At 35.7% G+C, this 57,671-nt stretch carries 50 protein-coding genes and 1 pseudogene (1 of these 51 running past the window's edge); 28 read left to right on the top strand and 23 right to left on the bottom strand.

The features are described from left to right. On the top strand, positions 1-632 hold the 3' end of the coding sequence (locus ACFO7M_RS01615) for a glycosyltransferase family 2 protein (protein WP_379713062.1). The gene continues 796 nt to the left of window position 1, outside the view; the window shows 632 of its 1,428 coding nt (coding positions 797-1,428); the start codon falls outside the window, past its left edge; it ends in the stop codon at positions 630-632. 41 nt (positions 633-673) lie between these two features. Here ACFO7M_RS01615 and rho read toward each other — a convergent pair whose 3' ends face one another. Beyond that, on the bottom strand, positions 674-2,371 hold the full coding sequence (rho, locus tag ACFO7M_RS01610) for a transcription termination factor Rho (RefSeq protein WP_379713064.1): 1,698 nt from the start codon (positions 2,369-2,371) through the stop codon (positions 674-676). 171 nt (positions 2,372-2,542) lie between these two features. Here rho and ACFO7M_RS01605 point away from each other — a divergent pair, with 171 nt between their 5' ends. The 4 genes from ACFO7M_RS01605 to ACFO7M_RS01590 all read left to right on the top strand — a co-directional run bounded on the left by ACFO7M_RS01605 (position 2,543) and on the right by ACFO7M_RS01590 (position 5,875). Continuing rightward, positions 2,543-2,959, top strand: a complete 417-nt coding sequence (locus ACFO7M_RS01605; protein ID WP_379713066.1) for a DUF4293 domain-containing protein — start codon at positions 2,543-2,545, stop codon at positions 2,957-2,959. 191 nt (positions 2,960-3,150) lie between these two features. Then, on the top strand, positions 3,151-3,816 hold the full coding sequence (locus tag ACFO7M_RS01600) for a response regulator (RefSeq protein WP_379713068.1): 666 nt from the start codon (positions 3,151-3,153) through the stop codon (positions 3,814-3,816). A 13-nt stretch (positions 3,817-3,829) separates the two neighbouring features. After that, positions 3,830-4,117 carry a hypothetical protein gene (locus ACFO7M_RS01595; protein ID WP_379713070.1) on the top strand — a complete coding sequence of 96 codons (288 nt, stop codon included), beginning with the start codon at positions 3,830-3,832 and terminating at the stop codon, positions 4,115-4,117. A 195-nt stretch (positions 4,118-4,312) separates the two neighbouring features. Continuing rightward, a complete protein-coding gene (locus tag ACFO7M_RS01590) occupies positions 4,313-5,875 on the top strand; it encodes a sensor histidine kinase (protein ID WP_379713072.1) in 1,563 nt (520 codons plus the stop codon). Here ACFO7M_RS01590 and ACFO7M_RS01585 read toward each other — a convergent pair whose 3' ends face one another. Beyond that, positions 5,876-6,370 carry a metallophosphoesterase family protein gene (locus tag ACFO7M_RS01585; protein WP_379733668.1) on the bottom strand — a complete coding sequence of 165 codons (495 nt, stop codon included), beginning with the start codon at positions 6,368-6,370 and terminating at the stop codon, positions 5,876-5,878. 48 nt (positions 6,371-6,418) lie between these two features. Here ACFO7M_RS01585 and ACFO7M_RS01580 point away from each other — a divergent pair, with 48 nt between their 5' ends. Together ACFO7M_RS01580 and ACFO7M_RS01575 are read left to right on the top strand one after the other, a co-directional pair. Then, positions 6,419-7,546 carry a cysteine desulfurase family protein gene (locus ACFO7M_RS01580; protein ID WP_379713076.1) on the top strand — a complete coding sequence of 376 codons (1,128 nt, stop codon included), beginning with the start codon at positions 6,419-6,421 and terminating at the stop codon, positions 7,544-7,546. Then, on the top strand, positions 7,546-8,415 hold the full coding sequence (locus tag ACFO7M_RS01575) for a glycerophosphodiester phosphodiesterase (RefSeq protein WP_379713078.1): 870 nt from the start codon (positions 7,546-7,548) through the stop codon (positions 8,413-8,415). The genes ACFO7M_RS01580 and ACFO7M_RS01575 overlap by 1 nt, the downstream gene beginning before the upstream one ends. Positions 8,416-8,422: 7 nt before the next feature. Here the strand turns inward: ACFO7M_RS01575 and ACFO7M_RS01570 are convergent, their stop codons facing one another. The 5 genes from ACFO7M_RS01570 to lpdA form a co-directional block, all read right to left on the bottom strand. After that, a complete protein-coding gene (locus ACFO7M_RS01570) occupies positions 8,423-8,716 on the bottom strand; it encodes a hypothetical protein (RefSeq protein WP_379713080.1) in 294 nt (97 codons plus the stop codon). Positions 8,717-8,743: 27 nt separating this feature from the next. Continuing rightward, entirely contained in the window at positions 8,744-9,247 is a 504-nt protein-coding gene (locus ACFO7M_RS01565; RefSeq protein WP_379713082.1) for a hypothetical protein, read from the bottom strand. A 162-nt stretch (positions 9,248-9,409) separates the two neighbouring features. Continuing rightward, positions 9,410-11,629, bottom strand: a complete 2,220-nt coding sequence (locus ACFO7M_RS01560; RefSeq protein WP_379713084.1) for a M20/M25/M40 family metallo-hydrolase — start codon at positions 11,627-11,629, stop codon at positions 9,410-9,412. A 115-nt stretch (positions 11,630-11,744) separates the two neighbouring features. Then, a complete protein-coding gene (locus tag ACFO7M_RS01555) occupies positions 11,745-13,661 on the bottom strand; it encodes an SPFH domain-containing protein (RefSeq protein WP_379713086.1) in 1,917 nt (638 codons plus the stop codon). Positions 13,662-13,976: 315 nt separating this feature from the next. After that, a complete protein-coding gene (gene lpdA / locus ACFO7M_RS01550; protein ID WP_379713088.1) occupies positions 13,977-15,365 on the bottom strand; it encodes a dihydrolipoyl dehydrogenase in 1,389 nt (462 codons plus the stop codon). A gap of 250 nt (positions 15,366-15,615) precedes the next feature. Here lpdA and ACFO7M_RS01545 point away from each other — a divergent pair, with 250 nt between their 5' ends. From ACFO7M_RS01545 to purL, 4 genes are all read left to right on the top strand, one after another. Further along, positions 15,616-16,830: an RsmB/NOP family class I SAM-dependent RNA methyltransferase gene (locus tag ACFO7M_RS01545; protein ID WP_379733666.1), complete on the top strand. Its 1,215-nt coding sequence runs from the start codon at positions 15,616-15,618 to the stop codon at positions 16,828-16,830. A 150-nt stretch (positions 16,831-16,980) separates the two neighbouring features. Then, positions 16,981-18,078 carry an endonuclease gene (locus ACFO7M_RS01540; protein ID WP_379713092.1) on the top strand — a complete coding sequence of 366 codons (1,098 nt, stop codon included), beginning with the start codon at positions 16,981-16,983 and terminating at the stop codon, positions 18,076-18,078. A gap of 578 nt (positions 18,079-18,656) precedes the next feature. Beyond that, the gene (locus ACFO7M_RS01535) at positions 18,657-20,477 is read left to right on the top strand and encodes an endonuclease (protein ID WP_379713094.1); all 1,821 of its coding nucleotides are present in this window, start codon (positions 18,657-18,659) and stop codon (positions 20,475-20,477) included. An 88-nt stretch (positions 20,478-20,565) separates the two neighbouring features. Next, on the top strand, positions 20,566-24,234 hold the full coding sequence (gene purL, locus ACFO7M_RS01530; RefSeq protein ID WP_379733664.1) for a phosphoribosylformylglycinamidine synthase: 3,669 nt from the start codon (positions 20,566-20,568) through the stop codon (positions 24,232-24,234). Positions 24,235-24,274: 40 nt separating this feature from the next. Here purL and ACFO7M_RS01525 read toward each other — a convergent pair whose 3' ends face one another. Then, the gene (locus ACFO7M_RS01525; protein WP_379733662.1) at positions 24,275-26,521 is read right to left on the bottom strand and encodes a response regulator; all 2,247 of its coding nucleotides are present in this window, start codon (positions 26,519-26,521) and stop codon (positions 24,275-24,277) included. A gap of 163 nt (positions 26,522-26,684) precedes the next feature. Here ACFO7M_RS01525 and ACFO7M_RS01520 point away from each other — a divergent pair, with 163 nt between their 5' ends. After that, the gene (locus ACFO7M_RS01520) at positions 26,685-27,545 is read left to right on the top strand and encodes an EamA family transporter (RefSeq protein ID WP_379733660.1); all 861 of its coding nucleotides are present in this window, start codon (positions 26,685-26,687) and stop codon (positions 27,543-27,545) included. 30 nt (positions 27,546-27,575) lie between these two features. Here ACFO7M_RS01520 and ACFO7M_RS01515 read toward each other — a convergent pair whose 3' ends face one another. Together ACFO7M_RS01515 and ACFO7M_RS01510 are read right to left on the bottom strand one after the other, a co-directional pair. Further along, complete coding sequence (locus ACFO7M_RS01515; RefSeq protein ID WP_379733658.1) at positions 27,576-28,151, bottom strand: dual specificity protein phosphatase family protein; 576 nt, start codon at positions 28,149-28,151, stop codon at positions 27,576-27,578. Position 28,152: 1 nt separating this feature from the next. Beyond that, the gene (locus tag ACFO7M_RS01510) at positions 28,153-30,078 is read right to left on the bottom strand and encodes an LTA synthase family protein (protein WP_379713104.1); all 1,926 of its coding nucleotides are present in this window, start codon (positions 30,076-30,078) and stop codon (positions 28,153-28,155) included. A gap of 123 nt (positions 30,079-30,201) precedes the next feature. On the opposite strand from ACFO7M_RS01510, the gene ACFO7M_RS01505 reads away from it, so the two are divergent. Both ACFO7M_RS01505 and ACFO7M_RS01500 read left to right on the top strand, forming a co-directional pair. After that, entirely contained in the window at positions 30,202-31,620 is a 1,419-nt protein-coding gene (locus ACFO7M_RS01505; RefSeq protein WP_379733656.1) for an L-serine ammonia-lyase, read from the top strand. Continuing rightward, positions 31,620-31,994, top strand: a complete 375-nt coding sequence (locus ACFO7M_RS01500; RefSeq protein WP_379733655.1) for a DUF2809 domain-containing protein — start codon at positions 31,620-31,622, stop codon at positions 31,992-31,994. Before ACFO7M_RS01505 ends, ACFO7M_RS01500 begins: the two co-directional genes overlap by 1 nt. 569 nt (positions 31,995-32,563) lie before the next feature. Here the strand turns inward: ACFO7M_RS01500 and ACFO7M_RS01495 are convergent. From ACFO7M_RS01495 to ACFO7M_RS01475, 5 genes are all read right to left on the bottom strand, one after another. Beyond that, positions 32,564-33,640, bottom strand: coding sequence for an outer membrane beta-barrel protein (locus ACFO7M_RS01495; RefSeq protein WP_379733653.1), 1,077 nt, complete (start codon positions 33,638-33,640; stop codon positions 32,564-32,566). A gap of 15 nt (positions 33,641-33,655) precedes the next feature. Continuing rightward, entirely contained in the window at positions 33,656-35,590 is a 1,935-nt protein-coding gene (locus ACFO7M_RS01490) for a KUP/HAK/KT family potassium transporter (protein ID WP_379733651.1), read from the bottom strand. 120 nt (positions 35,591-35,710) lie between these two features. After that, positions 35,711-36,397: a response regulator gene (locus ACFO7M_RS01485; protein WP_379733649.1), complete on the bottom strand. Its 687-nt coding sequence runs from the start codon at positions 36,395-36,397 to the stop codon at positions 35,711-35,713. Then, positions 36,390-37,499 carry a sensor histidine kinase gene (locus tag ACFO7M_RS01480; RefSeq protein ID WP_379733647.1) on the bottom strand — a complete coding sequence of 370 codons (1,110 nt, stop codon included), beginning with the start codon at positions 37,497-37,499 and terminating at the stop codon, positions 36,390-36,392. The genes ACFO7M_RS01485 and ACFO7M_RS01480 overlap by 8 nt, the downstream gene beginning before the upstream one ends. Positions 37,500-37,591: 92 nt before the next feature. Then, positions 37,592-38,023, bottom strand: coding sequence for a nuclear transport factor 2 family protein (locus ACFO7M_RS01475; RefSeq protein WP_379733645.1), 432 nt, complete (start codon positions 38,021-38,023; stop codon positions 37,592-37,594). A 99-nt stretch (positions 38,024-38,122) separates the two neighbouring features. Between ACFO7M_RS01475 and panB the strand changes: the two genes are divergently transcribed. The 5 genes from panB (at position 38,123) to ACFO7M_RS01450 (ending at position 42,228) form a co-directional block, all read left to right on the top strand. After that, positions 38,123-38,941 carry a 3-methyl-2-oxobutanoate hydroxymethyltransferase gene (panB, locus tag ACFO7M_RS01470; protein WP_379733643.1) on the top strand — a complete coding sequence of 273 codons (819 nt, stop codon included), beginning with the start codon at positions 38,123-38,125 and terminating at the stop codon, positions 38,939-38,941. Positions 38,942-39,041: 100 nt separating this feature from the next. Further along, positions 39,042-39,395 (top strand): four helix bundle protein, encoded by a 354-nt coding sequence (locus ACFO7M_RS01465; protein WP_379733641.1) that lies wholly within the window; start codon positions 39,042-39,044, stop codon positions 39,393-39,395. A 24-nt stretch (positions 39,396-39,419) separates the two neighbouring features. Further along, positions 39,420-40,109 carry an RluA family pseudouridine synthase gene (locus ACFO7M_RS01460; RefSeq protein WP_379733639.1) on the top strand — a complete coding sequence of 230 codons (690 nt, stop codon included), beginning with the start codon at positions 39,420-39,422 and terminating at the stop codon, positions 40,107-40,109. A 28-nt stretch (positions 40,110-40,137) separates the two neighbouring features. Then, entirely contained in the window at positions 40,138-41,466 is a 1,329-nt protein-coding gene (locus ACFO7M_RS01455; RefSeq protein WP_379713126.1) for an aldehyde dehydrogenase, read from the top strand. Between the two features lie 12 nt (positions 41,467-41,478). After that, positions 41,479-42,228 carry a hypothetical protein gene (locus ACFO7M_RS01450; protein WP_379733637.1) on the top strand — a complete coding sequence of 250 codons (750 nt, stop codon included), beginning with the start codon at positions 41,479-41,481 and terminating at the stop codon, positions 42,226-42,228. A gap of 253 nt (positions 42,229-42,481) precedes the next feature. On the opposite strand, the gene ACFO7M_RS01445 is transcribed toward ACFO7M_RS01450, so the two are convergent. After that, positions 42,482-43,360 (bottom strand): hypothetical protein, encoded by an 879-nt coding sequence (locus tag ACFO7M_RS01445; RefSeq protein WP_379713130.1) that lies wholly within the window; start codon positions 43,358-43,360, stop codon positions 42,482-42,484. 122 nt (positions 43,361-43,482) lie between these two features. On the opposite strand from ACFO7M_RS01445, the gene ACFO7M_RS01440 reads away from it, so the two are divergent. Together ACFO7M_RS01440 and ACFO7M_RS01435 are read left to right on the top strand one after the other, a co-directional pair. Then, on the top strand, positions 43,483-44,517 hold the full coding sequence (locus ACFO7M_RS01440) for a formimidoylglutamase (protein ID WP_379714990.1): 1,035 nt from the start codon (positions 43,483-43,485) through the stop codon (positions 44,515-44,517). A 30-nt stretch (positions 44,518-44,547) separates the two neighbouring features. Then, positions 44,548-45,819, top strand: a complete 1,272-nt coding sequence (locus tag ACFO7M_RS01435; protein ID WP_379713132.1) for a DEAD/DEAH box helicase — start codon at positions 44,548-44,550, stop codon at positions 45,817-45,819. A gap of 283 nt (positions 45,820-46,102) precedes the next feature. Here the strand turns inward: ACFO7M_RS01435 and pdxH are convergent, their stop codons facing one another. Genes pdxH through ACFO7M_RS01415 form a run of 4 tightly spaced genes read right to left on the bottom strand, consistent with a single transcriptional unit; the run spans position 46,103 to position 49,513 of the window. Further along, a complete protein-coding gene (gene pdxH, locus ACFO7M_RS01430) occupies positions 46,103-46,747 on the bottom strand; it encodes a pyridoxamine 5'-phosphate oxidase (protein WP_379713134.1) in 645 nt (214 codons plus the stop codon). A 2-nt stretch (positions 46,748-46,749) separates the two neighbouring features. Beyond that, positions 46,750-47,421: an SDR family NAD(P)-dependent oxidoreductase gene (locus ACFO7M_RS01425; protein WP_379733635.1), complete on the bottom strand. Its 672-nt coding sequence runs from the start codon at positions 47,419-47,421 to the stop codon at positions 46,750-46,752. Positions 47,422-47,432: 11 nt separating this feature from the next. Then, a complete protein-coding gene (locus tag ACFO7M_RS01420) occupies positions 47,433-48,338 on the bottom strand; it encodes a ribonuclease Z (RefSeq protein ID WP_379733633.1) in 906 nt (301 codons plus the stop codon). Beyond that, entirely contained in the window at positions 48,338-49,513 is a 1,176-nt protein-coding gene (locus ACFO7M_RS01415) for a proline dehydrogenase family protein (RefSeq protein ID WP_379733631.1), read from the bottom strand. The genes ACFO7M_RS01420 and ACFO7M_RS01415 overlap by 1 nt, the downstream gene beginning before the upstream one ends. 97 nt (positions 49,514-49,610) lie before the next feature. Between ACFO7M_RS01415 and aroB the strand changes: the two genes are divergently transcribed. From aroB to ACFO7M_RS01395, 4 genes are all read left to right on the top strand, one after another. After that, positions 49,611-50,678, top strand: a complete 1,068-nt coding sequence (gene aroB, locus ACFO7M_RS01410; RefSeq protein WP_379713142.1) for a 3-dehydroquinate synthase — start codon at positions 49,611-49,613, stop codon at positions 50,676-50,678. A gap of 287 nt (positions 50,679-50,965) precedes the next feature. Beyond that, on the top strand, positions 50,966-52,366 hold the full coding sequence (locus ACFO7M_RS01405) for an arginine decarboxylase (RefSeq protein ID WP_379713144.1): 1,401 nt from the start codon (positions 50,966-50,968) through the stop codon (positions 52,364-52,366). 32 nt (positions 52,367-52,398) lie between these two features. Then, positions 52,399-53,373 carry a deoxyhypusine synthase family protein gene (locus ACFO7M_RS01400; RefSeq protein ID WP_136668117.1) on the top strand — a complete coding sequence of 325 codons (975 nt, stop codon included), beginning with the start codon at positions 52,399-52,401 and terminating at the stop codon, positions 53,371-53,373. Between the two features lie 19 nt (positions 53,374-53,392). Continuing rightward, positions 53,393-53,785 carry a DNA primase gene (locus ACFO7M_RS01395; RefSeq protein ID WP_379713146.1) on the top strand — a complete coding sequence of 131 codons (393 nt, stop codon included), beginning with the start codon at positions 53,393-53,395 and terminating at the stop codon, positions 53,783-53,785. A gap of 60 nt (positions 53,786-53,845) precedes the next feature. Here ACFO7M_RS01395 and ACFO7M_RS01390 read toward each other — a convergent pair whose 3' ends face one another. The 3 genes from ACFO7M_RS01390 to pyrR are packed head-to-tail and all read right to left on the bottom strand — an operon-like array spanning position 53,846 to position 55,682. After that, entirely contained in the window at positions 53,846-54,178 is a 333-nt protein-coding gene (locus ACFO7M_RS01390; protein WP_379713148.1) for a ribonuclease Z, read from the bottom strand. 36 nt (positions 54,179-54,214) lie between these two features. Beyond that, on the bottom strand, positions 54,215-55,144 hold the full coding sequence (locus ACFO7M_RS01385; protein WP_379713150.1) for an aspartate carbamoyltransferase catalytic subunit: 930 nt from the start codon (positions 55,142-55,144) through the stop codon (positions 54,215-54,217). A gap of 1 nt (position 55,145) precedes the next feature. Further along, positions 55,146-55,682 carry a bifunctional pyr operon transcriptional regulator/uracil phosphoribosyltransferase PyrR gene (pyrR, locus tag ACFO7M_RS01380; RefSeq protein WP_379713152.1) on the bottom strand — a complete coding sequence of 179 codons (537 nt, stop codon included), beginning with the start codon at positions 55,680-55,682 and terminating at the stop codon, positions 55,146-55,148. Between the two features lie 820 nt (positions 55,683-56,502). On the opposite strand from pyrR, the gene ACFO7M_RS01375 reads away from it, so the two are divergent. From ACFO7M_RS01375 to ACFO7M_RS01365, 3 genes and pseudogenes are all read left to right on the top strand, one after another. Next, complete coding sequence (locus tag ACFO7M_RS01375) at positions 56,503-56,847, top strand: hypothetical protein (RefSeq protein WP_379733629.1); 345 nt, start codon at positions 56,503-56,505, stop codon at positions 56,845-56,847. Next, positions 56,823-57,056, top strand: a pseudogene (locus ACFO7M_RS01370) (tyrosine-type recombinase/integrase); the annotation flags it as partial. The gene ACFO7M_RS01375 and the pseudogene ACFO7M_RS01370, both read left to right, overlap by 25 nt. A gap of 105 nt (positions 57,057-57,161) precedes the next feature. After that, the gene (locus tag ACFO7M_RS01365) at positions 57,162-57,590 is read left to right on the top strand and encodes a hypothetical protein (RefSeq protein WP_379733627.1); all 429 of its coding nucleotides are present in this window, start codon (positions 57,162-57,164) and stop codon (positions 57,588-57,590) included. The last annotated feature ends 81 nt before the right edge of the window (positions 57,591-57,671 follow it).

Genomic DNA, 57,671 nt, shown 5'->3' with positions numbered 1-57,671 from the left:
ATCGAGAGATTGTTGTGAAATCAGGAGGATACAACACCAAAACGGTTGGAGAAGACATGGAATTAGTGATTCGTATGAGACGGTATATGATGGATCGGAAAATGGAATATGCAGTACAGTATATTCCCGACCCTTTGTGTTGGACCGAAGCACCTGAAAGCTATGAAATTTTAAGAAAACAAAGAAGTCGATGGACAAGAGGTACGATGGAAACATTATGGATTCATCGCAAAATGTTTTTAAATCCAAAATACAAAACCGTTGGTCTGTTGAGTTATCCCTATTGGTTTTTATACGAATATTTAGCTCCAATAATTGAATGTTTTGGATTACTAATTACTATCCTATTCATTTGCCTTGGAGCCTTAAAATGGCATTTCTTTCTTTTATTGGTTCTAATGGTATATGTATTTTCTGTTATGTTTTCCATGTTAGCCATTTATACCGAAGAAGCAACTTTCAGAAAATACAATACATTCAAAGATTTACGAAAACTAATTTTTATTGCACATCTAGAAGCCATCATTTTTCATCCATTCACGGTTTATGCTGCAATAAGAGGGAATTGGGAAAAAATTAAAGGAAACAAAGGTTGGGGTGAAATGACTCGAAAAGGTTTTGAGAAAAAATAAAGCATAAAAAATCCCGAAGGTACTCTTCGGGATTTTTATACTTAATCGTTCATCGAAATGAGGAACTCTTCATTATTTCTTGTTTTCTTGAATCTATCATTGATAAATTCCATTGCTTCTACTGGATTCATATCCGCCAAATATTTACGCATAATCCACATACGTTGAATTGTCTTTTCATCCAATAATAAATCGTCACGACGAGTACTAGATGAAGTAAGATCCACAGAAGGGAAAATACGTCGATTGGCAATCTTACGATCCAATTGCAATTCCATATTACCGGTTCCTTTGAATTCTTCGAAGATAACTTCGTCCATTTTAGAACCTGTTTCGGTTAATGCTGTTGCTATAATACTTAATGAACCTCCACCTTCAACGTTACGCGCCGCACCGAAGAAACGTTTTGGTTTTTGCAATGCATTGGCATCTACACCACCACTCAAGACTTTTCCTGAAGCTGGTTGTACTGTATTATAAGCACGTGCTAAACGAGTAATTGAATCCAATAAAATAACTACGTCATGCCCACATTCTACCAAACGTTTTGCTTTTTCCAGTACAATATTGGCAATTTTCACGTGTTCTTGTGGTTCTCTATCAAATGTTGAAGCCACTACTTCTCCACGCACACTACGTTGCATATCGGTAACCTCTTCAGGACGCTCATCAATTAGTAAAACCAATAAATAAACTTCTGGATGATTCGCTGCAATTGCATTGGCAATGTCCTTCAATAACATAGTTTTACCCGTTTTAGGCTGCGCCACAATCATACCGCGCTGTCCTTTACCAATCGGGGAAAATAAGTCAATGATACGAGTTGAAATTGAACTCCCTTTTTCAGCCAAACGGAATTTTTCTGTTGGGAATACTGGAGTTAAATGCTCAAAAGAAACTCTATCGCGAACCACTTGAGGATCGTGTCCGTTAATTTTCAATACCTTCACTAATGGAAAATACTTCTCTCCTTCTTTAGGAGGACGAACCACTCCTTTTACAGTATCTCCTGTTTTTAAACCAAACAAACGGATTTGTGAAGTCGACAAATAAATATCATCGGGAGATGCTAAATAGTTATAATCTGATGAACGCAAAAATCCATATCCATCAGGCATCATTTCCAAAACGCCTTCACTTTCAATAATTCCCTCGAACTCATAATCGGGTTCTCTGAAATTAGTTGTCTTTTTGTGTTTATTAAATTTAGGATTATTAGAAGCTTGTGGTGTTTCTGCTTCTGAAGCAGGAGTTTCTTCTTTTGCAACTTGAACAACTGGTGTTTCTTGTTCAGTTTCAGTAGCAGGTAATTCTACTTTTGGAGTATCGTTTTCTGTTGCAGTAGTCTTCTGTTTGTTTTTTTGAAAACGATTGTTCTTTTGATTTTTGTTGTTTCTGAACTCCTTCTCTTTCTTTTCAATTGGTTCCGCTTTGGGTTCTTCAAAAAGAGAAACTTGAGGTTCAGTCACTTTTTCAACCGGAGGTTTCGCTTCTGTAGGTTTATTTTCCTGTTTAGCCTCTTTGGTTATTCTGACTCTTTTTGATTTGGAAGGTATTTCTTTTTCAACTTTAGCTGTAGCTTCGGGTGCGATTTTATCTGGATTAGCAGCCTGATAATCTAAAATTTGATATACCAACTCCTCTTTTTTAAGAGTTTTAAAGCTTTTAATCTTGGCAATCTTCGCAATTTCCTGTAGCTCAGAAAGCTTCATTTCTTTTAAAACAGAAATATCAAACATATAATGTTGTTAGATTTAATTAAGGGAATAAATTGTATGAGGTTTTTTTGAATTCTATGTTCCGAAGTATGAAGTGCTTACGGATTGTTAGGGCAATATTACGAATTTTATTTCAGTAAACAATAGTTTTTTATAAAAAGATACGCTATTTTTGCTTCTCAATTTTTAAAAATGTTACAAAGAATTCAAAGCGTTTATTTGTTTTTTGCATTTGTGGTAAGTGCTGTACTACCATTTGTATTCTATTTATGGATTGAAAATGGTGCTAAAGCAACCAAAGTATTTTTTATGTCAAACATAATCTATACGGTATTGTTCGGCTTGAGTGCCGCTTTAGCAATCATGAGTTTAATGACTTATAAAAAGAGACAACAACAGTTTGTGATGAACAGACTGAATATGATATTGAACTTAATTTTACTAGGATTATTTGTGTATCGTACACTAAGCGTATCTGGAGAAACTTCGGTTTCGGAGAAGGGTATTGGGATGTTCTTGCCTGTTCTATCTATCTTTCTGTTAGCTTTAGCTAATAGAGCCATCAAAAAGGACGAAGATCTCGTAAAATCTGTGGATCGATTAAGATAAACCTATCATCTTAGTTTATTAGTGCGAAAAAAAAGCTAACCAAATTTGGTTAGCTTTTTTATTTTACCTTGTTTTTTTTCATTAATTTTAATTAGTTTTCTCACTAAAATTAGTGATATAAAAATCATTAATTAAGAGTATTTCAAGTAAACTATTAATCGTTTACTTTTGAAAAACATACTTAACATACTATGGATACCAAAATCAAAATACACCTGGCTGATGATCACCAAGTTTTAATCGACGGATTGTTAGCGGTTCTAAGAACCAACCCCATTTTTGAAGTTGTCGGCTTTTCTCTCAACGGTGATGGTTTGGTAGAAAGAGTGGCTCAAAACGACGCACACATTTTAGTAATGGATATCAACATGCCGGAAAAAGATGGTATTCAAGTGCTAAGAGAGTTCAACGAAAAAGGATTTACCTGTAAAGTAATTGTTTTATCAAGCTATGATGATCCCAAACTCATTAAAGAAGTAATCAAACTCGGTGCTAGTGGCTATCTAACAAAACAAAGTGCCGGTGAAAGTATTTTGGATGCCATCATGACGGTAGCACAAGGAAGTCAATATTTTTCTGCCAATATAAAGGATAAAATATTTGATATTTTTACCGAAAACAATAACCGTGAATCCTTAAGAATAGAAGATGTTATTTCTAATATTACCACACGTGAATTAGAAATATTAGGATATATTTGCGAGGAAAAAAGCGGTAAAGATATTGGGGAATTATTAAACATCAGTCCGAACACAGTTGAAACACACCGTAAGAACTTAATGAAAAAATTAAAAGTCAAAAGTTCAGTTGGACTAGTTCTTTTCGCAACCAAACACAATCTAATTAATATTAACTAAAACCAAAAATTGCATGGCTACTTACACAATGCTGGGTGATTACACCTATGAAAAAGAAAACAGTTCACAATTCAGAATCATTTTCAACATTCCCGACAACTGTAATTACAATTTAGATTTGTCTGGAGGAAAATACACCATTGAAATTAGATTAAACCCTAAAGAAACTCAACCATCTAGCACTTTCATCGAACAAAGTGAAATCGTAAACATGATAGGTAATGGTTTGGATTTCAAATTTGAACAGTATGAAGCATCAGGTGTAGTTATCAAAAAACCTTCAGCTATTGTAACTGACTAATTCTTACTTCTGAAAAATTCTATCTACATAATTTTATTTTTAAATACATTCTGTTTCGGGTTTCAAAAGGAGAAACCCGAGATAGACTCTATTATATATTACAAGGAAAAAAACAAACCTGTAAAGGCCATCAATTATGTTCGAAAACAAACAGAACGTTATTTAAAAACGAATCAGTTTGAAAAATATTGCGACATGAAATTGGAACAGGCATTACTCTATGAAGAGTTCGGTGATTATGAAAATGCCATAAAAATTCTTTACGAATCCAGAGAAATTGCCGAAGCCCAAAACCTGAAAGACAAACAAGTATCCATCCATTGGAAAATAGGAAACTTATACACGACTACTTTTGCCTTTAATAAGGCAAAAAAACACTTGTATCTTGCCCGGAACATTGCCGAAAAAGTAAATAAGAAAGATTTGCTTTCTAAAGCCTATCAAGGCTTGTACAGACTTCACTCTATGATTGAGTCGGATAGTGCAAAATACTATTTGGACAAAGTGGCTTTTTACAGTAAAGGATCAACTGATTTATCGGAACATTTTAAAGTTAATAACAACTTTTTCAAATACCACTTTGGCAGAAAAGAATATCAACTTGCCAAGTTTTTCAGTCGTAAATCGCTTGAAATAGCTGAGTCAAGCAAAAACAAACAACAAATAGCTATTGGAAAAATCAACTATGCGCTTTGTTTAATGGAAGGTGATAAAAACTATCAGGAAACCATTAAAATTTACAAAGAAGTATTGAAGTTATATCCCAATAACGAAGACCACAAAAATGTTTCACAATGCCTTTTGAACATTTCCTATGCTTATGAAAAAATTGGCGACTATAAAAATGCCTTGGAGTACACTAATAGGTATTTGGATTTTGTGGAATTAATCCTCAACGGAAAAGTGGAACAAGCTACACAAGAAATTGAAACCAGATACCAGCTCGATAAAGCGGCCAATGAATTTAAAGAAAAAGAAAAGAACATTTTAGAGAAACAGAAACGTAACCAGAAGATTACTTTATTACTTGCGTTCTTGCTATTGTTATCTGGAGTGATCTTTTATTTTTATTACCAAAACTTACTGTTAAAACAAAAAAACAGAATTAAAGATATCGACAGTAATCTTCAATATAATATCATTAGTGCTACTTTGGACGGACAAGATCAGGAGCGAAATAAAATTTCACAAATATTACATGATTACGTAAGTGCAACCCTCTCTTCAGTTGGTTTGCATCTTTCGGCATTCGAATCTTCTTTAACACCGGAACAACGATCGGATTTAAGAAAAACACGTTCATTACTGAAACAAGCACACGATAAGGTAAGGGATTTATCCCACGAGTTAATACCTCCTTTATTGGTCAAGTTCGGTTTACAATTCGCACTAAAAGACTTATGTGAGAACAATTCCAATTCCCTATTAACTTTCTACTATAAATCTACCATTTCAGAAGACAAAAAGTTTGATCCGGATTTTGAAATAAAAATCTATTACATCGTTTCCGAGTTAATCAATAATATCATCAAACATAGTGGCGCAACTGAAGCTTATCTTACATTAGCATCAGAAGAAAATGATTTTACATTCACCATAACCGATAACGGAAAAGGATTTGATGTAGACAATATCAGACAATCGGAAGGTTTCGGACTTACCCAAATTCGTGCACGTGTTAAAAACATGAATGGTACAATGACGATCAAATCCAAAGAAGGAGAAGGAACCAACATCATTGTAAAAGTCCAGGAATAATTATTTTTTTCCTAATTCTACAATTTCAAGATCCTTAATTTTATCTTCATCTATCACAAATCGAAGCATCGTTCGTACTTGATGAAACCCACTTTTACCTGCTGCACCGGGATTCATATGCAATAAATTAAGTGACTTGTCAAATTGCACTTTTAAAATATGTGAATGGCCACAGATAAACAATTGAGGTGGATTCTTTTTAATTTCATCTCTAATTTCCTGATTGTATTTTCCGGGATAACCTCCAATGTGTGTTATCCAAACATCAACACCTTCACTCAAGAAACGGTTATGCAAAGGGAATTCCAGTCGAGCCTCTGCCCCATCAATATTACCATAAACAGCACGTAATGGTTTGTGCTTTTTAATCGAATCAGTAACTGCCAAATTGCCAATATCACCGGCATGCCAAACTTCGTCGGCCCAATTTACATGTTTCAGTATAGCATCATCAATATGACTGTGCGTATCGGATAATAGAAGTATTTTTTTCAATTCGAAGATTTTGTTTCCAAAGATATAAAATTGCTAAATTTGAACCTTATGAAAAACGTCTATTTAGATAACGCTTCAACAACTCAGTTGCGTCATGAAGTCATTACGGAAATGACCAAAGTGCTCACCGAAAATTTCGGCAATCCGTCATCATCTCATTCATTTGGAAGAAATTCTAAAAATCTAATTGAATTATCACGAAAGAATATTGCCAAAAACTTAAACTGTAACGCACAAGAAATCATCTTTACCTCCTGCGGAACAGAAGCCAATAACTTTATTCTTTTGTCCTCCATTCGTGATTTAGGTGTAAAGCGAATCATTACCAGTAAAATAGAACATCATGCTGTTTTACATACTGTTGAAGTATTTGAAAAACAATTCGGTATTCAAGTTGATTTCGTTGCAATTTTGTCAGACGGAACAATCGACTACAATCATTTAAAGGAATTATTATCCCAGAATACAAAAACATTGGTAAGCTTAATGCATGTCAACAATGAAATTGGTACCCTATTGGACTTGGAAAAAGTTGGACAGCTTTGTAAAGAATCCAATGCCTATTTTCATACCGATACTGTTCAATCTATAGGCAAAACGCCAATAGATTTAACTAGTTTGCCCATCGATTTTCTAGTGGCAAGTGCACACAAATTTCATGGCCCGAAAGGCATTGGTTTTGCTTACATCCGAAAAGGAATTGTTCTGCACCCTATTTTATTGGGCGGAGAACAGGAAAAAGGACTTCGTGCCGGTACCGAGAGTGTTCATAATATCGTTGGCATGGCCAAAGCATTGGATATCGCCATCGAATCAATGCCCGTTGAGAAAAGTGCAGTTTCAGAATTAAAAGACTACTTAATTCAACAGCTGCAATTGGAATTTCCCGAAGTCACTTTTGCTGGAAATCCTTCAGAAACATTCTACAATGTTATTAATGCCATTTTACCCTTTGATGAAAGTAAAATAAGCATGCTATTGTTTCAATTGGACATGAATGGAATTGCGGTATCCCGAGGAAGCGCATGCCAATCTGGCAGTGTTAAACCTTCTCATGTTTTAGAAGCTTTTCTTCCTGAAGAATTATTGAGAAAACCCAATATTCGCATTTCACTTTCCCATTACAACACCATCGAAGACATTGATTATTTGATTGACGTATTAAAAAAATTATAATGAAATTCATTTACCTTTTCGTATTACTTCCTTATTTGGCATTGGCACAAGATTTTGACATTCAAGGCCATCGCGGTTGTCGAGGACTACTTCCTGAAAATTCCATTCAAGCCATGTTGAAAGCAATTGACTTAGGTGTTACCACTCTAGAAATGGATGTAGTGATCTCAAAAGACAACCAAGTAGTGTTGTCGCACGAACCTTTTTTATCGTATGAAATAGCATTGGATTTAAACGGAAAGGAAATTGAAGAGAAAAATGAAAAAAGTTACAATTTGTATCAAATGAATTATGAGCAAATTAAACAATACGATTGTGGCAGCAAAGTTCATCCGAGGTTTTTAGAACAACAAAAAATTAAGACTTACAAACCATTGCTTTCAGAAGTAATTGATTCAGTCGAATATTACATAAAAATTAAACATCCTGGCAAGAAAATACACTATAACATTGAGACCAAAACAACTAGTGAAACGGATGCGCTATTTCATCCTAAACCAGCAGCATTTGTAGATTTAATGATTGCGGTGATTAAAGAAAAAAACATTCAAGATAGGGTTTACATCCAATCTTTTGATGTGAGAACATTACAACATTTACATACAACCTATCCTGAATTCAGAACTGTTTTATTGGTTGAAAATGAATCCAGTATTGATGAAAACTTAAAACTGTTAGGCTTTAAACCAGATGTTTACAGTCCGTACTATAAACTTCTTAATAAGAAGAAAGTAAATCAACTTCACCAACAAAACATCAAAGTAATTCCGTGGACTGTTAACGACAAGAAAGACATGCAGCAAATCATCAAAATGAAGGTTGACGGAATTATTTCGGATTATCCCAACCGATATTTTGAACTGCATTAGGTAATTATCAATAATTTAGAGGCTCTACAAGAGTTACTATTGATTCCACAAGAGTTACTGTTGGCTCCACAAGAGTTGCTATAGGCTCCACAAGCGCTACTATTGGCTCCACAAGCGTTACTGATGGCTCCACAAGCGCTACTATTGACTCCACAAGCGTTGCTATAGGCTCCACAAGCGTTACTGATGGCTCCACAAGCGCTACTATTGACTCCACAAGCGTTGCTATAGGCTCCACAAGCGTTACTATTGGCTTCAAAAGAGTTACTGATGGCTCCACAAGCGTTACTATTGGCTTCACAATACTTCTATGACTTTGTCTTAGAAATTAAACTATTCGTTGTTTTTTTAATAGTTCCAAATATTCATTTGCTTCCTCTAATAATCTTTTACTTTCAGCACTTTTTAATTCATTATCCTTTTTTTCTGAATGAATAACTTCTTTGACCAATTCATCATCTTTAAAATAATACATTCTCCCAAAATTCAGTTCCTGCTTACTTGTGTCTTGATCTCCGTTATCTTGTAATATGGCAAAAACAAGCTGATCGTTATCAAAATAAAACTCATCCGTTTGCTTTGAATTTTCTTCATGTGGATATGTTTTAATTCGGCAAACCTTTCCTTTTTCCAAATAAAAATGGATTTTAGACCATTTTTCCTTTATTTGGTCACTATTCAAATCTTTTGATAAAATTTCAATGCGTTGCATTTTTTCTTTGGTAGCTTCAATTTTATCCACCAATAAATTAACTTCGGTTATAAAATTTAAGACTTCGGCTTGTTGCTCTTCTTTGCTTTTACAGTTATAAAAACAGAATAACACGAGCATAAAAAGTAGCTTTTGGAGTTTCATCTTTACAATTTAAAATGCATTAACAATTAAAAATCAGAATCTTAGATAAATTTAAAGCTTTTTAAAAGAAAAAGACTACTAAACAGAAATAAAAAAAATCCGCTTTGTTTAAAGCGGATTTACTATCAATTTATAAACTTAAAAAATAACTTTTACCTTTATTTCCTCTCCCTTTCGCAGAATTGTCACTTCCCTTTCATCACCAGAATTCAATTTGGCCAAACAATCCATATAGCTATAGACCTCTTTTATTTGACAATCTCCGATCTTAGTAATAATGTCGCCTTCCAAGATTCCAGCAATTTGGGCAGGACGTCCTTCAGTAACACCATCAACATGCAAACCATCACCATGATCTGTGTAGTCTGGCATAATACCTAAAGTCACTTTGTATTTAGGCGCTTTCTTTTCGGAAGTGATTTTCGTTTTGGTAAATTCCAGTTTCTCTGCATCAGCTATTGCATTAACCGTTCGGAAAATATAATTCACGATATTTTCCACTCCGTAATAATTAATTTTTCCTTCGTCATCACTTGGTTTGTGATAATCGGTGTGCGTACCAGTAAAGAAGAACAATACCGGAATATCTTTCAAATAAAAAGAAGTATGGTCAGACGGCCCTACTCCGCTCAATTCCTGAGTAATACCAAACCCTGCCGGTTTATTTCTTTCAATAATTTCAGGGAAAGAAGGACTAGTTCCTACACCGCCAACTATCAATGTTTTTTTATCATCGAGACGACCAATCATGTCCATATTGATCATTGCCATTACATTTGGATAAAGTGTTTTAATGGTTGAAGCCATTTCTTTAGAACCAATCAAACCATCTTCTTCACCTGAGAATAAAGCAAAGATAAAATTTGCTTTTTCCTTTGTTTTATTTTGCGACAACATTCTGGCTAACTCCAATACACCCGCTACTCCAGAAGCATTATCATCGGCACCATTGTGGATTTCACCTTCCGAATTCATTTTAGTGGAATGCAAATGTTCGTTCAATCCCAAATGATCATAATGCGCACCAATCACAATTGTTTTTGCCGCACCATTATCCAAATAGCCAATCACATTGTTACCTGAATTAGCCTTCCCTTTTGAAATCGTGTCATGCGGATTCAGGCGAACTGAATAATTAAAAGACTGTAGGAATTGCTTATTGTAAGGCTTAAGTTTTAGTTTTTTGAATTCAGAAACAATATAATCAGCTGACAGTTTTTCTTCCTTAGATCCTGTCAGTCTTCCCTTCATGGCATCAGAAGCCAAGTAAGAAATGTGTTTTTTGAGGTTTTGAGGATTGGCATATTCGTTTTCATCGATATCCACCCAATCGGCAATAAAAACATTCGTTTCGCGTGGTTTACTTTGCTCCCGATTACTCGAGAAAACCAGTTTCTTTCCATCAGGTGAGAACATTGGGAACGCATTGAATTCACTTTGATAGGTAATTTGCTTCAATCCAGTACCATCAGTGTTAATCATATACAATTGGAAATCGTAGCCTTTAGTTGCATGGTGATTTGACGAGAAAATAATTTTTTTATCAGAAGGATGGAAAAAAGGTGCCCAATTGGCCTTTCCCAAATATGTAATTTGTTTCAAATCGGAACCATCTACATTACATGTATAAATTTCCATACTCGTCGGCATTACCAAATTTTCAGCCAGTAAATCTTTGTACTCTTTTATTTCTGCTTCCGTTTTGGGACGAGAAGAACGGAATACCAGCTTCTTGCTGTCATGTGAGAAAAAGCAACCACCATCGTATCCCAATCCGCTAGTCACCTGCTTCACATTTGAGCCATCGATATCCATTGTATATATTTCCAGATCCCCGGAACGGATACTGGTGAACGCAATCTTTTTACCATCGGGTGACACCACAGCTTCGGCATCATAGCCAGGAGAATCTGTTAACTGTTTGACGATATTCCCTTTCAGGTCGGCCATATAAATTTCAAATTCGGGATAAATGGCCCACAGGTATTTACCATCTTTAGGCTTTGGAGGAGCAGGACAAGCTTCGTTACTTTTATGAGTCGAAGCGTATAGAACGTGCTTACCGTCAGGCATAAAATACGAGCAGGTTGTGCGTCCCTTTCCGGTAGAAACCAATTGAAGACTTTTCGAATCGATTGAGGTTTGAGATAAATCAAGCGTAAAAATCTGGTCACATTGTGCACCTATTTCCGGATTAGTGACTTGAAGTGTAAGTTTTTTACCATCAGGGCTGAAATACGCTTCGGCATTATCGCCACCGAAAGTGAGTTTTTTTACATTCTTAAGATGCTTTTCCTGAGCGAAACCCGAAATCGCAGAAAGCATAAACAAAGTCGTTACAATTTTAGTTGTCGTCATTCTTGTAGTGTTTATCTCTCAAATGTACTAAAAGGAACCGATTGTTGATTACCCTTTTAGCATAAAAAAACCGTCCCATTTTACAACAGGACGGTTTCAAGTATTAAATCCGTAATTATTTACTTTTCGGAAGATTTTTTGGTATTTCCTTGTTCGAATCCATCATTTCCATGAGTTTCATTCCCAGTAAACCACTGATACCGCCATCGGTACCGTTATTACCGGAGATCAAGACATCAGGAATCACTTTAATATTTCCTTTACCAATTTCCTCTGTGATTTTATATTTCGTAAAGTTATCTCCACCCATTGCCGAAACCTGCAATTGATAAGCTTCAGCAGTAGATTTACCGATCGCCATAATTTTCTCAGCCTCAGCCAAACCGGTTTTCGAAATCTTTTCTGCTTCAGCACTAGCATTCAATCTTGTAGCTTCTGCTTGAGCACCTGCTCTTGCTTTAGTTGCTTCCGCTTCTGCCTGCGCTCTCATTTTAGTAGCCTCCGCTTCCGCATTCACGTTCAGTTTCAGACTAGTTGCATCTCCTTCCGCTTTTTTAACCGTAGCATCAGCAGTACGTTGTGCGATTTCCACACTTTGCGAAGCACGGACAATTTCCTTCTGCATATCAGCAATAGCCGTTTCTTTTTCCATACCCTGACGCTGTTCCTGCGCCATTTTTTGCGTTTGATACGTCTTTTGTTCTTCTTCTGCTATCTTTCTGTCAGTTAACGTTTTCATCAAAGAATCCGGTGGCACGATATCACCGATTAAAGTATCCACCGCATTCACGTTGTACTCATCCAATACTACTTTGATATGGTTTTTAGCTGACTCCTGACGTTCTTTACGCGTACTCAAGAACGAAATCACATCACTTTCCTGAGCCGAGTTACGGAAATAGTTACCAATGGTAGGCTCCAAAACCTGAGAAACTAAATTTGTCATACTACCGAAACGCGCAATAACTTTTGGAGCTTCATTAGCTGGAACGTGGATAATTTGTGACACATCCAAATTGAAAGGGAAACCATCCTGAGAACGAACCGTGATGGTAGATAAATTATGGTCTAAATTATGTGATTCACTTCTGGCATCCGCCCAGTTTAATACCAAGTTGGTTGTTGGCACCAATTCCAGTTTTGTTGTATACTTATTTAAAGCATATTTACCAGGCCCAAGTGGTTCCATCCAAACACCACGCTGTCCTTTAGACACTATATTTCCATGTTTGAAATGCTCACCTGTAACATCCTGACCGTCTTCCCCTATATACGAAATCACAACACCAACATAACCGATAGGCACATCTGTCATAGGAGTTTGTTCAATTTGAACAGCCCAAGAATTGATATAATAAGAACCTGCCAACATTACTTGAGGTTGAAGTCCACGATTACCGCCATCTTCCAGGAATTTATCAAAATCTTGAAAATTGTTGTGTGATTCCACATATTTACCAGCGATTTGACCGATTGGAATAGGTTCACCGTCAAGCGCAGTCACAACACCCACCATGTTTTCAAAAATTTTGATCTGATCTGCCATTACCACATCAAATAAAAACGTATTGATACGGTACGAACCAGTAGTGATGAAAGCAGTTTGACGTCCTTTTTGTCCTCCATTATTCAAGAAAGCAGTAGCATCTTGAAAATTATCACAGGCTACTTTACGTGCAAGTATTCTACCGGTTGGTATTTCCTTACCGTCTTTACTCAGCACCAAACCGATTTTCCCTTCCGGTATTATTGTAAAAGGCGACATATCAACCGAATATTGCCAAATCCACATACCCCAATACAAACCAGGAGCCAAAGTTTGAGCCTGAAATCCGGCCTCTCCTTTTGTCGCAATAATACGTCCATCCGGCAACGCTTTATCTGTACCAAAAAGAACGAATTTCTTGGTTACCAGACCAATTTTATCTTCAGGAACTATAACCATCCCGAAGAAAACTCGTAACACAAACTTGTAAAAAATAAAGCAAGCGACTATTAATATCAGCCACCAAAAATTAGTAATTGTTTCCATTACAATAGATTTTAAATGATTTTAAATATGATTTTAGAAATGCTTAATATGAAAAATGAAGTATAATCATGAATCCGATTAAAAGTTAACTTTCAGGATTGCGCAGTTGCCTGAGTCGTTATTTTGAAGATACAACACCTTTGTGTCATTTTAGGATATTAATTTCTTAGTAAAATCGATAATTATACGTTAGAAGAAATCAATTGTTACAGAAAACAAAAAGAATATTTTTATACAATTTAAAACCTATTGATTATCAATAAAATAAAAGCGTCCCAAAAAATTGGGACGCTTCAAAACTATTTTATGTTTATCTTATAAGTGAATTACTTCACCGTAAGCATCAGCTACCGCTTCCATCACCGCTTCACTCATTGTTGGGTGCGGGTGAACCGCTTTTAAGATTTCGTGACCTGTAGTCTCTAATTTACGTGCTACAACCGCTTCTGCAATCATATCGGTAACTCCGGCACCAATCATGTGACAACCTAACCATTCACCGTATTTAGCATCAAAGATTACTTTCACAAAACCATCAGGAGTTCCAGCTGCTTTCGCTTTTCCTGAAGCTGAAAATGGGAATTTACCCACTTTCAATTCGTAACCTTTTTCTTTCGCTGCTTTTTCCGTTAAACCAACAGAAGCAATTTCAGGGGTAGCATAAGTACAACCAGGAATATTTCCGTAATCTAATGGTTCAACATGTAAACCAGCAATTTTTTCAACACACAAAATTCCTTCCGCCGAAGCAACGTGTGCTAAAGCTTGACCTGGAGTAACGTCTCCAATAGCATAATAACCAGGAACATTTGTTTGGTAGTAAGCGTTTACTAAGATTTTATCTCTATCCGTAGCAATACCCGTTTCTTCTAAACCGATATTTTCAATATTTGTTTTAATACCAACAGCTGAAAGAACGATATCCGCTTCTAGAATTTCTTCTCCTTTTGCTGTTTTAACTGTAGCCTTCACACCTTTTCCAGAAGTATCCACTTTCTCTACAGAAGCATTTGTCATTACATTGATACCTGCTTTCTTTAAAGAACGCTCAAATTGTTTGGAGATATCTTCGTCTTCAACTGGAACCACATTTGGCATGAACTCAACGATAGTAACTTCGGTACCCATTGAATTGTAGAAGTGTGCAAATTCCACTCCGATAGCACCTGAACCCACAACAATCATTTTCTTTGGTTGTTCCGGTAACACCATTGCTTGACGGTATCCGATTACTTTTACTCCATCCTGAGGTAAATTAGGCAATTCTCTTGAACGCGCACCAGTTGCAATAATGATGTGATCTGCGGTATATTCGGTTACTTTTCCGTCAGCAGCAGTAACATCTACTTTTTTTCCTGGTTTCACTTTTCCGAAACCATCGATAACATCAATTTTATTTTTCTTCATTAAGAATTGAACTCCTTTACTCATTCCTTCCGCTACTCCGCGAGAACGTGCAATTACAGCGCCAAAATCTTTATCAACATTGTCTACTTTTAAACCATAATCAGATGCGTGTTTTAGGTAATCAAAAACCTGAGCTGATTTCAATAACGCTTTCGTAGGAATACACCCCCAGTTCAAACATATTCCACCCAAATTTTCTTTCTCGATAACGGCTACTTTAAAGCCTAATTGTGATGCTCTAATGGCAGTTACGTATCCACCAGGACCACTTCCTAAAACAATAATATCGTATTTCATAACGTAAAATTTTCTAAATTTCAGAGCACGAAAATACATAATAAATATAGAGTACTCAAATATTCTATTAATTATTTGGGCGTTTCCCTTCGGGTCACGTGTTCCGCGCTACACGGTAGCTCGCTACACCCGTTAACGCATTTGAAATGAAGATTCACCACCAATTCAACTTCGTAAATTAAAAAAACTTCCTACTTCTAACTTCTAACTTCCAACTTTACACTATCTTTGCACGCTCAAAATTAACATCATGCGATTACATAGAAACTTAGTTTACACAACAATAGACTCTTTAAATGCTATTTTTAATGAAGGTGAATATGCCGATAAAGTAGTAGCTCGTGCACTAAAAAAAGACAAACGTTGGGGAAGTGCCGACCGTAAATTCGTTGCAGAAACCATCTATGAAATTGTACGTTGGAAACGTTTGTATGCAGAAATCGCAGAGGTAAAAGAACCTTTTGATCGAGATAACTTGTGGAGAATGTTTGCTTCTTGGGCTGTACTTAGAGGATATCCTATTCCCGATTGGACACAATTACAAGGTACTCCTGTTCGAAAAATCAAAGGTCGTTTTGACGAATTATCAAAAAACAGAGCCATCAAAGAATCGATTCCAGATTGGATGGATGCATTGGGTGTAAAAGAATTAGGAGAAGCAACTTGGACCAAAGAAATTAAAGCTCAAAATGAGCAGGCCAAAGTTATTCTACGTGTGAATACTTTAAAAACAACTCCCGAAAAATTGCGTGCCCGATTAATGGACGCTAATATCGAAACCGAGTATATCAAAAATCAATCGCAAGCTTTAGTGTTAAAAGAACGTGCTAATGTGTTCTTAACGCAGGAATTTAAAGACGGTTTGTTTGAAGTGCAAGACGCTTCATCCCAATTGGTTGCTCCTCTTTTGGATGTTAAACCAGGAATGCGTGTTGTAGATACTTGTGCTGGTGCCGGTGGAAAAACATTGCACTTGGCTTCCATCATGGAAAACAAAGGGCAATTGATTGCTTTGGATTTGTACGAAAGTAAATTAAATCAGTTAAAATTACGTGCGCGCCGTAACGGAGTACACAATATTGAAACGCGCGTTATCGATAACTCGAAAACCATCAAAAAACTACATGAAAAAGCGGACAGAGTTTTAATTGATGCGCCATGTAGTGGTTTAGGTGTTTTAAAACGTAATCCGGACAGCAAATGGAAATTACAGCCGGAGTTTATTGAAAATATCAAAAAAATTCAAGCCGAAGTTTTAGAAAATTATTCCAGAATAGTTAAACCTGGTGGAAAATTAGTCTATGCGACTTGTTCGGTATTACCCTCTGAAAATCAAGAACAAATAGCAAATTTTTTAACCACAGAAAGCGGAAAAAACTTTACCTTTGTAGAAGACCACAAAATTCTGGCACATGAGTCAGGCTTCGATGGATTTTATATGGCTCTATTAGAAAGAAAACCGTAAAAACCAAGTAAAAATTTCCAAACCCAAATTTATTTTTTGTTCTATTTTTCTTACGCTAATTAATTTAAAATAAGAAAATTACTAATATTTCATTGCTATTTGCAATAAATGTTTACATTTGAATCCCCAATTTTTTTAAATTATCAAAAAATGAAAAAAATCTACTTACTATTTTTATTGAATTCCTTTTTAGGATTTGCTCAAATTCCTGCGGGTTACTACGATACAGCAACCGGTTCAGGATACACATTAAAAACAAATCTTTATAACATAATAAGTAATCATACCATTGTCTCAGGTACAACAGGTTATGCAAACTTATGGACAACATATCAAACTTCTGATAGAGATGTATTTACTGGAGTAGGATATGAAAATGACAATACAATCTATGATATCTACACCGAAAATCCCACTGGGAGCACTGGAGAATGTGGATTTATTTATGGTACAAGCCAAGACACTGGCTCTGGAGGAGGAAGTGAATGTCAAGTTTACAATAGAGAACATATAATTCCTCAATCTGTTTTCGCTCAAGCTTCTCCGATGAGAAATGATGCTCATTTTATTCCACCTACAGACAAAAGAGTTAATGCTCTAAGAGCTGATTTTCCACATGGAAATGTAGCAACAGCATCAACAACAACAAACAATGGAGGAAAACTTGGTACAAGTGCAGTTCCAGGGTATGTTGGCACAGTTTTCGAACCTAATCCAGCATTTAAAGGAGACATTGCGAGAATGTATTTTTACTTTGCTACTTGTTATGAAAATACTGTGGCTACTTACAATTACGAAATGTTTAATAACACCAGTAATCAAGTATTTAATCCTGTTTTTTTAAGCATGCTTCTAAGTTGGCACATAGCCGATCCAGTGAGTCAATATGAAACTACCCGTAACAATGCAATTTATGCACGCCAAGGGAATCGTAATCCGTACATTGACCATCCTGAATATGTTTGTCAAATTTGGAGCTCACAATGTGCAGCCTTGAGTAATGAAGATTTTGCTGAAAATGTATTCAAAATTTACCCCAACCCATCTAACGGAAATTTCAGAATCGAATATGATTCTACAATAGGAGATATCAATTTAGAAATTTACTCAATGGTTGGTCAGAAAGTGTATGAAAAACAAAATATCAACGACAATACGGTTTCAACAAATGGACTTCAAAGCGGAATGTATCTTGTCAAGATTAACAAAGATTCCAAATCCATCGTAAAGAAAATAGTTATCAACTAATACAATGCAAGCGGCCTTAACGGCCGCTTTTTTTATGTCCATAAATTCTTATAACGACTATATAGTTATCCAAATCAAAAATTAAGAAAATTATCAAATTGGCAATAAAAACTGTGAGAATTTTTCTATTTAACAATCAATAAACTGTAAATCAACGATTTGTTAATAAAATATTAAATAAAATAAGATTCATATTGTTTTTTTATTTCTATATTTCCAAAGCAATTCGTTTTCAATGAGTTAACAATATAATAATATTTAAACGCTATTTTTCTTCAATTGAAGAAGTACTTTCGCCGAGTTTAAATAAATGGGAATAAAGAATAAAGAATAAAGAATAAAGAATAAAGAATAAAGAATAAAGAGTAAAGAGTAAAGAGTAAAGAGTAAATTAATGTTTGATCCTTGCCAAGGGTGTAAGTGGGAAACTGGTGATGCGTTTTGAATACTATCTGAGTAAAAGATTATATATAAAGAACAAAAATTAAATAGGAGTTCAATTATAAATTAAAAACAAAGAAAAAGAGTAAAACAGAGTAACAACAAATCCAAAAACAAAAAACAAAAACCCAAAGCAAATGAAACAAAAATTACAATTACTGGTATTCTTACTATCAGCAGGATGTTTCGCGCAAGCACCAGCAGGATATTACAATTCGGCAACGGGAACAGGGTATACCCTAAAAACCCAATTATACAACATTATTAAAGGTCATACAGACAGAGGCTACGCTGGACTCTGGACTACGTATCAAACTTCAGACAGAGACAATCAGAACGAAAATGACAACACTATTTTCGATTTGTATTCAGAAAATCAATCTGGTGCAGATCCTTATAACTTCGCTTACAGTACTGGTCAATGCGGTACATATGCAGTAGAAGGTGATTGCTACAACCGTGAACACATGATTCCGCAATCAGTATTCAATTCTAGTGCTCCAATGGTTTCCGATGCTCACTTCATTCCTCCAACTGATGGAAAAGTAAATGGAATGCGTTCCGATTATCCCCATGGAAATGTAGCCTCAGCATCGTGGACATCTCAGAACGGAAGTAAGTTAGGTACGAGTGCCGTTTCTGGTTACACTGGAACAGTTTTTGAACCTAATGCCGCTTTCAAAGGAGATATAGCCCGCATGTATTTCTATTTTGCTACACGTTATGAAAATACTGTTGCCGGTTACACATTCGATATGTTCAACGGTACAAGCAATCAAGTTTTCACTACTGCTTTCCGTGATATGCTCTTAGCTTGGCATGCTGCCGATCCAGTAAGCGCTCGTGAAATTGCAAGAAACAATGCTATCTATGCACGTCAAGGAAATAGAAATCCTTTTATAGACAATCCAAATTATGTAAGTATGATTTGGGGAGGAACGCCTGATACTACGGCACCTTCTGTTCCAACCAATTTAGCAGCTTCTAATGTAACTTCAACTAGCTTGACTTTATCATGGTCTGCTTCAACCGACAATGTTGGTGTAACAGGTTATGATGTTTATATGAATGGAAGCTTTAAAACTTCTGTGACTAGTACCACTAGTTCTATAACTGGATTAACTGCCTCTACAACTTATTCTTTTACCGTAAAAGCAAAAGATGCCGCAGGAAATTCTTCCGCTAATAGTGCAACATTTAATGTTACAACTTCTACAGCGGCTCCAACCGTATCAGATTTATACTTCTCAGAATACCTAGAAGGTTCTTCAAACAATAAAGCACTTGAAATAACCAATAGAACAGGAGCTTCTGTGAGTTTGAGTACGTATTCCATAAAAAAACAAACCAATGGTTCAGGTGCTTGGAGTACAGGTTTGGCTTTAACAGGAACACTTGCCAATAATGGTAAATATGTAATTGTAAACAATACAATAGCTTCAGCATGCTATTCTACTACAACTGCCAATATTTCTACAGCAGCTGGAGAAATGACATTCAATGGTAATGACGCAGTTGGTCTATTTAAAAATGGAGTTTTAATTGATGTTATTGGTATTTTCAATGGAGGTACAGCAAATTTTTCAGCTGATGAAACCTTACAAAGAAAAACTACAGCAACAGTTCCTTCTACAACCTTCAATAAAACTGCCGATTGGAATGTACTGGGCATAGATACTTGTAGCGGATTAGGAAACAGAACTGCAAATCCAAATCAATTAACAACAATCGATTTCGATATCTATCCAAATCCTTCAAATGGTAACTTTACTGTTTATTTTACTAACTTCGAAAAAGGATATTCAATGGAAATCTATTCGATTTTAGGTAAAAAAGTATTTGAAAAATCAGCCATTACAACACAAAACAATACTGTCTCACAACTGCAATCTGGTGTCTATTTAGTAAAGATTACTAAGGAATCAGAAACCGTTGTCAAGAAAGTTATTGTGAACTAAAAAAATAAAGCGCCGATTGGCGCTTTATTTTTTTCTATTTCAAAATTGAAATACTAAATTTGCATCACAAAACAACAACACAATAACAATGATTCATTTTTTTGGTAACTCAACCAATACCGTTTTTGCCGTTCAGACGCAAAACGGATTATCGACAGAAGATATCTCAAAATTAAACTGGCTTTTTGGCAACGCACATAAAATAGAAAAATCCGTCCTGACGGATTTTTTTGTTGGTCCTCGTGCCGCCATGATTACTCCGTGGAGTACAAATGCCGTCGAAATAACCCAAAACATGGGAATTTCAGGTATTATCAGAATTGAGGAGTTTGAAAAAGTAGCCGCTGATTTTACCAATTTCGATCCGATGATATCACAAAAATACTCGGAATTAAATCAGGACATTTACGTCATAAATATTCAGCCGGAACCAATTCTTGATATTGATGACATTGCGGCATACAACAAACAGGAAGGATTAGCACTAAGTGATGAGGAAGTAGATTACCTAAATAGTCTTGCGAACAAATTAGGTAGAAAACTTACCGATTCTGAAGTTTTTGCTTTCTCACAAGCCAACTCAGAACACTGTCGTCATAAAATCTTCAATGGAACTTTTGTAATAGACGGAGAAGAAAAACCTACTTCCCTATTCAAATTAATCAAGAAAACTTCTGAAACCAATCCGAATGATATTGTTTCAGCTTATAAAGATAACGTTGCTTTCGTTAAAGGTCCAAAAGTAACGCAGTTTGCTCCAAAAAGTGCCGACAAACCCGATTTCTACACCGAAAAAGAATTTGATTCGGTTCTTTCTTTGAAAGCGGAAACACATAACTTCCCTACCACTGTTGAACCTTTTAACGGAGCTGCAACTGGATCAGGAGGAGAAATCCGTGACCGTCTTGCTGGCGGACAAGGCTCATTGCCTTTAGCAGGTACTGCAGTATATATGACGTCTTACTCAAGATTGGAAGAGAATCGACCATGGGAAAACGGTATGGAAGAAAGAAAATGGTTGTACCAAACTCCAATGGATATTTTGATCAAAGCCTCTAATGGTGCTTCTGATTTTGGTAATAAATTCGGACAACCTTTAATTACTGGTTCTGTTCTAACTTTCGAACACGAAGAAGAAGCTCGTAAATTAGGTTTCGATAAAGTTATCATGCTTGCCGGTGGAATTGGCTACGGAAAATTAGATCAAGCGATCAAAAAGAAACCTCAAGAAGGCGATAAAATCGTAATTCTTGGTGGAGAAAATTATAGAATTGGAATGGGTGGTGCTGCTGTTTCGTCTGCAGATACCGGTGCTTTCGGTTCAGGAATTGAATTGAATGCCATTCAACGTTCCAACCCCGAAATGCAAAAACGCGCTGCCAATGCCATTCGTGGTTTAGTAGAAAGTGATGCGAATCCTATTGTTTCCATTCACGATCATGGCGCTGGTGGACACTTAAATTGTCTTTCAGAATTAGTGGAAGATACAGGTGGTTTAATCGATTTAGACAAACTTCCCGTAGGTGACCCTACCCTTTCTGCTAAAGAAATCATCGGAAACGAATCTCAAGAAAGAATGGGATTGGTGATTGGTGAAGAAAATATTGACATCCTTCAAAAAATTGCAGATAGAGAACGATCTCCTATGTACCAAGTTGGAGATGTAACTGCTGACCATCGTTTTACTTTCGAGTCCAAAACTACTGGTGCAAAACCAATGGATTATGCGCTGGAAGACTTCTTCGGAAGTTCACCAAAGACAATCATGACCGATACAACTGTTGCTGTCAATTATTCAAATCTAGATTATACGGCACAAAATATACCTTCGTATTTGAACCAAGTGCTTCAATTAGAAGCGGTAGCTTGTAAAGACTGGTTAACCAACAAAGTGGATCGTTGTGTTGGTGGCCGAGTTGCTAAACAACAATGTGCTGGACCACTACAATTACCATTGAATAATGTAGGGGTTATGGCGCTTGATTTCAAAGGAAAAGAAGGAATTGCAACCACAATTGGTCACTCTCCAGTTGCTGCATTAGTAGATCCTGTTGCAGGATCCAGAAATTCTATTGGAGAAGCTTTATCCAATTTGGTTTGGGCTCCATTAAAAGATGGATTGAAATCGGTTTCATTATCTGCTAATTGGATGTGGGCATGTAAAAATGAAGGAGAAGATGCTAGATTATACGAAGCGGTAAAAGGTTGTTCCGATTTTGCTCTCGAATTGGGAATCAATATTCCAACTGGAAAAGATTCACTTTCAATGAAGCAAAAATATCCTAACGACGAAGTAATTGCTCCTGGAACAGTAATTATTTCTGCAGCAGGGAACTGTTCTAATATAACCAAAGTAGTTGAACCCGTTTTACAACGCAACGGAGGAAATATTTACTATTTGAACTTATCTCAAGATGACTTTAAATTAGGAGGAAGTTCATTGGCACAGATTTTAAATAAAATCGGTTCAGAAGTTCCTACTATAACTAATGCCGCGTATTTCAAGAAAGCTTTCAATGTAGTACAGGATTTAATCAAAGAACGTAAAATTAAAGCCGGTCACGACATTGGTAGTGGTGGTTTGATTACAACATTACTGGAAATGTGCTTTGCCGATGTAAATTTAGGCGCCTCTTTCGATTTGACTTCTTTGGGAGAAACTGATACCGTAAAGGCATTGTTCAATGAAAATATAGCAGTAGTTTTCCAAGCTGATGCTGCTGTAGAAACTATTTTTGCACAACACAATATTGAAATTTTCAACATTGGATCAGTTGTAGAAGGAAATTCGATAACCATTACCAACCATTCGGATGCATTTACTTTTGCTGTTTCCGAAGTAAGAGATACTTGGTTCAAAACTTCTTTCCTTTTGGATTCAAAACAATCGAAGAACGGAACTGCTCAAGAACGTTATAACAATTACAAAAACCAACCTTTAACCTATACTTTTCCTTCACATTTTGACGGAAAAGCTCCAGTTATAGACGCTACTAAACCAAGACCAAAAGCAGCTATCATCCGTGAAAAAGGAAGTAACTCCGAAAGAGAAATGGCTAACGCTATGTTCTTAGCAGGTTTTGATGTAAAAGATGTTCATATGACCGATTTGATTTCTGGTCGTGAAACATTAGAAGATATTCAGTTCATTGGAGCGGTTGGTGGATTCTCTAATTCAGATGTTTTAGGATCAGCTAAAGGTTGGGCAGGTGCCTTCTTATACAATGAAAAAGCCAATACAGCATTGAAAAAATTCTTCCAACGCGAAGACACGTTATCTGTGGGAATTTGTAATGGTTGCCAGCTATTCATGGAATTGGAATTAATCAATCCGGAGCATGAAGTTCATGGAAAAATGACACACAACAATAGTCATAAACACGAAAGTATCTTTACTTCAGTAACTGTGGAGAAAAACAACTCTGTGATGTTATCCTCATTAGAAGGTACAACTTTGGGTGTTTGGGTTTCACATGGAGAAGGTAAATTCAACTTACCTTATTCTGAAGATCAATATAATATTGTGGGTAAATATGGTTATGATAGTTATCCTGCCAATCCAAACGGATCAGCGTTCAATACAGCCATGCTATGCGACAAAACTGGACGCCACTTGGTGACCATGCCACATATTGAACGTTCTACTTTCCCATGGAACTGGGCATATTATCCAGATAACGGACATAAAGATGAAGTGACTCCATGGCATGAAGCCTTTGTTAATGCACGTAAATGGATTGAAACTAAAAATAAGTAATCCCAATAAATAAAAAAAACGCTCAAATTGAGCGTTTTTTTTATTTAGTTACAAAATATACAATTGTTTCATACAATTCCTCCACATCGACCGGTTTACTGAGCACTTTTCTAATTCTGGATGCAGAGAATAATTCCTTGTTCACTTCTTCGGAAATCGCTGTTAATGCAACAATGGGTATCGATGGTTTTAGTTTCGAAATATGATCGGAGGCTTCGAATCCGTCCATTATTGGCATCATAATATCCATCAGAATCAAATCATAATTGTTCAATTCAACCATCTTACAAGCTTCCAAACCATCATTGGCAACATCGCAAGTATACCCTTTACGAGTTATGATTTTTTGTGTGATTAACTGATTGGTTTTATTATCCTCTACCAAAAGAATTTTGACCGAAGAGGGATCAAGTATCTCTTTCGGAACTTGAATTGTTGTAGGATCTTCATGGTATTTCTCAAAATCAAGGGAAAAAGAAATGGTAGTTCCTTTGTTTGGCTCCGAATCTATAAAAATAGTTTTATTAAATAAAGCCAATGTCTTTTTAACCAGGGTCAGCCCCAATCCGGAACCTCCATATTCGTAGTTGATTTTATCCGAACCTTGAAAGAACAAATCATAGATTTTCTCTTTAATATTTTCTTCAATTCCTATACCGGTGTCTTTTATAATGAATTGAATTTCTATTGTATCCTCATTGTCTCTTAATTTCTTAGCTTCCACGATTACGCTTCCGTCTTTTGAAAATTTAAACGCATTATCAATCAGACTAAACAATACCTGATAAAGTTTTGCCTCATCAAAAACTAATTGTGATGGTATTGTCGCATCAAAAACCAACGAATCGATATTATTATTGGTTCTGTTCTTTTTTACGAGGGTAAGAATTTTACCAAGCAATTCCTTTAATTGAACAATATCTTTCTTTGGAACATATTCTTTTTCAAAACTGTCAATAACATTGATTTCGATTATATTTCCAGATAAACTATACAGATTTTGAACTGAAGCCTGCAATTGTTCTATATTCTTATCATAATTGCTTTTGTCTTCTTCCATTAAATGCAACAAACCATTTAAAGTATAAATCGGGGTTCTCAACTCATGCGAAATGGTATCCAATAATTTCTTCTTGATATTCAGGGCTGTTTCCAATTCGGAATTTACCTGATGAAGCATTGCGTTTTTTTCGTTGAGTAAATCATTGGTTGAACTTTTGAATCGGGCATTTCGATACTGAAAATACAACAATACAATTAGTGTTATAATAGTAAACAAACAAAGAATCAAAAGATAATTCTTGTATTTGACGTTTTCACTTTTAAGCTGATTTTGTTTGATAATAGATTGGAATTCGATGTTTTTAATCTCCAATTCTCTTTGTTGATTCAAAGAAAGATTCATCTTCACCACGCGATAAATAAGTCGCTTTTTTAAAAAATCATTTGCTGCTTTGAAATTTTCGGTCGCTTCTTTGTAGTTTTTTAGCTTTTCATTAATCTTCCCTAAAATTGTAAAATAGCGGGAATGCAATAAGTAATCATCATCTTGTTTTTGAAAAGCTTTAGATTTATCAGCAATTGCCAAATACTTTAATGCATCATCAATTTTGTTCAAATGATAATAACATTCAGCAATAAACAAGTTGGTTTCCGGTTGGTCCGGATCACCATTGGTCTTTTCGTTTACTTCTAGGTATTTCAACGAATTTTCCAATGTTTTGTTCCAATCTTCTTTCTTTAAATACAGTAAAGTCAGATTATAGTACATATCCACCTGCTTCTCTAATGGCGCATATTTCTTCAAATACTGTTCTGAAAGTAAGGTGTATTTTTCATCTAAGGCTTCATTCCCTTGGGAATTATAAAACACTGCCAAATGCTCATAATATTCGCCTCGAATACAATTATTGTTGTGTTTGTCTAAAACTCGTTCTACTTTGTCTAACACTTTCTTGCTGGTCGCATAATCAAAAGTAGATACATAGAAATAGGAAATCTCTAAATACAGATAAAGCAACTGATCGTAATTATTGGACCTAATCAGTTTTTTTTCTAATTCATTGATCAAATGAGAACCTTTCTGATAATGTTCATAATCATTTAGACTCAATAGCTTTTTGGCCTTTTCAAATTCATTCAAAACGGCAGGATCGATGGCCGTTTGTTCTTGATTTGCAAAAGCTGAAGAAGTAAAAAAGAAAATAATAAGAAAAAAGCAACATGATAGCCTGTGCAACATCATAGACAAACCCAATTTGACATTTGCTTTAATTGAAAATTTCACGTGATAACCTATTAATTTCTATCAATTTACAATAATAATTACTTTCATCCAAATTTTACAATTTAAACTACAGGTTTTTACGTTATACTGCACAGATAACGTTCATTACTATTTAAAATTGCACTTCGTGTAATGGATTCCTATCTTTGAATAAAATTTAACAATGTATTATATTCTTTTCAGTATTATTTGCAGTGTTTTAGTAGGGGTACTTTTCAAAATCGCCCGAAAAAAAAACCTGAGTATTTATCAAATCATAGCTTGGAACTATGTTTTCGCTTTACTTTCTTTGGTTCTATTTTTTAAACCACAACTAAAAACCAACTTTGGTATAGAAACCGCTTTTGTAACTGGAAGTCTTATTTTTCTTTTACCTATTGTATTTGTCTTTCAGGCGAAAGCCATCAAATATTCCGGTATTGTAAAAACAGACATTGCTCAACGTTTGTCCTTATTTATATCCATCTCTTTTTCGTTATTTATTGCCAAAGAAGTGTTCAATGCCTATAAAAATTTAGGTTTAACTCTCGCCTTCATCGCTATCTTTTTTACGTTCTATAGAAAACAAAAAAACGAATCGGATTGGCGAAAAAACTATTTCTTGCTATTGGTTTTATTCGGATTTGGGATTATAGACATCTTATTCAAAAAGGTGGCTACCATTGGAGAACTACAATTCACAGAATTACTTCTTCTTGTTTTTGGTGGTGCCTTTCTCATTGCAACACTTATTGCCGGCTATTACATTGTGTCCAAAAAGGAAGGCTTTGCCATTCAAAATATGTATTGGGGAATTGCAACCGGACTTCTCAACTTCGGAAATATTTTCTTTTACATAAAAGCACATCAATCCTTGTCCTCGAATCCTTCTACTGTATTTATCGGAATGAATATGGGCGTTATACTATTGGGAAGCTTAATTGGGGTTGCTTATTTTAAAGAAAAACTCTCCCCTCTAAATTATGTTGGAATTGCTTTTTCATTGCTGTCTATCGCTTTAATCGCCTATTCCCAACTACAATAAAAAAAGTCCCAAATTTTGGGACTTTTTTTATTATTTTTTTGCTTTCTCTTTTCTGGATTCATAAGCATGAAGGAAATCGCCTTTGGGTTTCCCTAAATCAAAGGAACTCCATTTTGTTAAAAAGCGGGTGCTCGTTCTTGCTTCATCACGATCCATCCCTTCGTATTCAATTCTGTAAAGCGCCGAATACATTTCAGCACGTCCTACACCATGGTAACAATGAATTAGCACGGGATAGTTTTCAGGCTTGTCCATAATCTCAAAGAAGCGATCCAAATTGTGCTGCTTCGGTACCTGATCTGAACCATTGTTGAAATAGTTCACACCCGGAATTTTCTCAACTGCATTCTTTTCTGCTGTTAACTCTTCGGGAATCTCAGGATTGTTCACATCATCTCCCGTACCTGGGAAACGTAAATCGACAATACTCTTGATTTTGTATTTCTTTACGTAGTCTTCAATTTCATCGGGAGGTATTACACCACTTTTGTAAACTTTTCCTTCCGTAATCGTTTCGAAGTTATGGTTGATATGCATATCGTATACATACTTCCCTACTCCAATAAGGACCACAAAGACAACTAAAATTCCTAATTTCTTTTTCATTTTATTGATAATATAATTTTTGATCGATGATGCGTTCAAAATAGTCTTTCAAGAAAGCTTTACAAGCTTCTCCTGTCTCCAACATTTCGGCATTAGGTTTGGCAATCAGGTTTCTTTCTAAGCCTTTGTCATTGATATCATAATAGCCGGTAACCTTTTTACCATCAAATATACAGATATAATTTCCTCTTTGAAATTGGTATTGGTTTCCGCTGAAATTCACCACAAAAGGTTTGATTTTCGCATCGCCTACCAAGCTTCTTCCCCAACTTCTGAACGGTTTATTATAACCAACCATATCCAAGACCGTTGGGTAAATATCGATTTGCTGCGCCAACTCTTTATGATCGCCTTTTAAACTTCCGTCAGGTTTGTAAATCAAGATTGGTACCGCCTGACGATTGATCACTTTCTCGTATTCCGGATAACCGGTTAAATTACCATGATCGGCAGTAATAATAAAAATCGTATTCTTAAACCAAGGTTGCTTCTTTGCCGACTCAAAAAACTTCTTAAAGGCATAGTCTGTATAGCCAACACATTGATGCATTTTATTGGTTCCTTTCGGGAACTTGCCTTCATACTGTTTTGGTACGATATAAGGTTCGTGTGAGGAAACCGTGAAAATAGTACTGAAAAATGGCTTTTTCTTGGTATCCAATTGTTGTTTCATAAACTGCATGAACGGTTCGTCCCAGATTCCCCATACACCGTCGTGTTCTGCATCATTATTGAATTCGGTTTTCCCGTAATAATGGTCAAAACCTAAAATATTTCCAAACCCTAAGAATCCCATTGAACCATTCGGCGCTCCATGAAAGAATGAAGTATCGTACCCCATTTCTTCCAAGCATGATACTAATGACTGAATCTTCTGTTTTGGATATGGCGAAGAAGTAAAAGCATCTCTAAAGGAAGGAATACCTGAAATTACGGATGACATTCCGTGGATGGACTTACTTCCGTTTGCGAAGGCATTCGAATAAATCCTACTTTGCTGAGCCAAAGAATCCAAAAACGGAGTATAACTCACGTAATTTTTAATGTTTCTATCTTTGTTGAACGCACCCCAATATTCGCGTCCGTAACTTTCTGTGATGAATAATACGATATTCGGAGTCGATTGTGAATTGTTTGTGTATTGCTTAATCGGTTGTATCTCACGCTCCAAAACACCGGCTTGAACCGGGTAGCTTACTTTTTTAAAACTGGTTTTACCGATGGTTCGAATCAAAGAAAAAGGCGTATTCAACACAATATCGGCGTGTTGGGGCTTGGTAACATAACGATTGGCGTCAATCATATTCAAAGGACGCGTACTCTTTTTAAAGTCACCTCTAATTCCTCCCACACAAATTGTAGCAATAGCCAATAAACTCACAGTCGATGTGAAAAAGTACTTTGCATGATGATCTACCGGTTTTTCTTCCACTCGTATCAGTTTGTACAAACGAATCCATACATAAGCGATAATGAAAAACAACAAATACACATGCCAATAACTCACTATAAAACGAAAGAACATATTCCCTTTATTCGACTCGTGCTTTATGATATCCATAATCGCCATTGTCGTTCTGGAATAGGTGTATTTATAATAAATAAAATCGGCAAAATTAGTAGCGTAGGCCACAAAATTGAAGGCAAAATACACATAGAACAATACCCTTTGGTAGTGCTTTTTAGAATTCACCCAAAACGGCAATACCGACAACAAAATAAAGAGACCGTTGACATACAAAATCGATGTAGTATCAAACACCAAACCATGATACGCCAAACGCAAGTATTCTGAAATCGAATCGACTTTCAGGTAAGAGAAATTATAGAAAAAAAACAATAATCGCGCAATTGAGTAAAACAAATACGCTAAAAAGATTCTATAAATTAGGACTTTATATTCCTGAGTTCTAAAAAATTTAGTCATTGAGAATGCATTTTCGAACAGCAAAAGTAGAGGATAAAACCATATCTTACTACATTTTTAAAAAATTATAACTTTTTTGTTATCAAATAGCCGTTATCTTTGTAGACTAAATCGTTGTAGTGTATGGAAGAATGTATTTCGGTATTTGATATGTTAAAAATTGGTGTTGGACCTTCAAGTTCACACACTTTGGGACCTTGGCGTGCCGCAGAACGATTTTTAATCGAACTCAAAGACCTCAACCTACTTGAACAAACCACACAAGTAAAGGTGGATTTGTACGGTTCATTGTCCTTAACAGGTGTGGGACACGCTACTGATTTGGCTGTAATGCTGGGACTGAGCGGACAAGATCCCGAGTACATTCCCGTACAGGATATTGATGGTATTATCAAAAACATTAAGAACAGCCATAAACTACAACTCAACAATCAATTCACAATTGATTTTGATATTGAAAAAGATATCGTTTTCAATAAAAATTTTCTTCCCTTTCACGCCAATGGTTTAACATTTACCGCCTATCACGATAAGGGTTCTTACGAATCCACTTTTTATTCTATCGGTGGCGGATTTGTTGTGAAGGAGGAAACAACCTCAGCCAAATCGGAAATCAAATGTGCTTTCCCTTATCCTATTACTTTAGCGTCTGAATTATTGGAGTATTGTCAGCAACAAAACCGTAAAATATCGGAAATTGTGTACGACAACGAAAAATCGATGCGTTCAGAAGAAGAAGTGCATAACGAACTCCTTCGTGTATGGCATACCATGTTGGAATGCATGTATATTGGCTGTCATAGTGAAGGCATACTACCCGGTGGATTGAACGTTCGTCGTCGCGCTTTTGACATGCACCAAAACTTGATTGGCTTGGCTAACTATAATTCGCCTCAGGAATGGCTGGAAACCATTCGTAAAACTGAAGTGAAATTCCGTCAGATTCTAAAATGGGTAAGCTGTTTTGCGTTAGCGGTGAACGAAGTTAATGCTTCTTTAGGACGTGTGGTTACTGCACCAACAAATGGAAGTGCCGGTGTAATTCCAGCGGTTTTAATGTATTATATGGTGATTGAAAACCATACTGCCGATGACAAGCAAATCAAACAGTTTTTAATGGTAGCCGGAGAAATTGGAAGTATCTTCAAGAAAGGAGCAACTATATCTGCTGCAATGGGCGGATGCCAAGCAGAAATTGGGGTATCTTCAGCCATGGCTGCAGCTGCACTTTGCGAAGTAATGGGCGGAACTCCGGAACAGGTTTTAATGGCTGCCGAGATTGCTATGGAACATCATTTGGGATTAACCTGTGACCCAATCGGTGGTTTAGTACAAATACCGTGTATCGAGAGAAACACTATGGGAGCAATCAAGGCAATAAACGCTGCTGAATTGGCTTTGGAAACCGATCCTAAAAACGCAAAAGTCCCTCTGGACAAAGTAGTCAATACGATGTGGCAAACCGCCAAAGACATGAACAATAAATACAAAGAAACTTCAGAAGGTGGACTTGCAGTAGCAGTTAACATGGCCGATTGTTAATGGTAAAAACGCGGTTGACTTACTTCTGTTGTATCCTTTTCATTATTGTATTAGGTATTGCATCAAGAGCATTCGGTAGTATTCCTTTATTTGTGGGCGATGTTTTGTATGCGGTCATGATGTATTGCATCGTAGGCTTTCTTTTACCGAATAAGAAGTATTCATACATTTTCAGTATCGCTCTCCTACTCTGCTTTGCTATCGAATTCCAGCAGACTTTACAGTATGAATGGTTGGTTACTTTACGTCTAACCTTACCCGGTAAGTATATACTTGGACAAGGGTTTCTTTGGAGTGATTTAATTTATTACTCGTTAGGTACAGGTTTAGGATATGTAGCAGATGTTTTTCTTCTGAGAAATTATAAGCTATGACCCGAGCCTCGCCTTAGAAAGAGGCGAACAGAGCGAAGCTAATTATGTGTTATGAATTAGTAGTAATTAGTCCATAGTACTTAGTCCTTAGTGCTGTTTAAAGATAAATTAGTTCACATTACTTAGTAACTAGTTCACCAAACTTTATTAGTAGTTCTCATTACTTAGTAAGTAGTTCACCAAACTTAATTAGTAGTTCTCGTTACTTAATAACTAGTTCACCAAACTTAATTAGTAGTTCTCGTTACTTAATAACTAGTTCACCAAACTTAATTAGTAGTTCACGTTACTTAATAACTAGTTCACATCTTTTAGTTTATAGTTCACGTTACTTAATAACTAGTTCACATCTTTAAGTTTATAGTTCACGTTACTTAATAACTAGTTCACAACTTTTAGTTTATAGTTCACGTTACTTAATAACTAGTTCTCATCTTTTAGTTTATAGTTCACGTTACTTAATAACTAGTTCTCATTTTGACATAAAACACAAAAGCACCAAAGCAGCTTGTTTTGCTCCTTTGATGCCTTTTGTTACTATCTAACTTTATAAAGTGTCTTCTTCGAAATTAGAATTCGAAGCTCATGGTAGTGGTAACCGAGAAGTTGTCTTTCTTAGTACCTAAGTCGAACAATGATTCCGTTGCACGGTACCATTTTCCTTCGGTTCTGATTTTCATTCTAGAATTCGGAAGAAAGTCAAAGTTCAATGAATTCCCTAGAGTTTCGAAAGGCACACCTGCAGCCACTATCACGTTATCTTTATCTTGGAAGTATTCAATACGATGTGCCATTTGCCACTTGTCAGAAAGTGTAAACTGGTTAATCAACGTTGGTGTCCACCATGTTTTGTATTCTTGACCTTCCGCTGCGATATCCTGAGCACCGAAGTCAAATCCTAAGATAGTTCTCCACTTAGCACTCCATGCTTTGTCCCAGTACAAATCACTGAAATAACGCATACCGAAAACAGTACCGTAGGCTTCTTTACCCGCAAAAGTACTCCAGTTTAGCGTTGAAGTTTCGTTGGCTTTATACACCAATTGCGTTCCGAATGCCGGTGCTAATTTTTTATCTACTTTATTGATACGTTGCCAACCATTGGTTAACAAAATCGATCCTGATAATTGATCAGAAAACTGATGGTTTAATTTTACACCAGTCATAAAATACGGAGATGCTTCCGCAGAAATTGAACGAGTTGCCGTTAAATTCGAGTGTGAAGTTGCCGTTTCAAATCCAATATAACTCGGTAGAATACCTGCTTCTAAAGCTGTTTTTTGTGACTTATTCAGATACACTCCAACGTATGCTTCATTCAACAATTTCAAATCTTCTGATGCATAATTTTCATCCACATAGGTTCCGGCATGTACCGAAAGTTTAGCATATACATTCTCATAGCTAACAGACGCTCTTAATAAAGCCATATTAATATTGAATTCATTTTGGCGATTGTAGCTGTACGAAAACGGCAATTTAACTTTGGTAACCGGTTCACTAAAATCATAGGAATAATAGGTATCGATGTAACCAGAGATTTCAATTTTAGGTTTCGAGGTTTGTGTAGTGTCTTGTGAAAAAAGACGTTCAGTAAAGAAAAAAGAACTTAAACTGAATAGAACGGGGATTAATTTTATTTTCATTTTGCAAAAGTAAATTTATTTTCTATTTAAGTCAACATTTGAAACCGGCGAATAAATCATGGGAACATTCTCGATGGACACATCGCTTTTATCTAATCCGAACGCCTTTTCATCAGAGATGGACAAACGTTTCAGCCAGAAGTAGGAAGTCAACAACCAACCGTCTTTGAATTCGAAGTCATTCTCAACAGATAAGAACTTTTCGATAATGATAAATTTAAAATCGGGTTCAGCATTGTACTTTGTGGAGCCGTCAGGACGAATGTGGAGGTTGAGTTCTTTTTTGCTTACCAAATCCTGCACAATTTTCTTAAAGTAAAGCTCAACTTTAGGCTGTACACGGAAACCGACATTCAATATGACTTTAATTACTTTGTCATCCAGAATTTCAACCACTTCATAGTTCAGTGTAAAAGGTTCATTGGTTCTATTAATATGGAGGAACCAGTACACATCGGCTCTTTTCGGTTGTTTCGCAAATATGGAATTGATGATTTTCTCTTCTATTTCATACGTTCTGTCTGCTTTGGACAAATAAATTAGATGCGTAGAATACTTCGGAATCGAATCGTCTTCACTCAGCTCCTTTAGTAATGGCGTTTGCTCCATCAAATTGGTAAACTTCAGGAAACGGTTATTGATTTTTCGGGAGTAATACCAAACATACATTACCATGAAGATGAAAAGTTCAAAGAACAAGAACATCCATCGTTCTTTGATTTTAACTACGTTCGCAATAAAGAAAGAAACTTCAATCACTGCAAAAACAAAAAGCATTACAGCCACCCAGCCCATTTTCATCTTTTTAATGAATACCAGATAATACGACAAGAGCAAAGTAGTCATCAACATGGCAATAGTGATAGAGAAACCATAGGCCGCTTCCATGTGTGCCGAATTCTTAAAATACAAAATCATTAATACGCAACCAATCCAAAGGATAGTATTGACAGAAGGAATGTAGATTTGCCCTTTTAAATTGGTTGGGTTTTTAAGCGCCACCCTTGGCCAAAAGTTCAATGATATTGCTTCATTGATTAATGTAAACGAACCACTTATCAATGCCTGTGATGCAATAATTGCCGCCACTGTTGCAATACAAATTCCGATTAACAAAAACCATTGCGGCATGATTTCATAAAATGGATTCTGACCATTTAAAAAATCACTGCCTTGGTGCATCAACCAAGCGCCTTGACCCAAATAGTTGGTCAGTAAAGCAATTTTAACGAAGATCCAGGTGATACGAATGTTCTCTTTACCACAATGCCCAAGATCAGAATACAACGCTTCGGCGCCAGTTGTACATAAAAACACTGCACCCAATAACCAGAACCCCTGAGGATACTCTACTAATAGCTTATAAGCATATATTGGATTCAATGCTTTCAGTATATCCGGATGATGCACAATTTGAGAAACGCCCAATACCATCAACATGGTGAACCAAACCACCATAGCCGGGCCAAAAAAGTAACCTACTTTTTGCGTACCAAATCGCTGAAAGAGAAATAATCCGGAAAGAATCATAATTACAATTGGAATAGTAGGCAAATTAGGAACGATAGCTTCCAAACCTTCTACTGCAGAGGCAACAGAAATGGGCGGGGTTATAATACCGTCGGCTAACAATGTAGTTGCGCCTAAAATGGTGGGAATGATTAATTTCCCTTTTCCGAAACGTCGTACCAAAGCGTACAGAGAGAAAACGCCTCCTTCCCCATTATTATCTGCAGAAAGAGTAAGTAAAACATATTTGAATGTAGTTTGGAAAGTCAGTGTCCAGAAAACACATGATATTCCTCCATATACCAGTAACTCGGTTATTTGACGATCACCAATGATTGATTTCATTACATATAGCGGACTTGTACCTATATCTCCGTAAATAATTCCGAGAGCAACAAGTAGAGAAGCCGCTGAGACTTTTTGAATTGTTTCCTTATTCATTTTTAAAAAGATTAATTAATTTATTGCGTGATTTTTGGTGTGATTTCAAGGCATAGCAAAGCCTGATCACGATGAATTTTATTCGTAATGATTTAGATTATGCAGTAAGTGGAAGGTTGATTATCCTGAGTTAAATCGGTAGCCTACGCCCGATTCGGTGATAATGTATTTCGGACGGTTAGGATCTTTTTCTATTTTCTTTCGGAGTTGCGCCACAAACACTCTAAGGTATTGTGTTTGGTCAGAATAACTCTGTCCCCAGATTTCTTTCAGTAGGTACTGATGGGTTAAAACCCTTCCGTCATTTTTAATTAAAAGTACCAGTAAATTGTATTCCGTTGCGGTGAACTTAATGACTGCTTCATCAATGGTAACCAATCGGGAAGCGTAATCGATGGTTAAATCTCCGATAGTTACTATAGATTGATTGCTATTGTTTGCTTTACCACGCAAAGCTGTTCTGATTCGCGCCAATAGTTCCTGTGTTCGGAAAGGTTTGGTTAAATAATCATTGGCACCATTATCAAGTGCTTTAACGATTTCCTCTTCTGCACTTTTGACGGAGAGAATAATAATTGGGTTTTCGAACCAGCTGCGCAATTGCGTGAGAATATTTTGTCCGTCTTCGTCGGGTAAACCTAAATCGAGTAAAATCAAATCCGGTTGCTGACTGGCAGCCATAATGATACCTTCTTTACCATTAACTGCAAAATGTACTTTATAGTCATTGGCTTCCAAAGAAATCTCCAGCAGTTTTCTGATTTGGATTTCATCATCAATTACTAATATCGAAAAAGCGTTACTCATTTTTTAAAGAATTGATAGGTAAAGAATCTACATTGAATAGTAAAGTAAACACTGCTCCGCCATCTTCTGCATTATGCAAAGAAATCGTTCCGTTTTGTGCCTCAACAAATCCTCTAACAATAGACAATCCTAATCCGGTTCCACCTGTTTTTGATTCTTTAAACCTGTAAAACTTATCAAAAGCCCTGTCTATTTCCCCATTAGGAAAACCATAACCATCATCAGAAATAGTAATGATGCATTGTTTGATCATTTCAATATGAATATCATAATCAACATCCACATCATATTCTACTTTGATTTTTACGGTTGCACCCTTTGGTGTATGTTGTGAGAAGTTGAACACTAAGTTATGAATAATTTGTTCCATCAATCCATAATCCAATTTAAACAAAGGCAGATTCTCATCAATTACATAAACCACCTTATGCTCTTTCAAATCATCGGACAAACGCTCACAAACTCCGTAAATAATTTCGCGTACATCACACCAGTCCATCTTCGGATGAATATAACCCGATTCCAGTCGGGACATGTTTAACAAGTTTTCAACCTGGTAATTCAGTTTCATGGAAGCCTTTTCAATTTCATGATGCAATTTATCCTGCATTTCCTCCGGTAAACGAACATCCTTTTGTTGTAAAGTATCTATTGAGCCAATAATAGCCGCAATTGGAGTGCGTAATTCATGAGAAAGCGAATCGAGTAATGTATTGTATAATTTTAAAGTACTGATTCTCGTTTCCTTGATTTGAATAGCGCGTTGCATTCTCTTGAACTTGTTCGTCAGCACCGCATTAATCAATACGATAATAAAGAAAAGAATTAACAGAAAAGTATCTTCTGCGTTGTCAATGTGTAAAGTGTAGTACGGTTTAATGAATAAAAAATTCAAAGCAAGAGCGCTTAAGATTGCACCCATAAGAACTGGTTTCAATTCAAAGAAAATAGCTTGAAAAGAAACCAGAACAAGAAGGATATACCCTATAATTTTATACTCTATTACATCTCTAATGAAAAGACATAATAAAGAGACAGCCACAACCGATAGAATGCTCATTGCATATTGGTTAAGATCTGTCTTTTGAAATAACTTGTCCATTAATGTTAATTTTTGACAAAGTTACGTCGATAGTTGTAAGTAAAATATAATATATCCGAGAAGAGATATAAAGATTTTATAAAGATTTGGAATTACTTTCTTCTAGTATCAATAAGATGAATGATTTTCCAAGTATTGTTTTCTTTGAATAAGGTAAAAGCATTAACTCCTTTGTGACTTAGTTTACCGTTCAAATAAAACTCATAAGGAGTCCAGGCATGCGCCATAGCACCATCTACTTGGATAGAATAGCCTAAAATACGTTCTTCAAATTGTAAATCTTTTGGGAATGAGGCAAAGGATTTGATGAATTCGGCTGCTTTCTCGTCTACTAATTTAATACCCGCTTTTCCTTCAATGATCGATTGCAAAGCCATTCGGTCATGGCAAGTTGATTTAATTTTAGTAGTGTCTTTGGCGTGGAAACCAATAAAAAAGTCTTTGATAGTATTTTCCACTTCGTTTTGTTGTGCCTGAGTACTTATCGTAAAACAGAACGCTAACAGTAAAATAAATTGTTTCATATTGATTGATTTTATTAGCATAAGTAGCAATTGTAACAAAATTGTTACGGTATTTTATATTTTGTACTAATTTTACATCTCAAACAAAAAACAAGAGTTATGTCTACAGCTAAAAAAGATTATAAAAGAATTACCACTAAATCCTTAATTGATATGAAAGCCAACGGCGAGAAAATATCAATGTTGACTGCTTATGATTATACCATGGCAAAGATTGTTGATTCTGCAGGTGTAGATGTAATTCTAGTGGGTGATTCAGCCAGTAATGTAATGGCAGGTCATGAGACCACCTTACCTATTACTTTGGATCAGATGATTTACCATGCATCATCTGTGGTTCGTGCTGCAGAAAGAGCTTTAATCGTAGTTGATTTACCTTTCGGTTCGTACCAATCGGATTCTAAAGAAGCCTTACGTTCGGCTATCCGTGTGATGAAAGAAAGTGGCGGTCATGCTGTAAAGTTGGAGGGAGGTAAAGAAATCAAAGAATCGATCAAGAAGATACTACAAGCCGGAATTCCTGTGATGGGTCATTTAGGATTAACACCACAGTCTATTTATAAATTCGGAACGTACACTGTTCGCGCCAAAGAAGATGCGGAAGCAGACAAATTAATTGAAGATGCTCAATTATTGGAAAAAATTGGATGCTTTGCATTGGTATTAGAGAAGATTCCTGCTGCATTAGCGCAAAAAGTTGCCGAAAGCATCTCGATTCCAGTAATTGGGATTGGTGCCGGTGGTGGTGTTGACGGTCAGGTTTTAGTTTTACATGACATGATTGGAATGACACACGAATTCAGTCCGCGCTTCCTGAGACGTTACATGAACTTGTATGAAGACATGACTACTTCTATCGGGCAATATGTTACTGATGTGAAGTCACAGGATTTCCCTAATGCGAATGAGCAATATTAGTTTAGACTTCTTAGATTTTTAGATTATTAGATTTTTAGATTGCTGGATTATTAGATTTTTAGATATCTATTTTACTTATTAGCCATACAAAAAACATATTATGCACCGATTTAAAGATTTAGAAATTTGGAAGCAAAGCAGAACTTTTTGTTCCGAAATATATACTGCTACTACTTCTTTTCCTTCAGACGAAAAATTTGGATTAACGAATCAATTAAGAAGAGCTTCAGTTTCTATACCATCAAATATTGCTGAAGGTTGTTCAAGATCCTCTAATAAAGATTTTTCAAGATTTTTAGAAATAGCAATTGGTTCTTGTTATGAAATTGAAACTCAACTTTTAATTGCTTATGACTTAGGATTTATTCCGAATGAGGTTTCTGAAAATCTAACACATAAACTAGATAATATTGTAAAAATGATTTCTAAGTTCAGATCCATTCTAACAATCTAAAAATCGAACAATCCAATAATCTAAATGAAAGAAATTTCAAATAAAAATAATTTACAAGTTCTTCACGAAGACAACCATATTATAGTGGTGAACAAGCGTGTAGGCGATATTGTACAAGGTGATAAAACCGGTGATAAGCCTTTATCCGACGTTGTTAAAGAATACATCAAAGCTAAATATGATAAACCTGGAGACGTATTTCTAGGTGTAGTGCATCGTTTGGACCGACCAACAACAGGTATTGTAGTCTTTGCACGTACCAGTAAGGCTTTGACTCGTTTGAATGAGCTATTCAGTAAAAGAGAAACCCAAAAAACCTATTGGGCGGTGGTGAAAAACCAACCTCCAAAAGTGGAAGATAACTTGGTACATTATTTAAAAAGAAATCCGAAGAACAATACTTCCAAAGCACATTTGAAAGAAGTTCCGGAAAGCAAAAAAGCGAGCTTGGATTATAAAATCATTGCAAAGCTGACTAATTATTTTGCTTTGGAAATCAATTTACATACAGGAAGACATCATCAGATACGTTCGCAACTTTCGTTTATTGGTTGTCCGATAAAAGGCGATTTGAAATATGGTTTTGACCGAAGCAATCCTGACGGAGGCATTCATCTTCATGCTAGAAAACTGACATTTGTACATCCTGTATCCAAAGAAAACCTTGAAATAATCGCTCCGGTTCCCGATGATGTGATTTGGAAATCAATATAATTTTTATCTTTAGAAAAAATATTCTTTTATGAGAACTATTCCTTCTGTTTCTGAAAGAAAAGAAGCATTGAAAAAGCTACTTAACAATGTCATCATCCATGAAGAAGAAATTCTGGATGCTTTGCACAAAGACTTCAGAAAACCGCGATTTGAGAGTGTCATTTCGGAAACGGCTTATGTTATTTCCGACATTAAAAATACCATCAAAAACTTAAACTCTTGGGCTAAACCGAAACGGGTTCTACCTTCGATACTCAATTTTCCATCATCGGATTATATTTACACCGAACCCTACGGTAAAGTGCTAATTATTGCTCCGTGGAATTATCCTTTTCAATTGGCAATAGCACCATTAGTTGCTGCAATAGCCGCTGGAAACAGTGTCACATTAAAACCATCGGAACTTACTCCGTATACATCGGCATTGGTTTCTAAAATTGTGAGAGAATCATTCGATGTAAGGCAAGCATTAGTGGTTACTGGTGATTATACGATTGCACAGGATTTGTTACAAAAGCGCTGGGATTATATCTTTTTCACCGGAAGTGTTCCTGTAGGCAAAATTGTAGCCAAAGCTGCCGCAGAACATCTTACACCGGTTACATTGGAACTGGGAGGAAAAAACCCTTGCATTATTGATGAAACCGCAAACCTACCATTAGCAGCTAAAAGAATTGTTTGGGGTAAGTTATTCAATGGAGGACAAACCTGTATTGCTCCCGATTATCTTTTAGTACATTACCGAATCAAACAACGACTGATTCATCATATTATCAAAGAAATTGAAAGCGCTTTGGGAGAAAACCCTGAAGAATCGGAAGATTTAGCAAGAATTGTTAATTTGAAGAACTGGCGTAGACAAGTAAGTTTGATTGAAAACCAGAATATAATTTATGGCGGTCAAAGTAACGAAGAAACATTATACCTGGCTCCTACACTTGTTGACGAACCTTTCTTGGAAAGTGCACTGATGCAAGAAGAAATTTTCGGTCCAATCTTACCGATACGTTCGTATGAGCGTAAAGAAGATATTGCTAAAACTGTCGCACAATACGAAAAACCTTTATCATTATATATCTTCTCGGAAAATAAAGCTTTCATAAAAGAAGTCTTGGAAAAATATGCTTTTGGAGGTGGTTGTGTCAATGACACCTTAATTCATTTTGCCAATAAACGATTGCCGTTTGGTGGTGTTGGGCATTCAGGAATTGGAGCGTATCATGGTAAATTGGGATTTGATACCTTTTCTCATAAAAAATCAGTGATTAAAAAACCCAACTGGATTGATATTCCGCTTCGTTATGCACCATATCAAGGAAAACTAAAAATGATCAAACGAATTTTAAACTGGATATAATTAAAAACAACTATGAGTGAATTTGAAGACTTTGAAAAATTTGAACGAAACCCTAATAAAGCACTTGATATTGGTGTTGCAATCAATGATGCATTTGAAATTTATAAAAAAATAGCACTTCCAGGCGGTATTGCATTACTAATTATTATGATGGTAGTTTTTGTCGTTCTTTTTACTGGAATTGGTTTTTTTGTTGATCTAGAAACGTTATCTGAAGAAATGAAAAATTTTAAACCTGAAAATATATCTTTACAAACTAATTTGATGTATTCGGGTGTACTAACCTTGATTACAGCATTAGTGAGTCCATTCATTGGCGGAATATTAAAAATGGCTCACGATGCAGATCATAATGAAGAAGTAAAAATAAGTTCAATTGGGTATTATGTAAATTCTTCACGTTTTGTACCTATTGTATTAACAGTTACGGTACTAACTTTAGTAAATTCTTTAATCTCAAATTTCTTAACTTATGGTTTTCCAGTAATAGGAAACAAAATAGCTATTCTCATTACTTTTCCAATAGGTATCTTAACATTTATAGCTTTGCCATTAGTATTATTTAATGAGTGTAACTTTTTGAAAGCCATTCAAGACAGTATACGATTAACTGCTCCTAAATTCTTTATTGTATTGGTTTTATTAGTAATAGTTTATATACTTTCGCTAGTTGGATTGATTGCGTTTTGTATTGGTCTGGTATTTACAATGCCGATAATATATGCTATGCAATATGTCATCTATAAAAGTTTAGCAGAATAAAAAATCCCTCTCATTTACTTGAGAGGGATTTTTTTCTAACCCATATTAATATTCACATTACTATATCTTGAAATCAAATATTTACTTCATTAATACAGTACAAAAATAACATTTTATTTTAGTATTGTTATAAAAATATCGACACAAAACCTATAAATCTGTCAAACATCTGATTTCTCATTACTTTCTTACAAACAAAGGGCTGCTTAGAAATAAGCAGCCCTTTGTTTGTGAGTTATGTTATTGTATCGTACTATCGCAATACAAAACTTGATTTCGATACCAATTCTGTTTTATCAAATATATATACGAAATAATTGCCTTCAGAAATATCACTTACTGGTAAATCTTTTTCAACTTTAACTGTTTTATTTTCATACTTCACAGTACTTATAAAACTATACGTTAATGCTTTCTCTCCAAACATTTCAGTTTTCTTATCTCCTAAAACATTATTCTTAGCATCAATTATTTGAACATAATAGGTTTTGTCACCAGACTTGGCAATTTGATTTTCTGCAATCATAAAGCTTACTTTCAAAACGTCTGCTCTACTCGCTTTATCTGTTGCAATTTGTTTACCTGAACTTTTCTGTTTAACAGCAGTAGTCTGTAAGTTCAATACTGATAACTTAGCTCCTTTTTCAATTGTTTTTGTCAAATAGTCATTACGAGAAACTAGCGTATCATTGGCTTTTCTGGAATCATTCAACACTACATTCGTACTGTCTATTTTAGTATTCAGTTTCGTATTTTCTTTCTTAAGTACATCGACCTCTTTCATTAGAGCGGCGATTCGGCTATTCAATTTAGCAGCTTCAGTTTTATATCTAGCTATTGCTCCAGCATCACCCTTCGATCTTTCTACTTCAGCCATTAATTGCTGCACTTTATCTCTTTCCGCAATTAATTCTTCTGATAGTGTTGTATTTGAAGCAATGGCATCATCAAGCGCGGTTTTTGAAGTTTGCAAATCTTTTAGAACATCTGCTTTCTCTGTTTCTAGAAGGGCAATAGTATTCGTATTATCTGTACTTAATTTGTACATGTAAGCTAAGCTTCCCATTAATAATAATGCCAAAATAGCTATAATGGCTTTTAAGCCCGAGTTGCTACTTTTTGGTTTTTCCATGATTAAAGTTTTGGTTTTTGGATTGTTATAACGTGCTAATTTATATTTTTTATTTAAGATATCAAATAATAACGCAAGTTTACATAAAAATAGTATTTTTGGAACACAAGATTATAACATCAATGGAGAATTTAATTCGGTTTAAGCAATCTGATTTAGCAAAAATTACCAATTTCAGAAACGGTGAAGTCAAGTTTGGGGAGAAAATGTTTGTGGTTCCCAAAGACGAAAATGTAGCTGAATTCATGACGAATTGCGAAGCGAAATTTGTACTTCTGGGGATTCCGGAAGATGTAGGAATTCGTGCCAATTTGGGAAGACCTGGAGCACAAACTGCATGGAAAAGTGCAGTTGCAAGTATCGCTAACATCCAACATAATAAATTTTGCAAAGGAAGTTCCATCTTAATATTAGGGCATGTTGACACTTCACAAGAAATGGATGCAGCCGAGAATCTAAACGAAAACGATCCTGAAGACCGAAAAAAATTATTCAAAATAGTAGAACAAATTGACAAAGAAGTTTCACATATCATTTTCAATATTGTAAAAGCTGGTAAAATTCCAATTATCATTGGTGGCGGACACAATAATGCCTATGGAAACATCAAGGGAACTGCTTTGGCCAAAGGGAAACCCATCAACGCAGTTAATTTTGACCCACATTCCGATTTCAGAATTTTGGAAGGCAGACATAGTGGTAATGGTTTTTCCTATGCTTATGACGAAGGGTTTCTTAAAAATTATTATATCTTCGGATTACACGAAAGTTATTCTTCTAAAAGTGTAATAGAGAACTTAAAAAGCCTAAAAGATAGGGTTCGCTACAATACCTATGATGAAATTAAAATCAGACAACAGAAAACATTTACACAAGAGTTGTATCAAGCATTGGATTTCATCAAACAAGACACATTCGGAATTGAAATCGACCTAGATGCCATTCCCGGTATTGCTTCTAGTGCAATGACACTGAGTGGTTTTTCTGTAGAAGAATTACGGCAGTTCATTCATTATTTTGGCTCACATAAAAACGCATCGTATTTACATATTTGTGAAGGAGCACCTAGTTTAGGCGAAGAAAAAAACAATCATTTAATTGGTAAACTTATTGGATACTTAGTAACCGATTTCATTAAGGCGCATTCGGGTAACTAATTTAGATTATCTTTGCATAAATTTTTTTATATGCAGTTCCAAGATTTATCTATTTCCAAAAGTGTTTTACTCGCCGTTACTGAAGAAGGCTACACCACTCCCACTCCTATTCAACAAAAAGCCATTCCGGTTATCCTAGACGGCAATGATTTGGTGGGTTGTGCACAAACTGGAACGGGTAAAACTGCAGCCTTTGCCATTCCTATTTTAAGTCATTTACATCCTATTGTAAGTAAAGCTAGTAAAGGAAAAAAAATCAGAACTCTTGTCGTTACTCCTACTCGTGAATTAGCGATTCAAATAGGTGAAGCTTTTGCGACCTATGGAAAATATATTAATACTACACAATTAACAATTTTTGGAGGAGTATCACAAGTACCACAAGTGGATCAACTCAGAAAAGGAATAGACATCTTAGTAACTACTCCAGGTAGATTGCTCGATTTACATAAACAAGGATTTGTAGATTTGACTCACTTACATCATTTGGTTTTAGACGAAGCGGATCAAATGTTTGATATGGGATTTATTAATGATGTTAAGAAGATAATCAAACTCACTCCTGCTGACCGTCAGACATTATTATTTTCTGCAACAATGCCGCTAGCCATTAGAGAATTAGCGGAACAATTTTTAACTAATCCTGAAACCGTTCAGGTAACCCCAGTATCTTCAACAACAGAAATGGTACGTCAGCAAATTTATTTTGTTGATAAACCGGAAAAGAAACAATTACTGCTGCATTTATTGCAAACGGAAGATTTGAAAAATGTTTTGGTATTTTCTAGAACAAAACACGGTGCAGATAATATTGCTAAATCATTACAGAAAAATAATTTCAAAGCAGAAGCCATTCACGGTGACAAATCCCAAAGTGCCCGTCAAAGAGTTTTAAATGCTTTTAAAGATAAGGAAATTGATATTTTAGTGGCTACTGATGTGGCTGCTCGTGGTATTGATATCGAATTATTGCCTTTTGTCATTAATTTTGATTTACCCAATATTCCGGAAACTTATGTTCACCGAATTGGAAGAACTGGTCGTGCCGGTAATAGCGGACTTTCTATTTCATTTTGTTCCAAAGATGAAGAAGTCTATTGGAAAGACATTCTTAAATTAACCAGAGCTAATGTAAAAACAATGGAGGATCATCCTTTTCCATGGAAAGGAACTCCGAAGAAAGACAAAAACGACACATCAGAAAAGCAGCAAACTACTTCAAATAAAAGAAGTGGAAAAGCAAAGCCGAAAAGTTCAAGAAAGTCAGATAACGCAAAGAAGAATAAAAAGCGTTGGTACTAAAATAGAAAAAGTGCCATAGTTTGGGGAACCTTTGGCACTTTAACAATCAAATAAACAAACTAAAAAACTAACTATTTTAATCACAAATCAGATTTGTGAGTCGTTTTAAAAGTATTTTATCTCTAAACTACTTTTGGTAAGGTTCTGACATTCAGAACTCTTTGGTATCAAACTTGTTTTTGAACCTTTTTGATGAGACAATATTACAGAGTTTTCGATTAAGTGCAAAATAAAATCGATGAAATGCATAATTTTTAACATAATTTAACACTTTTCCTACAATTTAGGATGATAATCGATCTATTTTCCATGTAAAATCATCCTGCAATTGGTATCGAATTCGATCATGCAATCGATTTGGGCGACCTTGCCAAAATTCGATTTCTTGAGGTTCAATAAGATAGCCACCCCAATTTTTAGGTCTTGGTATTTCTTTTCCAGTAAATTCTTGTTCCAATTGTTTTAATTTGTCATCCAAAAAATCTCTTGACGGAATTACTTCACTCTGATTCGAAGCAATAGCACCCAATTTACTTCCATCAGGTCGAGATTCAAAATACCCATCCGATAGATTATCAGCGACTTTCTTCGCTTTTCCCTTTATAATTACCTGACGCTCCATCGAATGCCAGAAAAATGACAAACATACATTAGGGTTAGCTTCAATTGCTTTTCCTTTTTCAGAATTATAATTGGTATAGAAAATAAACCCTTCATAAGTGTATTGTTTTAGAAGTACAATCCTTGATTTAGGAAAACCGTCTAATCCAATAGTTGAAACGGTCATGGCATTTACTTCATCCACTCCTCCAAAATCTTCAACTTCATGAAACCACTTATTGAACAAATTAATCGGATCTTCAGGAATAGTAGATTCCAAGAGTTCACTTTTTTCGTATGATTTTCTATAATTACTTAAATCTTCCATTGTTACCAGTTTAATTCCATTTGATTATCGGCTGCCCAAAACGTTCCCGTAGGCAAATCTTTTTGATACAATTCGAAAATTCCATTAGCTGAAAATTCGGGAGTTATATCAGCTTCCTGACCACCCATATCCGTTTTTACCCATCCAGGGTGAATAGAAAGCACTTTAATGTTTCTCTCCTGAAGTCTTGCCGAAAGTGTTTTTGTGTACATATTTAGAGCCGATTTCGACATTCTATAAGCGGTAGCATTGGGAATAATTTTTTCACGGTTTAACATTCCCATAACCGAAGAAATATTAAATATAGTACCATTATCATTGATCAGATCCAAACACGCTTCGGTAAAGTTGAGCAATCCAAAAACATTGGTTTCAAAAGTAGCTTTAACAACATCAATCTCCGGTTGGTATTTATCCAAATCCAAACCTACACCAGCATTATTGATTAAGAAATCAATAGAGCCAAATTGCTCTTTCAGGGATGAAACAAGATTAGCAACAGCTGTTGACGAAGTAATTTCTAATGCAAATACAGAAAGATTCGGATGGTTTACCGTTTCAATTTTACCACTTCTTGAAGTTGCAAGAACTTGAAACCCTTCAGACAAAAATCGATTCACCAAAGCCAGTCCAACACCTCTATTTCCTCCTGTTATTAAGACTTTCTTTTGCATAATTATTGGATTTAAAATTCAAAATAAGCGCCGTCGTCTCCTAGTATGGTATTTTTAAAAACCGACTGTGCTTCCTCTTTAAACAATTCAATAGAATCATAACGAGTAGAATAATGGCCTAAAACTAACTGTCCAACATTTGCTTTCAAAGCTATACGTGCGGCTTCTTTGGCTGTAGAATGCATTGTTTTTTCAGCTAAATGTTCTTCTGAATCCAAAAAAGTTGCTTCATGATATAAAACATCTACATCTTTAATAATAGGAATAATACTTTCGGAGTACATCGTATCAGAACAGAAAGCATAACTCTTAGGTTCAGGTGGATCGAAGGTTAACACTTCATTAGGAATTATCCTGCCATCGTCCAAAGTAATATCTTTTCCATTTTTGATATTTTGATAATAGCACGTTTCGATCTCGAATTCTTGCACCTTATCAATATTCAGTTTTCTTTCTTTTCTTTTTTCCTTAAATAAGAATCCGTTTGTATAAACTCTGTGTTTTAAAGGAATTGTTGTCACCGTTACCTTATCATCTTCAAAAATAAGCTCTGATTCTGTTGAAGAAAGCTCAACAAAATTCAGTTCATATTGTGGCCATGAATTGGATAATTTCAGTTGCAGTTTGATAATTTCCTTAATACCCACCGGACCAAAAATGGTTAACGGATTATTTCGGCTCAATAAATTAAAAGTAGACACCAAACCGATTAGTCCATACAAATGATCTCCATGCAAATGCGATATAAAAATATGGTTGATTGCAGAAAATTTAACCTTATTCTTACGCAACTGTACCTGAGTTCCTTCACCACAATCAATTAAAAACAATCGATTATTGATTTCTAATACCTGCGAAGTTGGATTTGTAAATGTTCTTGGTGTAGCAGCGTAACAACCTAAAATGGTTAAGTTCATTATTTTTTACCCTTTCTTCTGTCTCTTTCGTTTTTAATTAAAGTCAATTCGCGACTGGTTTGTCCTGCCACTGAAGTATTTTCTTCGGCACGACGAATCAAATAAGGCATTACATCCTTAACAGGACCAAAAGGCAAGTATTTAGCCACATTGTATCCTTCAGCCGCAAGGTTGAAACTGATGTTATCACTCATTCCGTACAATTGTCCGAACCAAACTCTAAAATCATTTTTAGCAATTCCTTTATGCGCCATCAACTCCATTAATTTATACGAGCTATCTTCATTATGTGTTCCTGCAAAAATGGCCATAGTATCTATGTTTTCCATCATATAAGCAACAGCATCATCAAAATTATAATCGGTTGCCTGTTTAGAAGGGCAAATTGGCGATTTGTATCCTTTTTCTTCAGCGCGTTTGTTTTCTTTTTCCATGTAAGCACCTCGAACCAATTTCATTCCTATATGAAATCCTTCTTCCTGAGCCTGAGCGTGCAATTTCTTCAGATAATCCAATCGGTCCCAACGGTACATTTGTAATGTATTGTAAACGATTGCTTTGTTCTTATTGTATTTGCGCATCATATCAGCTACTAAATCATCGGCTGCGTCTTGCATCCAACTTTCTTCACCATCAATCAATAATGCAATATCATTTTCGTGAGCTGCTTTACATACTTTATCAAAACGTTCCACTACTCTATTCCATTCGGTTTGCTCTGCTTCATTCAAAGTTTGACCTTCACCTAACTTTTCATACAATTCAAAACGTCCGAACCCTGTTGGTTTAAATACCGCAAAGGGAATTGCTTTTTTTTCTTTGGCGAAATTGATAATCTTTAATGTTTTATTCATGGCATCATCAAAAGCCGACTCGTCTTCTTTACCTTCTACTGAATAATCCAAAACCGAAGAAACACCACCAACACTGTACATTTTATCTACTACCGGAATACAATCGTCTTCCGAAACACCTCCACAAAAATGATCAAATACCGTTGCACGAATTAAACCTTCCACTGGTAAATGCGCTTTTAAAGCAAAATTGGTAACTGCGGTTCCTATCTTTACTAAAGGTTCGGAATCAATTAATTTAAAAAGGAAATAAGCTCTTTCTAGTTCGGTATCACTTTTAAGCGAAAATGCATTTTGTGTGTTGTTAAAAATTTTGTCCATAGTTAAATGATAATGTTATGCAAATATAAGACACCACGCTATTTTATTATACAATTTTTACTTTATTTTGTGCAACATTTTAATACTCCTTTGTGAAATGAAATCAATTAATGCCAACGGTTACGAAATTCACTTTAACCAAGAAAGTTACAGTTATTTAAACGCTTATTTAAAAGAAAACCATTTTTCTAAAATCTTCTTCTTGGTTGATGAGAATACTAATGAATATTGTATACCCAAGATTTTACCATTAATTGAAACCGAAACACCTTTTGAAATCATAGAGCTTGAAGCTGGTGAAGAAAACAAGACGATAGAAACTTGTACTCAAATTTGGAATGTTTTAATCGAATTAGGTGCCGACAGAAAGAGTTTGTTCATCAATATTGGCGGCGGAGTAATTACTGATATGGGAGGATTTATTGCGTCAACCTATAAAAGAGGAATTCCTTTCGTTAATATTCCGACTACGTTGTTAGCGATGGTAGATGCTTCTGTAGGCGGCAAAAACGGAGTGGATTTAGGCGGATTGAAAAATCAAATTGGTACCATTACCAATCCGGCGATGATTCTTATTGATTCTTCCTTTCTGGAAACTCTTCCACAAAGAGAAATGCGTTCCGGATTAGCCGAAATGCTAAAACATGGTTTGATTGCTAAAGCTTCGCACTGGGAAAAATTCAGTAAATTGGAAGAAATTCAATTTGATGAATTCGACGAATTGATCCGAGAATCGGTTACCATTAAAAATGATATTGTAACGCAGGATCCAACAGAAAATGGCATCCGCAAAGCTTTAAACTTCGGACACACATTGGGACACGGCATTGAAACGTATTTCTTGGAAGATCCCGAAAGAGAAACGTTACTTCATGGCGAGGCCATTGCGGCAGGTATGATTATGGAAAGTTATATAGCTTTAGAAAAAGGATTAATTTCAGTAGAGGAATATTCAAAAATTAAAGCCAAATTAAATCAAATTTACACTCCTATTGTTATTGATGAAAATGATGAAAATGAAATCATCGATTTGCTGATTCACGACAAGAAAAATGAGTACGGAAAAGTACAATTTGCCCTTTTAGATGGAATTGGAAGTGTAAAAATCAACCAAACCACTGATAACGAAACAATTAAAAAAGCGTTTGAAAACTACAAAATATAACGTTTTTTTGTTTTTTTGTTTTCGAATACGAAATTTAATTTTTTAAATTTGCCCGCATGTTTAGACACAATAAATGGAGAACAAATTTTACCTTTCAGGAAAACATTCTTGAAAGGAGAAATGTTGTTTTACAAATTGTGACAATTATTAAATGGGAAGCCAACCGGCTTTTTGCTACAAATCAGAAAATTTACAGCGAGTTAGAGATAGAATTTGCAAATATTAGAGTTTGAAAAATTTTGTGTTAGATTTTTTATTAATTTTAATTACAAATTACTGATAGCTAAATGAATACAAAATATTTCGATTTAATTAATCAAACATTCTATTTCCCACAGGAAGAATTTACTTTAAACAAAGACCATTTACAATTTCATGGTATCGATTTAATGAAGTTAGTTGAAGAATATGGAACTCCATTAAAATTCACCTACTTGCCTAAAATTTCCGAAAATATCAATAAAGCCAAAATGTGGTTTCGTAATGCTATGGAAAAGCAAGGGTACGAAGCTAAATACTTTTATTGCTACTGCACCAAAAGTTCGCATTTTGAATTTATTCTAAATGAAGCATTGAAGAACAATATTCATATTGAAACTTCTTCGGCTTTTGACATCAACATAGTTGAAAAACTAATGGAAGATGGAAAGATCAACAAAAACACATTTGTTGTTTGTAACGGTTTTAAACGTGGCGCTTATGTTACTAACATTGCTCGTTTAATTAACAACGGACATAAAAACACCATACCGGTTATTGATAATTTTGAAGAGTTGGATTTACTTCAAGAACAAATTGATGGTAAATTTAAAATCGGTATTCGTATTGCAGCTGAGGAAGATCCTAAATTTGAATTTTATACTTCGCGTTTAGGAATTGGATACAAGGATATTGTTCCTTTCTACAGAAAAAACATTCAGGACAACAAAAAAGTTGAGCTGAAAATGCTTCACTTCTTTATTAATGCCGGAATTCGTGATACTGCTTACTATTGGAATGAGTTATTAAAATGTATGAAGGTATACATCAACCTTAAAAAGGAATGTCCTTCATTAGACAGTTTGAATATTGGTGGTGGTTTCCCTATCAAAAATTCATTGGCTTTTGATTACGATTACCAATATATGGTGGAAGAAATTCTAAATCAGATCAAGATTGCTTGTGATGAAGCTGAAGTACCTGTACCCCATATCTTTACAGAATTCGGTTCGTATACGGTGGGTGAAGCTGGAGGAGCAATTTTCCAGGTTTTGTACCAAAAGAAACAAAACGATCGTGAAAACTGGAATATGATTGATTCGTCTTTCATTACCACACTTCCCGATACCTGGGCCATTAACAAACGATTTGTAATGTTGGCGGTCAATCGTTGGAATGATACTTACGAAAGGGTACTCTTGGGTGGATTAACTTGTGATGGTGACGATTACTACAACTCGGAACAGCACATGAATGCCATTTATCTTCCAAAGTACAATAAAGAAAAACCTTTGTATATTGGTTTTTTCAATACGGGTGCATATCAGGAAACTATTGGAGGTCATGGCGGATTACACCACTGTATTTTACCACAGCCGAGGCATGTCCTGATTGATAAAGATAAAAACGGAATTTTCGCTCACGAAGTTTTCTCTGAAGAACAAAGTGCAGAACAAATTCTAGAAATTTTAGGATACAACAAAAAATAATAACTTGCTGCTTCAAGCAAAAAACAAACAAAATGAGCAAAGGACCTATTAGTCAATTTATTGAAAAACACTACCTTCATTTCAACGCAGCTGCTTTGGTAGATGCGGCAAAGGGTTATGAAGAACATTTATTGGACAACGGTAAAATGATGATTACTTTGGCAGGTGCAATGAGTACAGCCGAATTAGGAAAATCATTAGCTGAAATGATTCGTCAAGACAAAGTACACATCATCTCTTGTACAGGTGCCAACCTAGAAGAAGATATTATGAACTTAGTGGCTCATAATTCGTACAAAAGAGTACCTAACTATCGTGATTTATCTCCTCAGGAAGAATGGGATTTATTGGAAAACCATTACAACCGTGTAACAGATACTTGTATTCCAGAAGAAGAAGCTTTCCGCCGTTTGCAACAACATTTATTCAATATCTGGAATAATGCTGATTCAAAGGGTGAAAGATATTTCCCGCATGAATTCATGTACCAAATGATTAACTCGGGTGTATTGGAGCAATACTATGAAATTGACCCTAAGGATTCATGGATGGTCGCTGCTGCAGAGAAAAACTTACCAATTGTAGTTCCTGGATGGGAAGACAGTACAATGGGTAACATTTTCGCTTCGTACTGTATCAAAGGTGAATTCAAAGCGACTACTATGAAAAGTGGTGTGGAATACATGATGTGGTTAGCAGATTGGTACAAAGACAATTGTTCAGGAAAAGGAATCGGATTCTTCCAAATTGGTGGTGGAATCGCTGGTGACTTCCCTATTTGTGTTGTACCGATGTTATATCAAGATATGGAAATGCATGATGTACCGTTTTGGGCATATTTCTGTCAGATCTCTGATTCTACGACAAGTTACGGTTCTTACTCGGGAGCAGTTCCAAACGAGAAAATCACTTGGGGTAAATTAGACATTACTACTCCAAAATTTATTGTAGAATCTGATGCAACTATCGTTGCACCTCTTATATTTGCATACGTATTAGGTCAATAAAATAGAATACCCCATTTTTATGAAAAGAGTTATCGTTGATTATTCAAAATTAACAAGTGAGATTTTAAATCTATTAGTAGAAAAATTTCCTGACGGTTATGATGATTCAGACATCGTTCGATTTAAAAATGCTAAAAACGAATCGATTGAGGCTGTTGAAGTCCGTACCGAAGACACAATATATCTGGTAAAAGTAAGTACAAAACTTGCTGACAGAATCGAAAATTATGACGAAGATGAAGAATTAGAAGGAGGAGATGATTCATTGGACGCATTGAAAGAATTAGAAATCGAAGATGGTGCCGATGATGACGATGATGATGACAAAGATGCTGCTGACGTTGACGACGACGATGAGGATTCTGATGACAATGACATCGCAGACGATTATTCTGATGACGAAGAAGACTAAGAATAAAGAATAAAAAAAGGAACTCAATGAGTTCCTTTTTTATTTTATACTGTTTTGAAATTAAAAACCTAAGTCTCTTTCTATTTCTTCCATTTCGATTAAATCATGTGCTTCTAAGACTGTCGGTACTACATGTAGTGATTGTGGCACATCGTTAAAATCAATTCCTTCGGCAACAATTACAAAGGATTTCTTTTCTTTTTTAAACTTTTTGGCTAAATCCACGAAGCTTTTGATTGCTTTGATATCCACCGATTCGTCGTGTGAAATATCCAAGATAATATTATTCTCTTTATAAGTATTGAACTGATCGGTAACTTTTTGTAGAAAAACACTCGAGTTACCTTCTGTATCTTTAATAATAGTGGTATGTCCTTTGTGATCGACTTTCATTTATTTTAGTTTATTTTGGTATATCAAAAATAAGACTTATTGTTTAATTTTCGAAGCCAATAAGTAAATAACTGCCATTCGAACCGCTACTCCGTTTTCCACCTGTTCTAAAATAACCGATTGCTTGGAGTCGGCTACATCGCTGGTGATTTCCACACCGCGGTTGATGGGGCCAGGATGCATGATTACAATCTCCTTATTCAACGAATCCAGCAATTGTTTATCGACACCATACTGCATGGCATATTCTCTCGTAGAAGGGAAATAACTAATATCCAGACGTTCGTTTTGTACACGAAGCATATTGGCCACATCACACCATTCCAAAGCTTTTCTCAGATTCGGTTCCACCTGAACACCCAATTCATTGATGTATTTCGGGATTAAAGTCTTCGGTCCGCACACTTTCACTTCGGCGCCTAACTTCTGTAAAGAATAAATATTAGATAACGCCACACGGCTATGTAGAATATCACCAACAATCACGACCTTCTTCCCTGCTACATCGCCTAATTTTTCTCTAATGGTATAAGCATCCAATAGTGCTTGGGTTGGATGTTCGTGCGCACCATCTCCTGCATTAACAATACTTGCATTCACGTTCTTTGACAGGAAAACCGCAGCTCCCGGAGAAGAGTGTCGCATCACAACCATATCCACCTTCATGGACAGAATGTTGTTGACCGTATCGATTAATGTTTCTCCTTTGGTTACCGACGAGCTTGATGCGGCAAAATTGACCACATCGGCCGAAAGTCGTTTTTGGGCCAATTCAAAAGATAGTTTGGTACGGGTACTGTTTTCGAAAAAGATGTTGGCAATGGTAATATCTCGTAGTGAAGGTACTTTTTTGATGGGACGGTTGATGACTTCCTTAAAATGATCGGCAGTATTAAAAATCAATTGAATGTCCTCTTCTGTAATGTATTTGATTCCTAATAAATGATTTACGCTTAATTCCTGCATCTTATTTTGTTATTAATTCTACTGCGTCTTCTCCGGAAGTTTCCTTCCACTTTACCACTACTTTTTCGTTGTTGATGGCATCTACCTGACGGCCACGGTAATCGGGCTGTATGGGTAAATGGCGACTGAATCGTCTATCGACAAGTACGAGTAGTTCTACTTCACTTGGTCTACCGAACGATTGAATGGCAGAAAGCGCAGCATTGATGCTTCTTCCAGTGTACAATACGTCATCGATAAAGATTACCTTTTTGTTTTCGACTAAGAAATCGATTTGGGTTTTGTTGGCTTCCAGCGTTTCTCCTCTTCTGAAATCGTCTCTGAAGAAGGTAATGTCCAAGAATCCTAGGGCAATGTTACTGACTTGGTATTCGGTTTCCAAAATGCTTTTTAAACGATTGGCCAATTGTGTGCCACGAGGCTGAATGCCTATAAGAACCGTGTTTTTGAAATCGAGGTGATTTTCTATTAATTGACAGGCCAAACGGTGAAGTATGATGTCTACTTCTGTTGCGGTGAGCAAAGTTTTTTGACTCATTGTAGTTAGTTGTGTTTGGAGTGTAAAATTAAGGAATTTTTATTTTCTTTTTTGTCTTGATACAAAAAAGAAAGAAAAAAGATCAAGAATGCCTATTCTACTCCTAAAAACTACCTCAGTATTTCGTTACGCGATTCGAACCGCTCGTCGTGGTTTCTTTTCTTTTGTCTTGACACAAAAGAAACAAAAGGTCAAGGCTGCGATTCTCGGCGGTCCAATTTCATTTCGAATCCTAAAAGAAAAGAACTCGCCTTCTAGGCTCAAACAGCTTTTCTTTTGACGGATTCTTCAATGATTGGAACCTCGCCTGCGAATCTGTGGCCGAAGGGGGTGACGTAATAAAATCTAAAAACAAATTATTTTTCATGTTCTTTTCTTTTGCCTTGATGCAAAAGAAATCTCGTCTAGGGACGAGACACGGCAAAGATCAAGACTGCATAGTCTACTGCTAAAAACTAACTCAGTACTGCGTTTCGTGACCCGAACCGCTCGTCGTTCCTCCTCTGCTACGCGGATCACTCCCACTTCGTACTTTCGTTGTTTTTGACGGAGTATCCTATGAGGTCGGGTTGGGATGACGTAATAGGAACCGCTCGTCGTTCCTCCTCGACTACGCGGATCACTCTCACTGCGTACTTTCGTTGTTTTTAACGGAGTATGCTATGAGGTCTTCTTGGGGATTGCGGTTTGGGAGTGATGGGAGTTAAAAAGTAGAGTGCGGAAGCAAGAAAGCAAAGTGCGGAAGCAAGAAAGCAAAGTGCGGAAGCAAGAAAGCAAAATGCGGAAGCGAAAAAGCAAAGTGCGGAAGCGAAAAAGCAAAATGCGGAAGCGAAAAAGCAAAGTGCAGGAGCAAGAAAGCAAAGTGCAGGAGCGAAAAAGCAAAGTGCAGGAGCGAGAAAACAAAATGCAGCTACAAGAAAGCAAAGTGCAGGAGCGAAAAAGCAAAATGCAGGAGCAAGAAAGCAAAGTGCAGGAGCAAGAAAGCAAAGTGCAGGAGCAAGAAAGCAAAGTGCAGGAGCAAGAAAACAAAATGCAGGAGCAAGAAAGCAAAATGCAGGAGCAAGAAAGCAAAGTGCAGGAGCAAGAAAACAAAATGCAGGAGCAAGAAAGCAAAGTGCGGAAGCGAAAAAGCAAAATGCGGAAGCGAGAAAGCAAAGTGTTATGAAACAAGCGCTTTACCGATCAAAAATTAAGAAACCGGTTAGTTTGCATTGGCTTCGCCACAGTTATGCCACGCATTTATTAGAAAACGGTACCGATATCCGTTACATACAGGAGTTACTAGGGCATAGCAGCAGTAAAACCACCGAGATCTATACGCATGTGAGTACGCATAGTTTACAACAAATTAAAAGTCCGTTTGATAATTTATGAAATGTAGTATATTTGAATACGTATTGTACTAACTGTACCTATCCTGCCCTTTTGGAAGGATAGGTATGATAAAACAATACATATAAACAAGTTACAAGCAACCTTATGACAAACTTTCGTATAATTATAGTGTTTGCATTTTTATCTTTCATCAGTTGTCAGAAAGATAATTTTATAGTTCTTAAACCAAATAATGACACAATTGAAATCAAACGAATAGTTCTTAACCGCCACAAAAATCCAAAAGGCTATGTAGAAAATTTTTATCTTGAACTTAAAGATTATTCTAAAATAAAAAAAGAGTTTATATCTGAATTCCAATTATTTATTAATGACAGTGTGTATAGTGCTCAAGGAATTAAATTTGCATTTTCTAGAGATGAAATTATAAAGGACTTTTATTTTACTTACGACAATCATACAAAACTAATCAATCTTGATACGGTTGATAATGCCGAAATGTTCTCACTTGGTCCGGGAAAAAGATACTTCGACAATATGAATTGGGTGAAAACTGAATTGGTTATTGATTAAAGGCAGCTTGTAACAAAGAACTGTGCTTAAAAACAAATAAAAAGTATTTTTTTTAAATAAATTTAGGCATGGTACTTCTAT

Source organism: Flavobacterium sp. GCM10023249 (genome assembly GCF_042653365.1).
Lineage (GTDB): Bacteria > Bacteroidota > Bacteroidia > Flavobacteriales > Flavobacteriaceae > Flavobacterium.
Note: the sequence above shows the minus strand (reverse complement) of the source record. Positions and strands in the feature narration are given on the sequence as shown.

What these genes read in the sequence shown, in the direction of transcription:
- lpdA (WP_379713088.1), bottom strand. Translation starts at nt 15,365, where the DNA reads ATGAAATACGATATTATTGTTTTAGGAAGTGGTCCTGGTGGATACGTA.
- ACFO7M_RS01600 (WP_379713068.1), top strand. Translation starts at nt 3,151, where the DNA reads ATGGATACCAAAATCAAAATACACCTGGCTGATGATCACCAAGTTTTA.
- ACFO7M_RS01480 (WP_379733647.1), bottom strand. Translation starts at nt 37,499, where the DNA reads ATGGACAAGTTATTTCAAAAGACAGATCTTAACCAATATGCAATGAGC.
- ACFO7M_RS01580 (WP_379713076.1), top strand. Translation starts at nt 6,419, where the DNA reads ATGAAAAACGTCTATTTAGATAACGCTTCAACAACTCAGTTGCGTCAT.
- pyrR (WP_379713152.1), bottom strand. Translation starts at nt 55,682, where the DNA reads ATGAGTCAAAAAACTTTGCTCACCGCAACAGAAGTAGACATCATACTT.
- ACFO7M_RS01535 (WP_379713094.1), top strand. Translation starts at nt 18,657, where the DNA reads ATGAAACAAAAATTACAATTACTGGTATTCTTACTATCAGCAGGATGT.
- ACFO7M_RS01555 (WP_379713086.1), bottom strand. Translation starts at nt 13,661, where the DNA reads ATGGAAACAATTACTAATTTTTGGTGGCTGATATTAATAGTCGCTTGC.
- ACFO7M_RS01605 (WP_379713066.1), top strand. Translation starts at nt 2,543, where the DNA reads ATGTTACAAAGAATTCAAAGCGTTTATTTGTTTTTTGCATTTGTGGTA.
- ACFO7M_RS01395 (WP_379713146.1), top strand. Translation starts at nt 53,393, where the DNA reads ATGAAAAGAGTTATCGTTGATTATTCAAAATTAACAAGTGAGATTTTA.
- ACFO7M_RS01445 (WP_379713130.1), bottom strand. Translation starts at nt 43,360, where the DNA reads ATGGAAAAACCAAAAAGTAGCAACTCGGGCTTAAAAGCCATTATAGCT.
- ACFO7M_RS01565 (WP_379713082.1), bottom strand. Translation starts at nt 9,247, where the DNA reads ATGCTCGTGTTATTCTGTTTTTATAACTGTAAAAGCAAAGAAGAGCAA.
- ACFO7M_RS01595 (WP_379713070.1), top strand. Translation starts at nt 3,830, where the DNA reads ATGGCTACTTACACAATGCTGGGTGATTACACCTATGAAAAAGAAAAC.
- ACFO7M_RS01405 (WP_379713144.1), top strand. Translation starts at nt 50,966, where the DNA reads ATGAATACAAAATATTTCGATTTAATTAATCAAACATTCTATTTCCCA.
- ACFO7M_RS01575 (WP_379713078.1), top strand. Translation starts at nt 7,546, where the DNA reads ATGAAATTCATTTACCTTTTCGTATTACTTCCTTATTTGGCATTGGCA.
- aroB (WP_379713142.1), top strand. Translation starts at nt 49,611, where the DNA reads ATGAAATCAATTAATGCCAACGGTTACGAAATTCACTTTAACCAAGAA.
- ACFO7M_RS01540 (WP_379713092.1), top strand. Translation starts at nt 16,981, where the DNA reads ATGAAAAAAATCTACTTACTATTTTTATTGAATTCCTTTTTAGGATTT.
- ACFO7M_RS01515 (WP_379733658.1), bottom strand. Translation starts at nt 28,151, where the DNA reads ATGAAAAAGAAATTAGGAATTTTAGTTGTCTTTGTGGTCCTTATTGGA.
- ACFO7M_RS01510 (WP_379713104.1), bottom strand. Translation starts at nt 30,078, where the DNA reads ATGACTAAATTTTTTAGAACTCAGGAATATAAAGTCCTAATTTATAGA.
- ACFO7M_RS01390 (WP_379713148.1), bottom strand. Translation starts at nt 54,178, where the DNA reads ATGAAAGTCGATCACAAAGGACATACCACTATTATTAAAGATACAGAA.
- ACFO7M_RS01455 (WP_379713126.1), top strand. Translation starts at nt 40,138, where the DNA reads ATGAGAACTATTCCTTCTGTTTCTGAAAGAAAAGAAGCATTGAAAAAG.
- ACFO7M_RS01375 (WP_379733629.1), top strand. Translation starts at nt 56,503, where the DNA reads ATGCGGAAGCGAAAAAGCAAAGTGCAGGAGCAAGAAAGCAAAGTGCAG.
- ACFO7M_RS01500 (WP_379733655.1), top strand. Translation starts at nt 31,620, where the DNA reads ATGGTAAAAACGCGGTTGACTTACTTCTGTTGTATCCTTTTCATTATT.
- ACFO7M_RS01415 (WP_379733631.1), bottom strand. Translation starts at nt 49,513, where the DNA reads ATGGACAAAATTTTTAACAACACACAAAATGCATTTTCGCTTAAAAGT.
- rho (WP_379713064.1), bottom strand. Translation starts at nt 2,371, where the DNA reads ATGTTTGATATTTCTGTTTTAAAAGAAATGAAGCTTTCTGAGCTACAG.
- ACFO7M_RS01545 (WP_379733666.1), top strand. Translation starts at nt 15,616, where the DNA reads ATGCGATTACATAGAAACTTAGTTTACACAACAATAGACTCTTTAAAT.
- purL (WP_379733664.1), top strand. Translation starts at nt 20,566, where the DNA reads ATGATTCATTTTTTTGGTAACTCAACCAATACCGTTTTTGCCGTTCAG.
- ACFO7M_RS01490 (WP_379733651.1), bottom strand. Translation starts at nt 35,590, where the DNA reads ATGAATAAGGAAACAATTCAAAAAGTCTCAGCGGCTTCTCTACTTGTT.
- ACFO7M_RS01425 (WP_379733635.1), bottom strand. Translation starts at nt 47,421, where the DNA reads ATGCAAAAGAAAGTCTTAATAACAGGAGGAAATAGAGGTGTTGGACTG.
- ACFO7M_RS01365 (WP_379733627.1), top strand. Translation starts at nt 57,162, where the DNA reads ATGACAAACTTTCGTATAATTATAGTGTTTGCATTTTTATCTTTCATC.
- ACFO7M_RS01560 (WP_379713084.1), bottom strand. Translation starts at nt 11,629, where the DNA reads ATGACGACAACTAAAATTGTAACGACTTTGTTTATGCTTTCTGCGATT.
- panB (WP_379733643.1), top strand. Translation starts at nt 38,123, where the DNA reads ATGTCTACAGCTAAAAAAGATTATAAAAGAATTACCACTAAATCCTTA.
- ACFO7M_RS01385 (WP_379713150.1), bottom strand. Translation starts at nt 55,144, where the DNA reads ATGCAGGAATTAAGCGTAAATCATTTATTAGGAATCAAATACATTACA.
- ACFO7M_RS01475 (WP_379733645.1), bottom strand. Translation starts at nt 38,023, where the DNA reads ATGAAACAATTTATTTTACTGTTAGCGTTCTGTTTTACGATAAGTACT.
- ACFO7M_RS01520 (WP_379733660.1), top strand. Translation starts at nt 26,685, where the DNA reads ATGTATTATATTCTTTTCAGTATTATTTGCAGTGTTTTAGTAGGGGTA.
- ACFO7M_RS01505 (WP_379733656.1), top strand. Translation starts at nt 30,202, where the DNA reads ATGGAAGAATGTATTTCGGTATTTGATATGTTAAAAATTGGTGTTGGA.
- ACFO7M_RS01400 (WP_136668117.1), top strand. Translation starts at nt 52,399, where the DNA reads ATGAGCAAAGGACCTATTAGTCAATTTATTGAAAAACACTACCTTCAT.
- ACFO7M_RS01485 (WP_379733649.1), bottom strand. Translation starts at nt 36,397, where the DNA reads ATGAGTAACGCTTTTTCGATATTAGTAATTGATGATGAAATCCAAATC.
- ACFO7M_RS01465 (WP_379733641.1), top strand. Translation starts at nt 39,042, where the DNA reads ATGCACCGATTTAAAGATTTAGAAATTTGGAAGCAAAGCAGAACTTTT.
- ACFO7M_RS01420 (WP_379733633.1), bottom strand. Translation starts at nt 48,338, where the DNA reads ATGAACTTAACCATTTTAGGTTGTTACGCTGCTACACCAAGAACATTT.
- ACFO7M_RS01495 (WP_379733653.1), bottom strand. Translation starts at nt 33,640, where the DNA reads ATGAAAATAAAATTAATCCCCGTTCTATTCAGTTTAAGTTCTTTTTTC.
- pdxH (WP_379713134.1), bottom strand. Translation starts at nt 46,747, where the DNA reads ATGGAAGATTTAAGTAATTATAGAAAATCATACGAAAAAAGTGAACTC.
- ACFO7M_RS01440 (WP_379714990.1), top strand. Translation starts at nt 43,483, where the DNA reads ATGGAGAATTTAATTCGGTTTAAGCAATCTGATTTAGCAAAAATTACC.
- ACFO7M_RS01450 (WP_379733637.1), top strand. Translation starts at nt 41,479, where the DNA reads ATGAGTGAATTTGAAGACTTTGAAAAATTTGAACGAAACCCTAATAAA.
- ACFO7M_RS01435 (WP_379713132.1), top strand. Translation starts at nt 44,548, where the DNA reads ATGCAGTTCCAAGATTTATCTATTTCCAAAAGTGTTTTACTCGCCGTT.
- ACFO7M_RS01590 (WP_379713072.1), top strand. Translation starts at nt 4,313, where the DNA reads ATGAAATTGGAACAGGCATTACTCTATGAAGAGTTCGGTGATTATGAA.
- ACFO7M_RS01460 (WP_379733639.1), top strand. Translation starts at nt 39,420, where the DNA reads ATGAAAGAAATTTCAAATAAAAATAATTTACAAGTTCTTCACGAAGAC.